General features: G+C 69.5%; 55 protein-coding genes (2 of these 55 cut by a window edge). 20 read left to right on the top strand and 35 right to left on the bottom strand.

Annotated features, from left to right (window positions below; all coding sequences use genetic code 11):
* On the bottom strand, positions 1–447 hold the 5' portion of the coding sequence (locus NRB56_RS23775; RefSeq protein WP_194290968.1) for a hypothetical protein. It extends 54 nt beyond the left edge of the window; 447 of the gene's 501 nt are visible here — the first part of the coding sequence; it begins with the start codon at positions 445–447; its stop codon lies beyond the left edge, outside the window.
* Between the two features lie 398 nt (positions 448–845).
* Between NRB56_RS23775 and NRB56_RS23770 the strand changes: the two genes are divergently transcribed.
* Together NRB56_RS23770 and NRB56_RS23765 are read left to right on the top strand one after the other, a co-directional pair.
* Complete coding sequence (locus NRB56_RS23770; protein ID WP_153345738.1) at positions 846–1,709, top strand: alpha/beta fold hydrolase; 864 nt, start codon at positions 846–848, stop codon at positions 1,707–1,709.
* Between the two features lie 22 nt (positions 1,710–1,731).
* Positions 1,732–3,084, top strand: a complete 1,353-nt coding sequence (locus NRB56_RS23765) for a cytochrome P450 (protein WP_153345736.1) — start codon at positions 1,732–1,734, stop codon at positions 3,082–3,084.
* Here NRB56_RS23765 and NRB56_RS23760 read toward each other — a convergent pair.
* The 3 genes from NRB56_RS23760 to NRB56_RS23750 form a co-directional block, all read right to left on the bottom strand.
* Entirely contained in the window at positions 3,056–4,222 is a 1,167-nt protein-coding gene (locus tag NRB56_RS23760) for a PucR family transcriptional regulator (protein WP_153345734.1), read from the bottom strand. The genes NRB56_RS23765 and NRB56_RS23760 overlap by 29 nt on opposite strands.
* Positions 4,223–4,335: 113 nt before the next feature.
* A complete protein-coding gene (locus NRB56_RS23755) occupies positions 4,336–4,812 on the bottom strand; it encodes an SRPBCC family protein (protein ID WP_194290956.1) in 477 nt (158 codons plus the stop codon).
* A 139-nt stretch (positions 4,813–4,951) separates the two neighbouring features.
* Positions 4,952–6,601, bottom strand: coding sequence for an acyl-CoA synthetase (locus NRB56_RS23750; RefSeq protein WP_153345730.1), 1,650 nt, complete (start codon positions 6,599–6,601; stop codon positions 4,952–4,954).
* Between the two features lie 200 nt (positions 6,602–6,801).
* On the opposite strand from NRB56_RS23750, the gene NRB56_RS23745 reads away from it, so the two are divergent.
* Positions 6,802–7,662 carry an oxygenase MpaB family protein gene (locus NRB56_RS23745; RefSeq protein WP_153345728.1) on the top strand — a complete coding sequence of 287 codons (861 nt, stop codon included), beginning with the start codon at positions 6,802–6,804 and terminating at the stop codon, positions 7,660–7,662.
* Positions 7,663–7,766: 104 nt separating this feature from the next.
* Positions 7,767–11,240, top strand: coding sequence for a tetratricopeptide repeat protein (locus NRB56_RS23740; protein ID WP_319943437.1), 3,474 nt, complete (start codon positions 7,767–7,769; stop codon positions 11,238–11,240).
* Between the two features lie 7 nt (positions 11,241–11,247).
* On the opposite strand, the gene NRB56_RS23735 is transcribed toward NRB56_RS23740, so the two are convergent.
* From NRB56_RS23735 to NRB56_RS23700, 8 genes are all read right to left on the bottom strand, one after another.
* Positions 11,248–12,690, bottom strand: a complete 1,443-nt coding sequence (locus NRB56_RS23735; RefSeq protein ID WP_153345726.1) for an ABC1 kinase family protein — start codon at positions 12,688–12,690, stop codon at positions 11,248–11,250.
* Between the two features lie 23 nt (positions 12,691–12,713).
* Entirely contained in the window at positions 12,714–13,220 is a 507-nt protein-coding gene (locus NRB56_RS23730) for an Imm42 family immunity protein (RefSeq protein ID WP_153345724.1), read from the bottom strand.
* Positions 13,221–13,756: 536 nt separating this feature from the next.
* Complete coding sequence (locus tag NRB56_RS23725; protein WP_153345722.1) at positions 13,757–14,113, bottom strand: hypothetical protein; 357 nt, start codon at positions 14,111–14,113, stop codon at positions 13,757–13,759.
* 139 nt (positions 14,114–14,252) lie between these two features.
* Positions 14,253–15,194, bottom strand: a complete 942-nt coding sequence (locus NRB56_RS23720) for an oxidoreductase (protein WP_153345720.1) — start codon at positions 15,192–15,194, stop codon at positions 14,253–14,255.
* Between the two features lie 155 nt (positions 15,195–15,349).
* Entirely contained in the window at positions 15,350–15,793 is a 444-nt protein-coding gene (locus NRB56_RS23715; protein ID WP_319943436.1) for a TIGR03618 family F420-dependent PPOX class oxidoreductase, read from the bottom strand.
* A gap of 40 nt (positions 15,794–15,833) precedes the next feature.
* Positions 15,834–16,538, bottom strand: coding sequence for a nitroreductase family protein (locus NRB56_RS23710; RefSeq protein WP_153346044.1), 705 nt, complete (start codon positions 16,536–16,538; stop codon positions 15,834–15,836).
* Positions 16,539–16,652: 114 nt separating this feature from the next.
* Entirely contained in the window at positions 16,653–17,810 is a 1,158-nt protein-coding gene (locus tag NRB56_RS23705) for a DUF5925 domain-containing protein (protein ID WP_153345718.1), read from the bottom strand.
* A gap of 51 nt (positions 17,811–17,861) precedes the next feature.
* A complete protein-coding gene (locus NRB56_RS23700) occupies positions 17,862–18,392 on the bottom strand; it encodes a TetR/AcrR family transcriptional regulator (protein WP_153345716.1) in 531 nt (176 codons plus the stop codon).
* An 81-nt stretch (positions 18,393–18,473) separates the two neighbouring features.
* Between NRB56_RS23700 and NRB56_RS23695 the strand changes: the two genes are divergently transcribed.
* A complete protein-coding gene (locus tag NRB56_RS23695; protein ID WP_153345714.1) occupies positions 18,474–19,511 on the top strand; it encodes an LLM class flavin-dependent oxidoreductase in 1,038 nt (345 codons plus the stop codon).
* Here the strand turns inward: NRB56_RS23695 and NRB56_RS23690 are convergent.
* Positions 19,458–20,237, bottom strand: coding sequence for a PP2C family protein-serine/threonine phosphatase (locus NRB56_RS23690; RefSeq protein ID WP_319943435.1), 780 nt, complete (start codon positions 20,235–20,237; stop codon positions 19,458–19,460). The genes NRB56_RS23695 and NRB56_RS23690 overlap by 54 nt on opposite strands.
* Positions 20,238–20,377: 140 nt before the next feature.
* Entirely contained in the window at positions 20,378–21,253 is an 876-nt protein-coding gene (locus tag NRB56_RS23685; RefSeq protein WP_153345712.1) for a fumarylacetoacetate hydrolase family protein, read from the bottom strand.
* Between the two features lie 87 nt (positions 21,254–21,340).
* Between NRB56_RS23685 and NRB56_RS23680 the strand changes: the two genes are divergently transcribed.
* Entirely contained in the window at positions 21,341–22,243 is a 903-nt protein-coding gene (locus NRB56_RS23680) for an alpha/beta hydrolase (RefSeq protein WP_153345710.1), read from the top strand.
* Positions 22,244–22,601: 358 nt separating this feature from the next.
* Here NRB56_RS23680 and NRB56_RS23675 read toward each other — a convergent pair whose 3' ends face one another.
* On the bottom strand, positions 22,602–23,276 hold the full coding sequence (locus tag NRB56_RS23675) for an endonuclease V (protein ID WP_153345708.1): 675 nt from the start codon (positions 23,274–23,276) through the stop codon (positions 22,602–22,604).
* A gap of 68 nt (positions 23,277–23,344) precedes the next feature.
* Between NRB56_RS23675 and ku the strand changes: the two genes are divergently transcribed.
* A complete protein-coding gene (gene ku, locus NRB56_RS23670) occupies positions 23,345–24,313 on the top strand; it encodes a non-homologous end joining protein Ku (protein WP_319943434.1) in 969 nt (322 codons plus the stop codon).
* Between the two features lie 29 nt (positions 24,314–24,342).
* On the opposite strand, the gene NRB56_RS23665 is transcribed toward ku, so the two are convergent.
* A complete protein-coding gene (locus NRB56_RS23665; protein WP_319943433.1) occupies positions 24,343–24,963 on the bottom strand; it encodes a hypothetical protein in 621 nt (206 codons plus the stop codon).
* Positions 24,964–25,180: 217 nt separating this feature from the next.
* On the opposite strand from NRB56_RS23665, the gene NRB56_RS39825 reads away from it, so the two are divergent.
* The 5 genes from NRB56_RS39825 (at position 25,181) to NRB56_RS23640 (ending at position 29,852) form a co-directional block, all read left to right on the top strand.
* Complete coding sequence (locus tag NRB56_RS39825) at positions 25,181–26,155, top strand: RDD family protein (RefSeq protein ID WP_153345704.1); 975 nt, start codon at positions 25,181–25,183, stop codon at positions 26,153–26,155.
* A 106-nt stretch (positions 26,156–26,261) separates the two neighbouring features.
* Positions 26,262–27,140, top strand: coding sequence for a MetQ/NlpA family ABC transporter substrate-binding protein (locus NRB56_RS23655; RefSeq protein ID WP_319943432.1), 879 nt, complete (start codon positions 26,262–26,264; stop codon positions 27,138–27,140).
* Positions 27,137–28,189 carry a methionine ABC transporter ATP-binding protein gene (locus NRB56_RS23650; protein WP_319943431.1) on the top strand — a complete coding sequence of 351 codons (1,053 nt, stop codon included), beginning with the start codon at positions 27,137–27,139 and terminating at the stop codon, positions 28,187–28,189. Before NRB56_RS23655 ends, NRB56_RS23650 begins: the two co-directional genes overlap by 4 nt.
* Before the next feature lie 11 nt (positions 28,190–28,200).
* The gene (locus NRB56_RS23645; RefSeq protein ID WP_319943466.1) at positions 28,201–28,863 is read left to right on the top strand and encodes a methionine ABC transporter permease; all 663 of its coding nucleotides are present in this window, start codon (positions 28,201–28,203) and stop codon (positions 28,861–28,863) included.
* 86 nt (positions 28,864–28,949) lie between these two features.
* On the top strand, positions 28,950–29,852 hold the full coding sequence (locus NRB56_RS23640; protein WP_153345703.1) for a CgeB family protein: 903 nt from the start codon (positions 28,950–28,952) through the stop codon (positions 29,850–29,852).
* A gap of 59 nt (positions 29,853–29,911) precedes the next feature.
* Here NRB56_RS23640 and NRB56_RS23635 read toward each other — a convergent pair whose 3' ends face one another.
* The 10 genes from NRB56_RS23635 to NRB56_RS23590 form a co-directional block, all read right to left on the bottom strand.
* On the bottom strand, positions 29,912–30,391 hold the full coding sequence (locus tag NRB56_RS23635; RefSeq protein ID WP_153345701.1) for a DUF2231 domain-containing protein: 480 nt from the start codon (positions 30,389–30,391) through the stop codon (positions 29,912–29,914).
* A gap of 91 nt (positions 30,392–30,482) precedes the next feature.
* Positions 30,483–31,145 (bottom strand): GAD-like domain-containing protein, encoded by a 663-nt coding sequence (locus NRB56_RS23630; RefSeq protein WP_153345699.1) that lies wholly within the window; start codon positions 31,143–31,145, stop codon positions 30,483–30,485.
* The gene (locus tag NRB56_RS23625; protein ID WP_153345697.1) at positions 31,130–32,026 is read right to left on the bottom strand and encodes a polymorphic toxin type 15 domain-containing protein; all 897 of its coding nucleotides are present in this window, start codon (positions 32,024–32,026) and stop codon (positions 31,130–31,132) included. Before NRB56_RS23625 ends, NRB56_RS23630 begins: the two co-directional genes overlap by 16 nt.
* A gap of 400 nt (positions 32,027–32,426) precedes the next feature.
* Entirely contained in the window at positions 32,427–32,831 is a 405-nt protein-coding gene (locus NRB56_RS23620) for a metal-sulfur cluster assembly factor (RefSeq protein ID WP_153345695.1), read from the bottom strand.
* Positions 32,828–33,307 (bottom strand): Fe-S cluster assembly sulfur transfer protein SufU, encoded by a 480-nt coding sequence (gene sufU, locus NRB56_RS23615; protein ID WP_153345693.1) that lies wholly within the window; start codon positions 33,305–33,307, stop codon positions 32,828–32,830. Before sufU ends, NRB56_RS23620 begins: the two co-directional genes overlap by 4 nt.
* Positions 33,308–33,309: 2 nt before the next feature.
* A complete protein-coding gene (locus NRB56_RS23610; RefSeq protein WP_153345691.1) occupies positions 33,310–34,572 on the bottom strand; it encodes a cysteine desulfurase in 1,263 nt (420 codons plus the stop codon).
* Position 34,573: 1 nt separating this feature from the next.
* Entirely contained in the window at positions 34,574–35,347 is a 774-nt protein-coding gene (gene sufC, locus NRB56_RS23605; RefSeq protein ID WP_153345690.1) for a Fe-S cluster assembly ATPase SufC, read from the bottom strand.
* Positions 35,348–35,378: 31 nt separating this feature from the next.
* Complete coding sequence (gene sufD / locus NRB56_RS23600) at positions 35,379–36,518, bottom strand: Fe-S cluster assembly protein SufD (RefSeq protein WP_153346022.1); 1,140 nt, start codon at positions 36,516–36,518, stop codon at positions 35,379–35,381.
* A gap of 83 nt (positions 36,519–36,601) precedes the next feature.
* Entirely contained in the window at positions 36,602–38,059 is a 1,458-nt protein-coding gene (gene sufB, locus NRB56_RS23595) for a Fe-S cluster assembly protein SufB (protein WP_153345688.1), read from the bottom strand.
* Complete coding sequence (locus tag NRB56_RS23590; protein ID WP_319943430.1) at positions 38,056–38,922, bottom strand: helix-turn-helix transcriptional regulator; 867 nt, start codon at positions 38,920–38,922, stop codon at positions 38,056–38,058. Before NRB56_RS23590 ends, sufB begins: the two co-directional genes overlap by 4 nt.
* Before the next feature lie 99 nt (positions 38,923–39,021).
* On the opposite strand from NRB56_RS23590, the gene mptB reads away from it, so the two are divergent.
* Genes mptB through NRB56_RS23575 form a run of 3 tightly spaced genes read left to right on the top strand, consistent with a single transcriptional unit; the run spans position 39,022 to position 42,421 of the window.
* Positions 39,022–40,707 carry a polyprenol phosphomannose-dependent alpha 1,6 mannosyltransferase MptB gene (gene mptB, locus NRB56_RS23585; RefSeq protein WP_319943429.1) on the top strand — a complete coding sequence of 562 codons (1,686 nt, stop codon included), beginning with the start codon at positions 39,022–39,024 and terminating at the stop codon, positions 40,705–40,707.
* The gene (locus tag NRB56_RS23580; protein WP_319943428.1) at positions 40,704–41,636 is read left to right on the top strand and encodes an ABC transporter ATP-binding protein; all 933 of its coding nucleotides are present in this window, start codon (positions 40,704–40,706) and stop codon (positions 41,634–41,636) included. Before mptB ends, NRB56_RS23580 begins: the two co-directional genes overlap by 4 nt.
* Entirely contained in the window at positions 41,633–42,421 is a 789-nt protein-coding gene (locus NRB56_RS23575) for an ABC transporter permease (RefSeq protein WP_153345686.1), read from the top strand. The genes NRB56_RS23580 and NRB56_RS23575 overlap by 4 nt, the downstream gene beginning before the upstream one ends.
* 7 nt (positions 42,422–42,428) lie before the next feature.
* Here the strand turns inward: NRB56_RS23575 and NRB56_RS23570 are convergent, their stop codons facing one another.
* On the bottom strand, positions 42,429–43,700 hold the full coding sequence (locus tag NRB56_RS23570) for an MFS transporter (RefSeq protein WP_153345684.1): 1,272 nt from the start codon (positions 43,698–43,700) through the stop codon (positions 42,429–42,431).
* 431 nt (positions 43,701–44,131) lie between these two features.
* Between NRB56_RS23570 and mug the strand changes: the two genes are divergently transcribed.
* Together mug and NRB56_RS23560 are read left to right on the top strand one after the other, a co-directional pair.
* Positions 44,132–44,689 carry a G/U mismatch-specific DNA glycosylase gene (gene mug, locus NRB56_RS23565; RefSeq protein WP_153345681.1) on the top strand — a complete coding sequence of 186 codons (558 nt, stop codon included), beginning with the start codon at positions 44,132–44,134 and terminating at the stop codon, positions 44,687–44,689.
* A gap of 328 nt (positions 44,690–45,017) precedes the next feature.
* Positions 45,018–45,992 (top strand): COX15/CtaA family protein, encoded by a 975-nt coding sequence (locus tag NRB56_RS23560; protein WP_319943427.1) that lies wholly within the window; start codon positions 45,018–45,020, stop codon positions 45,990–45,992.
* A 166-nt stretch (positions 45,993–46,158) separates the two neighbouring features.
* Here the strand turns inward: NRB56_RS23560 and NRB56_RS23555 are convergent, their stop codons facing one another.
* From NRB56_RS23555 to NRB56_RS23535, 5 genes are all read right to left on the bottom strand, one after another.
* Positions 46,159–48,561: a hypothetical protein gene (locus tag NRB56_RS23555; protein WP_153345679.1), complete on the bottom strand. Its 2,403-nt coding sequence runs from the start codon at positions 48,559–48,561 to the stop codon at positions 46,159–46,161.
* An 11-nt stretch (positions 48,562–48,572) separates the two neighbouring features.
* Positions 48,573–49,754: an alpha-xenorhabdolysin family binary toxin subunit A gene (locus tag NRB56_RS23550; protein WP_194290954.1), complete on the bottom strand. Its 1,182-nt coding sequence runs from the start codon at positions 49,752–49,754 to the stop codon at positions 48,573–48,575.
* Positions 49,755–50,140: 386 nt separating this feature from the next.
* The gene (locus tag NRB56_RS23545; protein WP_319943426.1) at positions 50,141–50,755 is read right to left on the bottom strand and encodes a biotin transporter BioY; all 615 of its coding nucleotides are present in this window, start codon (positions 50,753–50,755) and stop codon (positions 50,141–50,143) included.
* Positions 50,752–51,393 (bottom strand): energy-coupling factor transporter transmembrane component T family protein, encoded by a 642-nt coding sequence (locus tag NRB56_RS23540; protein WP_319943425.1) that lies wholly within the window; start codon positions 51,391–51,393, stop codon positions 50,752–50,754. Before NRB56_RS23540 ends, NRB56_RS23545 begins: the two co-directional genes overlap by 4 nt.
* Positions 51,390–52,064, bottom strand: coding sequence for an energy-coupling factor ABC transporter ATP-binding protein (locus NRB56_RS23535; protein WP_319943424.1), 675 nt, complete (start codon positions 52,062–52,064; stop codon positions 51,390–51,392). The genes NRB56_RS23540 and NRB56_RS23535 overlap by 4 nt, the downstream gene beginning before the upstream one ends.
* A gap of 236 nt (positions 52,065–52,300) precedes the next feature.
* On the opposite strand from NRB56_RS23535, the gene NRB56_RS23530 reads away from it, so the two are divergent.
* On the top strand, positions 52,301–52,516 hold the full coding sequence (locus NRB56_RS23530) for an FmdB family zinc ribbon protein (RefSeq protein WP_153345673.1): 216 nt from the start codon (positions 52,301–52,303) through the stop codon (positions 52,514–52,516).
* Positions 52,517–52,814: 298 nt separating this feature from the next.
* On the opposite strand, the gene NRB56_RS23525 is transcribed toward NRB56_RS23530, so the two are convergent.
* Positions 52,815–53,693 (bottom strand): class I SAM-dependent methyltransferase, encoded by an 879-nt coding sequence (locus NRB56_RS23525; protein WP_153345671.1) that lies wholly within the window; start codon positions 53,691–53,693, stop codon positions 52,815–52,817.
* Between the two features lie 38 nt (positions 53,694–53,731).
* A complete protein-coding gene (locus NRB56_RS23520) occupies positions 53,732–54,076 on the bottom strand; it encodes a hypothetical protein (protein WP_153345669.1) in 345 nt (114 codons plus the stop codon).
* 86 nt (positions 54,077–54,162) lie between these two features.
* On the opposite strand from NRB56_RS23520, the gene NRB56_RS23515 reads away from it, so the two are divergent.
* The gene (locus tag NRB56_RS23515) at positions 54,163–55,128 is read left to right on the top strand and encodes a quinone oxidoreductase family protein (protein WP_153345667.1); all 966 of its coding nucleotides are present in this window, start codon (positions 54,163–54,165) and stop codon (positions 55,126–55,128) included.
* Between the two features lie 5 nt (positions 55,129–55,133).
* Here NRB56_RS23515 and NRB56_RS23510 read toward each other — a convergent pair whose 3' ends face one another.
* Complete coding sequence (locus NRB56_RS23510) at positions 55,134–55,769, bottom strand: TetR/AcrR family transcriptional regulator (RefSeq protein WP_153345665.1); 636 nt, start codon at positions 55,767–55,769, stop codon at positions 55,134–55,136.
* An 85-nt stretch (positions 55,770–55,854) separates the two neighbouring features.
* Here NRB56_RS23510 and NRB56_RS23505 point away from each other — a divergent pair, with 85 nt between their 5' ends.
* Positions 55,855–56,497, top strand: the 5' end (the start) of a protein-coding gene (locus NRB56_RS23505; protein WP_153345663.1) for an FAD-dependent monooxygenase. Its footprint extends 830 nt past the window's final position; 643 of the gene's 1,473 nt are visible here — the first part of the coding sequence; the start codon lies at positions 55,855–55,857; its stop codon lies off the right edge, out of view.

Raw genomic sequence — 56,497 nt, 5'->3', positions numbered from 1 at the left:
GGTCTCCACCTCGGCGATCGGGCGCGCGGGATCCGCGATCGCGGCCATCGCGCGGGCCTTGAACGCGCGGGCCGCGCGGCTCGGGGCGTGCTGGGCGGCGGTGGTCCGGCTGCCCAGTTCGTCGGGCAGATCCTCACCCCAGAGGGTGACCTCGTGCCCGCCGCGGCCCAGGCAGCTCAGCGCCCAGTCGTGCACGCGCTCCTCGGTCGCGCACACGGTGGCCGACAGCGCGTAGGACTGCGGCACCACGCGGGCCCGGCGGATCGCCATCGCGTCGCGCAGGTCCACCACCCGGGCGCCGAGGATCCGCAGCGGACGCGGATCGCTGAGGTCGGGGGCGAGCACCGTCACGTCCCAGCCGGCCATCACCCGGTCGAACAGCCAGCCGCCGGCGACGTTCACCAGGTCGGCGGTGCTGTGGGTGACCACGGCCATGCGGTAGCGCAGGACGTGCCGGCGAGCGTGTTCGATCGAGCGGTCGAGCGGCAGTACCCCCGGCACACCCCAGCCGCTCGGGTCCGGTGACAGAACGGACATGGAACCCTCCATTCGCTCGGAAATCCGACGTTCGAGCGCGGCCACGGCACGCGCTGAGCCGAATATACGGTAAGGGCTTCCGATAATGGACGAATCGGTAGAAATCGCTGATGGAGAACCGATTTCGAACCTTCGGCGACGGCCGCCGGTCCGTGCCGCCGAACGCTCGCGGCAGTTCCCGTACCCCTTGCGGAAAAGCCTTACGATACGGTATTCGATATAGTGAGCGCCGTCACGATCCGAGACCCCGGCGGGGCCGGATCGGCGTCCGTCCCGGCGCCCACCGACAGCAGGAAGTGATACCAGCGATGCCCGTCATCGACGTCAACGGCGGCCAGGTCGTCTACGAAATCTTGGGCGACACAGGGCAATTGATCGTCCTGACGCCGGGCGGCCGGTTCGGCAAAGACTACCGCGGGGTGCGCCCGCTCGCCGAGCGACTCGTCGCGGGCGGTCATCGGGTCCTGCTCTGGGACCGGCCCAACTGCGGCGCCTCCGACGTCCAGTTCTTCGGGCCCAGCGAGTCCCATATGCGCGCGGACACGCTGCACGGCCTGCTGACCGCACTGGAGTCGGGCCCGGTCGTACTCGCCGGCGGTTCCGGCGGTGCCCGGGACTCGATGATCACCGCGATCCGGTACCCGGAACTGGTCACGAAGCTGGTGCTGTGGAACATCGTCGGCGGCATCCCGGGTCTGTTCACGCTCAGCTGGGTGTACATCATGCCGACCATTTCGGCGTTGCGCGCCAAGGGAATCGAGGGCCTGCTCACCGTGCCCGAGTGGAAGCAGCGCATCCAGGACAACCCGCGCAACCGGGAGCGGCTGCTGGCACTGGACGAGGCCGAGTTCACCCGGCTGACCCTGCGCTGGCTGCAGGCGTACGTACCCACCCCGGGCCAGACCATCGCCGGCCTGAACGACGACCTGCTCGCCGACATCCGGGTGCCGACCCGCATCATCCGCGGCGGCGGCAACGATCCCGATCATCCCCGGCGCACCTCGCTGGAGGTGAGCTGCCTGATCCCGGACGCGGAGGTCGTCGACCCGCCCTGGGCCGAGGACGCCTGGGAGCAGTCGATCAAGGCGCAGGGCCGCGGCGAGGACGTCGGCATCTTCGACACCTGGATCCTCGCCGCCCCGACCATCCTGGAATTCGTCGACCGAGCCTGATCCGCCCCCGAGAGGACCACGCATGACCATCGAGAACCTGCTGCCGGACGACGAGCGGCCCGGCTACCACTTCGACCGCCACACTCCCGAGTACCGGCACCGGTTCGAGGACATCACCCACGAGATGCACGACGGCTGCCCGGTCGCGTGGACCGAGACCTACGGCGGTCACTGGGTGGCCGCGGGCAACCGCGAGGTGTTCGAACTCGCCCGCTGCCCTTGGGTTTCCAACGATCGCGACGTCAAGGGCGAACGCCGCGGCTACCAGGGCATCACCATCCCGTCCGGCGAGGCCGCGATGCCGATCCGCAACGGCATCCTCGAGATGGACGGCGACGAGCACCGGATCTACCGTTCGGTCCTCAACCCCTACCTCTCCCCCGCCGCGGTGAATCGCTGGATTCCCTTCGTGGACGAGGTGATCCGCGCCTGCCTCGACGACCGGATCGAATCCGGCCGCATCGACTTCGTCGACGACCTCGCCAACATCGTGCCCGCGGTGCTCACCCTCGGCATGCTCGGAATCCCGTTGCACAAGTGGGCGATCTACAACGAACCGGCCCACGCCTCGGTCTACACCCCGCCGGATTCCCCCGACATGGAACGAGTCCTGCAACTGCACATGACGATGGGCATGGACCTCATCGCCAATCTCCAGGAGATCCGCGAGAATCCGCGGCCCGGTCTCATCGACGCGCTGGCCCGCATGCGGGTCGACGGCGAGCGGCCCGACGAGATGGACCTGCTCGGCCAGATGGGGCTGCTGATCGGCGGCGGCTTCGACACCACCACCGCGCTGACCGCGCACTCGCTGGAGTGGCTGTCGCAGCATCCCGAAGACCGCGAAATCCTCTCCCGCGAACGGGATCTGCTGCTCAACTCGGCCACCGAGGAATTCCTGCGCTACTTCACCCCGGCCCCCGGCGACGGCCGCACCATCTCCGAGGACTGCGAGCTGGCCGGGCAAAGGTTCCGGGAGGGCGAGCGGCTGTGGCTGTCGTGGGCGATGGCCAACCGCGACCCCCGGGTCTTCGAGGAACCCGACTCGGTGATCCTGGACCGGAAGGGCAACCGCCACTACAGTTTCGGGCTCGGCATCCACCGCTGCATCGGATCCAACGTGGCCCGCGCGGTGTTCAAGCGGATGCTCACCGCGGTACTCGACCGGATGCCCGACTACGTCTGCGATCCCGCCGGCACGGTGCACTACGACACGATCGGCGTCATCCAGGGCATGCGGAAGCTGCCGGCCACCTTCACCCCCGGCCCGCGGATCGGCGCGGGTCTCGACGAGACCCTGGACCGATTGCAGCGCATGGTCGACGAGCAGCGGCTCGCGGCGCCGATCACGGAGGGCCGGAACGGAACCGAGTGAGGTCGTCCGACCGGAACCGGTGCACGATCAGCGCCGACGCGAGCAGCCACAGCCCCGACACGTGGTTCGGGTCGACGCCGGTGATCGACAGGATGCGCTTGAGCCGGTAGTCGATGGTGTTCGGATGGATGTGCAGTTCCTCCGCGGCGCGGCGGCGGTTCAGGTTGTGACGGAGAAAGCCGGCCAGCGTCTCGAGCAGTTCGGGATGGGCGGTCAGCGGATCGATCAGCGCGACCAGGCGGTCGCGGGCGGGCCCCGGCCGGGTCAGCTGATATTCCATCGCGATGTCCTGGAGGCGGTACAGCCGGGGCGGAAGATCCAGGCGCAGCACGATATCCAGTAGTTCGTCGGCGCGGTCGGCCCCGGCGCCGACCTCCGCCACCGGCGCCTCGACGACGGTCGCGGTCAGCGCGGCGTCGGCGACCGTGGTCAGTTCGCCGATCAGGTCGTCGATTCCGGCCGCGTCGAACACGGTGGCGGGCAACAGGAGTGTGCCCCCGTCCGGACCGAGCAGCGAGAGCGGTTCCGCGTCACAGCGTTTCGCCAGGGCGCGATGCAGCAGCCGCAGCCGGGCGCGACCGGCCCGCCGGTCGTGCTGATGCGGAATGCCTACGGACAGTATGTGATACGCCGAGTCGAGGTGAATGCCGCGTTCGCGCGCGACCGCCGCCGGACGGGCCCCGTCGATGAGCGCGGCGGCGAGGAACCGGGCGTCGCGCTGACCGTCGGAATCGGGCAGGTCCGCGACGTACGCGGCCGACACCACCCGGGTGACCCGGCCGAGCAGGTCGAGGTCGGCGAGCGCGCGGCCGAGGGCGGGCGCCCCCGGCTGCGGCGGCAGTGCGGCACACAGCATTTCCGAGAAGACGTCGTGCACGGCGTGGTGCACCGCGTCGATCGGGACCCCGGCCCGCGCCCAGCGTTCCACGATGTCGCGCAGGCGGCCCATCAGCTGCTCGGTCGCGCGCTGCGAGGTGGCGGCGGCCAGATCGGAGCACAGTTGGGTCACCGAGGCCTGGAGCGCGACCGGCGAACGCGGGGTGCGGTGCCGGGCGGGCACCGGCGCGCCGGGATAGGGGCGGATCACCATGCCCTCCGATCGGAGCGTGGCGTGGATGGTGACCGTCGACTCGGACATCCGGTCTCCTCCCTCGGGCGGTGCTGCCGAATCGGGCACCCGCCCCACGCCGACGCTGGCATGTTAACTACGATTCCTTAAAATGTACCATGCTGTACTGGCTATTTGATGAGCTATGTTTGCCTTCGTTCCGATGACGGATCGGTCGCGGCCGGCACCGGTCCGACGAGCGCGGCGAGTCGATCGAGTGCTTCGCCGAGCTGCTCGCGCCCGTGCTGCTCCAGCGCCTTCGACACGTAGCCGGTGAGGAACGGCCCGCGGAAATCACCCCCGGCGGTGAGCTCCGTGCCACCGGCCACCGGGCGCAGCAGATAGGTGAATTCACAAGCGGTACTGGCTTTTCCGCGACCGGACAACACCATCAGATTCGGCTCCGCGGCGGCCGAGACGGTCCACCGCACCTCGCCGGTCACGCCGAGCAGCGTCACCGTGGACACCAGCGACGCGCCCGAGTACAGCCGCTCCGGCGGTTCACCGACGAAATCCCGATGGAAACCGGACCATCGGGCCCAGGTGGCCGGCCGCGCGATGGCGTCGAACAGACCCTCCACCGCCGCCGGCAGGTGTTTGGTGATGGCGATACTTCCCATGACGCTCTCCTCGTGGCGCACGGCGATCGCCCACCGGCGCCGCGATGCCCCGGAGCGGGGACGTGCCGCTCGCATTAAGTTAATGCTCATTCTAGCAGCGGCCGCCGCCTCGTCCGGCGGCGGCGCCACGCGGCCCGGCTCAGCCGACCTCGGCCTCGTACAGGTTGCGCCGCATCAGCTTCCCGGTCGCGTTGCGGGGTAGTTCGGTCAGGAAGATCACGTCGCGGGGCACCTTGTGCCGGGCCAGGTGGGCCTTGACGTAGTCGCGGACCTCCTGTTCCTCGAGGGTGATCCCCTCGGCGGGAACCACGAAGGCGCGCAACCGCTTACCGAAATCGCGGTCGTCGACGCCGATCACGGCCGCCTCCAGCACGTCCGGGCGTTCGACGAGCAGGTTCTCCACCTCGAGCGGGTAGACGTTCTCACCGCCGGAGACGATCATGTCGTCGTCCCGGCCGTCGATGAAAAGCCTTCCGTCGGAATCGAAGTGGCCGACATCACCGCTGCACAGCAGTCCGTCGACGATCTCCTTGTGGCCACCGTCGGTGTATCCGGCGAAGCTCAGGCCGCTGGAGACGAAGATGGTGCCGACCCGGTCCGGTTCGGTGATCCGGCGGCGCCGCTCGTCGTAGAGGGCCACCCGGCAGCCGACCGGCGGGCGGCCCACCGTCCCGGGCGCGGCGCGCAGATCCTCCGGGGTGGCCACGGCGGCGACGGCCACCTCCGTCGACGCGTAGAGGTTGTAGAGCACGTCACCGAACGCCTCCGCGGCGCGGCGGCCCAGATCCGGCGACAGCGACGACCCGGCCGCGAAGATCACCTCCAGCGACGACGTGTCGTATTCGGCCAGCACGTCGTCGCCGAGGTCGACGATGCGCTGCAGCATCGTCGGCACCAGCACGAGCGTCTTCGCGCGGTATCTCGCGATGTCGGCCAGCACCCGGCGGGCGTCGAAACGCCCCTGCTGGAAGACGATCGCGTTGCCCAGCGCCCAGCCCAGGCTGAACTGGGACAACCCGGTGCCGTGGAAGATCGGCGCCGCCATGATGACGGTGTCGGCCTCCGGGAACGGGATCCGGTCCAGGAACTGCGCGGACAGCAAAGGCGAAACCTTGTCCCGCGGAGCGCCTTTCGGCATGCCCGTGGTGCCGCTGGTGAGGATCACGACGCCGCCCGGCCGGTCCGGGGTGGGCAGCTCGCCCGCGGGATGCGCGGCGATCAGCTTGTCGACGGTCGGCACCGGCGCCGGATCGACCGAGGGATCCGGCACCCAGGTGAGCACGCGCGGCACCGAATCCGGCACCGCGGCCGCCGTCACCAGGAACTCCTCGTCCAGCAGCAGTGCGCCGACCTGTTCGCGCTCGGCCACCGCGGCGAGCTGCGGACCGGCGAATCCGGTGTTCATCAGCACCACCCGCGCGCCGAGTTTGCCGCCCGCCAGCAGGGTCAGCACCATGCCGCGATGGTCGCGGCACAGGGCGGCCACCACCGCGCCGGGCCCGATCCCGAGCGCGGTCAGACCGTGGGCCAGCGCGTTCGATTGCTCGTCGAGCTCGTCGAAGGTGAGCTCGCCGTGCGCGTCGACGATCGCGACCGATCCGCCGGCGCGGCGCCGGGCCTGCCGCAGCACGGTGACGAACGGGCCGTAGGCGGCCGCGTCGCGCATCGTGCGCACTATCTCCGCCGGGCGGCGCACCGGATCGATCATCCCGCGCCGGCGCAACACACCGGCCGCGGCCCACGAATCGGATACCGAGCGTGCGGCCTCCGACAGCTTCTTCCTCAACATGCACCCCTGGGTCCAACTCGACGGTGAGCGGACCGGCGCCGCCTCGCGCCGCCGGCCCATCACCCAGATCTCCGCAACATCCGAAGCCTATCCCACGACCAGAATTTCCGTTAACTTATCGGCGCATCCGGGGCATTGCGCCCCGGTCGCCGCTCTGAGAATATGAAACGTAAACCATCTCAACTAATCGCGGAGGAGACATGCCCGACCGCGCCCCCACCGCGCCCCGGCCCGGTACCACCGACGCCGCCACGGACCGCCGCCACCGCTACATGTCCGGCCCGGCCGCCCTGCTCGGCGGCCCCGCCAACGTGATCATGCAACTCGGACTCCCGCCCGTCGGCCGCGGCATCATCGAGAGCACCGTCACCAGCGGGCGGTTCGACCTGCATCCCCGCAAGCGGGGCAAGACGACGCTCACCTATCTCGCGGTCGCGCTGCTCGGCACCGACGAGGACCGCGACGCCTTCCGCGCCGCGGTCGACACCTCGCACCGCCACGTGCGCTCCACCGAGCGGAGTCCGGTCCGCTACAACGCCTTCGACCCGCGGCTGCAGCTGTGGGTCGCGGCCTGCCTCTACCGCGGCACCGCCGACTCCGTCGCCCTGCTGTTCGGCGGGATCGACGAGCACGACGCCGAGGAGATGTACGCCGACTGCGCCCGATTCGGGACCACGCTGCAGGTCCGCGCCGATATGTGGCCGGCCGACCGCGACGCGTTCCGGGAGTACTGGGACTCGATGCTCGCCGAGATCTCCTTCGACGACGAGGTGCGCCGCTACCTGCTCGATCAGGTCGTCGACCTCGGTCCCTACCACCCGATCCAGCGGGTGGCGTTCCGGCGGATCAACCGGTTCTTCACGACCGGCTATCTGCCGCAACAGTTCCGCGACGAACTCGGCCTGGACTGGGGGCCGCGGCGGCAGCGGGCGTTCGAGCTCGTCATGCGCTCGATCGGCCGTGCCACGGCGGTGCTGCCGACGAGCTGGCGCCTGTACCCGTTCGAGGGCTACCTGAACGATATGCGCGAGCGGCGTGCCCAGGGCAAGAACCTGGTCTGAACGCGGATGTACCGCGATGCGGCGGATTTGCGGGCCGAACGGCACACACCGGGAGGCCGGACCCGGCGTGGACGGCCGCGTCGTCCGGCTCTAACCTGGCAGCCGTGACAGGATCCGCCGACGGCAGCGCGGCCGGCAAGTTGAGCTCGGCCAGAACGCATTTCGCGGATTCTCTGACCGAGCTGTTCGCCGCCGCCGGAAATCCGACCCTGGATCAGGTCTTCCGGGCCACCCGCTCCCGCTTCCCGGCCGCCCGGCGGCTGCCGCCGGTCCAGCGGATCAGCGACTGGCGATCCGGGCGGGCGGTGCCCGCCCGGTTCGCCTCCTTCGAACCGGTCCTCGACACGCTCACCGCACTGGCCCGGCAGCACGGCACCGCCGCGGGCTCGCGGTTGGTGAATCGCATCGCGTGGCAACGGCTCTGGAACGAGGCCAACGCCGAGGCCCGCAGCGACCGCGCCCCGGAACAGCCGCTGCGCGCGTCACCGCTGCCGCTGCCGCGACCGGCCGTCACCGACACCCTCCCGCGCGATATCGACACCCTGATCGGGCGCGAGCCCGAACTCCAGCGCATCCTCGACCTCGCGGCCACCGGCCCGGCGGTGTCGATCTACACCATCGACGGGATGCCCGGCGTCGGCAAGACCGCGCTGGCCACCCGGGCCGCGCACCGGCTGGCCGAGCGCTATCCGGACGGCCGCTTCTTCGTCAACCTGCACGCGCACACCTCCGGGCACAGCGCGGCCACTCCGACCGAGGTGCTGGCCGGACTGCTCACCGATCTCGGCGTGGATCCGCGCAATGTGCCCGACACCCTGGAGAGCCGCCGCAACATGTGGCGAAATCAGGTGGCGGGCAAGCGAATTCTGCTCGTCCTCGACGACGCCCGGGACCACGATCAGGTGGAGCCGCTGCTGCCCAACGGGCCCGGCTGCCTGACGCTGATCACCAGCCGGCGGCGGCTGGTCGCGCTCGACGGCTCGCTGCCGCTGGCGCTGGACACCCTGGACCCGGAGAAGGCCGCCGAACTGTTCGCCACGCTGGCGCGCCGGCCCGCCTCCGACGGCGACGGCGCCGCGATGGCCGACATCGCGCGGCTGTGCGGTTACCTCCCGCTGGCGATCGTGCTGCTCGCCGGGCGGCTGGCCCACCACACGGCCTGGACCATTCCCGAGGCCGCCGCCGATTTCGCCGCCGCGCAGGACCGGCTGTCCGAACTCGAGGCCGGGGAGCGCGCGGTCCGGGCGGCGTTCACGATGTCCTACCGCGACCTGCCGCCGCACCGGCAGCGGCTGTTCCGGCTGCTGAGCGCGCACCCCGGCCCCGATATCGACAGTTACGCGGCCGCGGTGCTGGCCGGCAGCACCGAGACCGAGGCGCGCCGCGAACTGGAGGTGCTGTTCACCGACCATCTGATCGAGGAACCCGCCCGCGGCCGCTACCGGATGCACGATCTGCTGCGCGAATACGCGCGGGCGCTACCCGGAGGCGACGACGACGAGCACCGCGCCGCCGTCGACCGGCTGCTGGACCACTATCAGCGCACCGGCGAACGGGCCAACTGGTTCCTGGTCGGCGGGCCACGGCCACAGCCGGGCACCGGCGAGCCGGAATCCGACGCGGCCCCACGGTTCACCACCGCGGCGGCGGCGCTGACCTGGATGCGGGCCGAGCGCGGCAATCTGCTGTCCTGCCTGGAATACGGTGCGGCGCACCATCAACCGGCCCGGGTGATCGGATTGACCAGCGCGCTGGCCGGATTGCTGCGCCTGGACGGCCCCTGGCCGCTGGCCATCCGGCTGCACCGCCGGGCGGCCACCCACGCCGAACACAGCGACGATCGGGTCGGCCAGGCCGCCGCGCTGCTGGACCTCGGCACCGTCCGCTACGCCACCGGCGACTACCCGGGCACCGAGAGCCTGGCCCGGCAGGCGCTGGCGGTGTACCGCGGGCTCGGCGAGCGGGCCGGCGAGGCGCGCTGCCTGAGCATCCTCGGCCGATTGGGTTACGCCACCGGCGATTACCCCGGCACCGCGGATCTGATGCGCCGGGCGCTGGCCATCTATCAGGAGGTCGGCGACGGGCTCGGCGAGGCGTACGCGCTCATCGGGCTGGGCGTGGTGCGCTACGCCACCGGCGACTATCCGGGCACCGTCAGCCTGGTCGAGCAGGCGCTCGGGGTGTTCCAGGAGATCGACGACCGCTCGGGCGAGGCGTACGCGCTCAACGAGCTCGGCGTCGTGCACTACGCCACCGGCGATTACGCGGGCGCCGTCACGGCACTCGAACAGGCCCGGGCACTCTCGCGGGAGATCGACGACCGGTTCGGCATCGCCTACGCCCTCAACGATCTGGTCGCGGTGCGCTTCGCGATGGGCGACTATCCCGGCGCCGCGGAACTGACGACGGTAGCGCTGCGCAACTACCGGGAGGTCGGCGACCGCTGGGGCGAGGCGTACGCGCTGAGCAATCTGGGCCGGGTCAGCTACGCCACCGGCGACTGCTCCGACGCCTCGGTCCAGATGGGCCGGGCGCTGGCCATGTTCGAGGACATCGGCGACCGGGTCGGGCAGGCCTACGTGCTCAGCGACCTCGGGTTGGTCCGCTACTCCACCGGCGACTACTCCGGCGCGGTCGACCGGATGGAACAGGCGCTGGCGATCTTCCTGGACATCGGTGACCGGGTGGGCCAGGCGTACACGCTGATCGAACTGGGTCTGCTGGCGTACGCCGACGGCGGATATCCACGCGCCGACGAGCGAATGCAGCAGGCGCTCACCATCTTCCGCGAGATCGGCGACCGGGTCGGGCAGGCCTACGCCCTCAGCGGCCTCGGCCGCCTGAGCTACGTCACCGACGACGTCCCCGGCGGCATCGATCGGCTGCAGCAGGCGCTGGGCATCTTCCGCGAGATCGGCGACCGGGTCGGGCAGGCCTACGCGCTGAGCAGCCTCGGCCGGTTGCGGTATGCCAGCGGTGATCTCGCGGGCACCGATACCCTCGTGCACCAGGCGAAGTCGATCTTCGAGGAGATCGGCGACCGGTTCGGCCACGCGTTCAGCCTCGCGGGGCTGACCCTGTTGCACGGCGCCGCAGACGATTTCGTCGCCGCGACGGGATACGCGCAGCAGGCCCTGGCGATCTTCCGCGAGATCGGCGACCGGGTCAGTCAGGGCTACACCTTCATCGGGCTCGGGCTGCTGCGCTATCAGGCCGGCGACTACGCGGGCGCGGCCGAACTGGTGCAACAGGCGCCGATGATCTTCCGGGAGATCGGCGACCGGCTCGGCGAGGCGTACGCCTTCATGGGGCTCGGGCTCGTGCGCTACAAGGTCGGCGACTACTCCGGCGGCACGGACCTGGTGCAGCAGGCGCTGGCGATCTTCCGCGACGTCGGCGAACGTCCCGGGCAGACCGAGATGCTGGACCGGATCAGCAATCTGTGGGACGAGTACAGCCCGCCGCAGAATCCGGTCGCCTCCTACATCGATACGGTGCGCCTGGTCCGCGAGATCCAGATCCGGTGGAAGCGGCGCCGGGTGTGGCGGGACCTGCCAGTGCCCGTCACACCCCGGTGACCGCCGGTCACGCCCCGCCGGCCGCCGCACCCTCGCGGTCCCGTCGCCAGATCCGGTGCTGCTCACCGAGTTCGGTGACCGGCTCGTCGTCGTACAGCCACTCCCGCGCGATCCGATGCCAGTTCGCGGTGGCCCGCAACTGGCCGAGGGTGCCGAAGGTCATGAAATCGGCTCGGCGGGAGAACAGATGCTCCGGCGGCAGATTCTGCCGCCGCATGCCGGCGAACTCCGCCAGCCGCGGATCGATCGCCATCAGGAACGCGCCGGAGGCCAGATCCGGGGTGATCGGCAGCGGTTCGTCGACCAGGCACCATTCCGAGGCCGCGAGCACGTACTCGTAGCACTCCTGCGCGGTCACCCCGGCGGCGTCGTCGATGACGCCCCGGTCGACCATGAGCCGGTACAGGTCGTCGTGCCGGTCCTCGGCCGCCGCGCGCAGACAGGCCACCTCGAAGGCCATGTGCCCCTTGTCCATTCGCTTGTACAGGCCGAAGTCGAGGAAAGCCAGCCGGCCGTCCGGGCGCAGCACCAGATTGCCCGGATGCGGGTCGCCGCAGAACTCGCCGAGCTCGTACAGCGAGCCGATGTAGAAGCGGTAGACGATCTCGCCGAGGCGGTCGCGCTCGGCGTCCGGCAGCGCCCGCACGGTCTCGAACGGCATCCCATCGCAGAACTCGGTGACCAGCACGTGGGCGCTGCCGAGTTCCGGGAACGCGCGTGGCACCGAGATGAACGGATGACCGGTGAACAGGTCCGCCACCTGCCGCTGGGTCCGGGCCTCGGTGGTGTAGTCCAGTTCGTTCAGCACGGTCGAGCGGAACTCGTCCAGCACCGCGACGGTGAAGCCGGGCAGGAATTGCGCGATCAGGAAGCGCAGCATGCCGATGTTGCGCAGATCCGCGCGGACGGCCGCGTCGATGCCCGGATACTGCACCTTCACCGCGACGTCGGTCCCGTCGTGCAGCCGGGCCCGGTAGACCTGCCCGATCGAGGCCGCGGCGACCGGTTCCGGATCGAACTCCGCGAACAGCTTCTCCAGCGGTGCGCCGCGTTCCTCCTCGACGACCCGGCGCATCGTCGCGAAGTCGACCGCCGGCGCCCCGTCGCGCAGCACCGCCAACCGGGTCTGGAACGATTCGCGCTGGTCCGGCGGCACCAGGTCCAGATCCAGCATGGACAGGAACTGGCCGAGCTTCATGGCCAGGCCCTTCATATCGCCGAGCACCACGACCAGCTGTTCGGCCATCTTCACGGTCGACTCGTCGGCCAGCCGCTCGCGCGCCGCCGCCGAGCGGCCGATCATCGACAGCCGGGTGCGCCGCTTGCGCACGGCCTGCGCCGCCACCACAGCACCCAGCCGTGAGCCCCGGACCAGCCGGGACGTGGCGACCGGCTTCGCGGCCGACGCCGCGGCGCCCTCGGCTTCCGCGGGGACTTCGAGCCGGTCCATATCGCACCTCCGCGCCGAACCTATCACTGCCCGCCGAAGGGCAAGCCGTCGAGGAACATTCGCAGCACCGCGTCGAACTCGCCTCGGCGCAGGGCACATTCGCGCACCTCCGGATGCCCGATCCGGCACCAGATCAGCCGGGCGGCGGTCTCGTCCTCGACGACGAAAACGTCCCAGGGATCGAAGGATTCGGTGCGCGGCCCGACGAACAACGGCCAGTAGAGCCGGCCGTCGGCATCGATCTGTTCCTCGGTGCGCTCGTTGTCGGTGAACAGGGCGTCGGTGACGATCCGCACCACGTCGGCGGCGGGCACGGCCATCAGGTCGGGATGGCGGCGGCGGCCGGCGCGCGCCGCGATCCGATCGGTCGCGACGGCGGCTGCCACGATCGAGATCGCCGGATCGTAGCGGCCCACCGGATCGCCCCCGCACCACCACCGGAGGTGGCCGGGCAGCCGATCCGGTCGCTCCGGGTCGACCGCATCCAGCTCGTATTCGATTCCGAACCGGCTCCGGTCCCCGACCAGCATTCCGTCTTCCTCCCTGGCAGCTGTACCGGCTCACCGTAGGAGACCGGGCCGGCCGGCCCGGACCGGCCGCGCGGCGGATCCGCACGTCGGACCCTTTCCGGTCCGGAAAATCGGGGTCCGCTCCGGAACGGGCATGTTTCGCCCGCCGATCGGGCCGGTCCGGCGGGTCCGGGATCCGGTCCGGCCGCCGATGTCCGGGATGTTCCGGTCCGGATCACCGGATCGATGCCGTGACCAGTGTCTTTCCTGTGAACAACGGATCGTGGCTGTCGCCGCGACCGGATCGCCGCCTACGGTCGAGACGTCGATGGGCACCACGGAGGGGAGTCATCGACAGCGGCTCGGTGGCGATCGGAGGGGACGCCATCGAGAGGGTCCCGCCCCGGCGTTCCGGGGCGGGACCTTTCGCTTTCACCGGCCCCGAACACGGAGAAGCCGTGCCCAGGCCCGTCGGCCTGAGCACGGCTGTCCCCGGAATCCGGTCCCGCCGGGATCAGGGAGGAGGAGGCGGGCAGCCCGGACATCCGGGTCCGGGATTACGGCGGGGGCATCGCCGGGGCCCGGAGCGGGTGGGGTGGTGGTGGTACGAAGCCGGGAGGTGGCGGGCCCTCGTGCCAGCCACGGTTCTCCGGCGGGCCGTCGCGCCACCACGGATCGTCCGGCGGGCCCTCACCCCAGCCGGGATCGTCCGGGCCGTCCCGCCACCGGTCGGCATCCGGTGGCGGCGGACCGTCGAACCGGTCGTCGCCGGGGGGCGGAGGGAACCAGGGCGGGCCCGGCGGCGGCGGGGGCTGCGCACCGGCGGCGGGGAGCACGGACAGGGCGGGGGCCAGCGCGAGCAGGGCTGCCACCGCGAACACCGTCCGGCGGATACGACGGTCCAGCGTCTTCACGGTCCTCCTCTCGGGGGCCGTTCCGAGTACGGCCGCCCCATCGATCATGTGACCGGAGGGGCCCCGCTGTCGCTGAAAGTTAGCCAACTGAGACGAGCGACCGCCGTGTCGCGGTTGCGACCGGCGACCGCTCGATATCTCAGGCCGGGAACGCGTATTCGACGCCGCTGAGCCGGGTGCAGATCTCCCACAGCCGCGCGCCGGTGGCCGGATCCGACGCCACCGGGCCCGGATCGCGGGCGGCCGGATAGCCGCGCATGTTCCGGAGGCGGTCCGGACAGAAGAACTCGCCGCCGCGGACCTCGGGATCCACGGCCGCCCGCAGTGTGTTCAGCGCGCCCCGCTCGGCGGATATGGCCAGCGGTGCGGTGAAGCGGCGCATCGTCTTCGAGCCCATGAAGCCGACGAAGCCGCCGGTGTTGACGCCGAAGTCGGTGTTCGCGCCGCCGGGATGTGCCGCGGTCACAAGGGTTTTGGCGTCCGCGGCGGTCAACCGGCGCTGAAGTTCCAGAGCGAACACCAGATTGGCCAGCTTGGATTGCGCGTACGCCTTCCAGCGCCCGTAACCGCGCCGGGCGTAGTCCAGATCGTCGAGATCCAGTTCGTCCATGCCCGAGACGTTGCTGCTGACCATGACGATTCGGCCGGCCGGTGCGGCCAGCACCCGGTCCAGCAGCAGTCCGGTGAACGCGAACGGCCCCAGCTGATTGGTGGCGAACGTGCGATCGACGCCCTCGACGAGCGACAGTTCACCGAACGCGGCCCCGGCGTTGTTGATCAGGAGGTCGATCCGGGCCAGCCGCTCCCGCAGTTCCTCCGCCGCGGCGCGGATCGAGCCGGCGTCGGCCAGATCCAGCCGGACCGAACTCAATTCGGCGTCCGGCGCGGTGAGCCGGATCGCCTCGGCCGCCGCGGTGGCCCGCTCCGGATTCCGGCAGGCCAGCACCACGTGCGCGCCGCGCTCCGCGAGCATCCGCGCGGTCTCGAATCCGAGCCCGGAATTGGCGCCCGTCACCACCACCGATCGGCCGCGCTGATCCGGTATCTCGGCTGCAGTCCATCTCGCCCTGGACCCGACCATGTCACTCCCTCCGAAAATCATGCCGCCCAAGTATTTCCAGTGACCTGAGACACTGCAAGTAGTCGAGCGGAATCCGCCGGGGCGGGCGGCTTCGCCGCCTGTTCCGATCGGATACGGTTCCGGTCCGAGGGTGCGCCGCCGGGCCTGCGCCGCGCTCAGCCGTTGCTGTACACGCGCTCAGGAGTGACGAGCAGCACAGTGCGACGCTCCGCGAGCATCACCCGGTCGTACTCGTCCCAATCGTCGTGCGTGCCACCGGCGGCGGTGAACACCTCGCGCAGCAACAACCGCAGCCCCTCCGCGTCGACGCCGGGCGCCGGATCGTCCGGACCGGCGATCCAGACCGGGCCCTCGACCGTCGCCCACTGCCAACCGGCGTGGGCGACGATCGTCGCACGCGGCCGGGCACGCAGATTCGCCAGTTTGCGGCTGGTTCCGAACACCACCAGCCCGACGACGTCCGCGCCGGTACCGGGATGCCGCAGCACACCGACATTGACCAGCGTCGACTGAATCGTGTTGTCGGCGCGCAGGGTCGAGACCACACAGAGGCCGTTGCTCCGGTCGGCCAGCCGGGCGAAATCCGCGAGATCGGTCACAGCCGGAGTCTACGTGCCGGCAACCCCGGCGGACGGAGCCCTACAGGTCGGTCCCGCCGTCCTCGGTGGCCGCCGAGTCGAGCAGCGGGCCCGCCGGTTCGTCCCAGCGGTCGAGGAAGACGGACTCCGCCAGCGGGCGGCGGCGGACCGGGCCGAAGCCGCCGCGTGGCCAGCCGACCACGACGTGCCCGGCGACGATCCAGTTGTCCGGCACCCCGACGGCGGTGCGCAGCAATGCCTCGCCCCCGTAGGAGGCCCAGCTGGTCAGGCAGGCGCCCAGCCCGCAGGCCCGCGCGGCCAGCAGGAAGTTCTGCACGGCCGGGAAGATCGAGCCGCCGAGCAACAGCTCCGACGCCGTGCTGAACCGTTCCTGGGTGAACAGCACCGAGGTGAATTCGCCTGCCCGGTCGTGCAATTCGTAGACCGCGCGATCGTTGCGGGCCCGGCGGCCGGGGTCGGCCGGATCCGGCCGGGTCATCCCGTAGACCGGCTCGATGATCTGCAATGCCTCGGCCGCGGCGCGCGCGACGACGGCCCGCAGCTCCGGCGAGCGCAGCACCACGAACCGCCGGGCCTGGGCGTTGGCCCCGGACGGCGCCCACGTGGCCGCCCGCAGGCAGCGGGTCAGGGTGGCGTCGTCGACCGGCTCGTCGGTGAAGCGGCGGATCGAGCGGGCGGTGGACATCACCTCCCAGACGTCCGCCGCGGAATCTCCGGGCACGTCGTGCGTGCCGGTCGTGCGCATGCTGATCGCGGTCGCCGAGCCGCGTTCGTCCGAAACCGTCACCGGTGTTCACCTTCCCGTCCCGCAACCCGCACGCCGACATTACCTCGTGCGTGCGGGCGCGGGCACCGGGCGCTACAGGTATCCGCCGACCACCGGGGCCGGCGGCAGCGCCTGGATGCGGGCGTGGTCGTCCCGGGCCTCGATGAGCTCCGCGAGCGTCATGCCGTCCGGCCCGACGGCGGGCCGCGGCCGATCGCCGAGTTCCCGGTCCAGCCAGGCCACCGCCTCCGGGTGCGAGAGCCGGCCCACCTCGAGCTGCGCGAGGCAGCGGCCGGGGCGGATCACCGCGGGGTGCAGCCGGGACAGGTTCTCGTTGGTGGTGATCGCCACCAGTACGTCGCGGCCCTGGCCCAGCATGCCGTCGGTGAGGTTCAGCAGCCGCGACAGGCCCTGGCCGGTGGACTCCTTCGCCGAGCCGCGGATCAGCTCGTCGCAGTCCTCCAGGACCAGCAGCCGCCAGCGCCGCTTCTCCTCGTCGTAGGTGTCGACGCCGATGGCGACCTCCATGAGGTAACCGGTGTCGGCGAACAGCGCCTCGGGATCGAGCACGCAGTCGACCTGGCACCAGTCCGACCACTCCCGGGCCAGGGCGCGCAGGGCGGAGGTCTTGCCGGTGCCCGGCGGGCCGTGCAGCAGGAGCAGCCGCGCGCTGACGTCGCCGGGCCGCAGCGACATCAGCTGACGCATGGCCGCGGCCACGCCGGTGGCGTAGTTGCCCGCGATCTCGGCCCAGCCCGCGGCGGTGATGGTGCGCTCCCGCCGGTTCGGGCCGCGCGACCCGGCGTGCCAGAAGCCCATGGACACCTGACTGTCGTCGACTTCCGGTGCGGCCGTGGCATTCTCGGAGCACGCGGCGATCACCTCACGCGCCAGCTCCTCGCTGACGGCACAGACGTGCAGCATCGCGTCGCCACCGGACCGGCGCAGGCTGCGCAGCGTCCAGCCGTCGCCGCTGGCCAGCAGGGTGCGGGTGCCGCCGTCCTCGCTGGTGCGCAGCACGCGCGCGCCCTCGGGGCACAGCGGCGCGTCCGGTTTGACGTGCGAGAGGTCGGCGGAGCGGGCGTGCGGCTGCTCGCCGCTGAGGTACGGCGCGAGGCCGAGCGCGTCGATGACGTCGCGCGGCGAGTCGCTGTCGTCGACGTGCATCACCCACGACAGCGGCCCGGCCGACGCCGCCGCGGGCTCGTCGCGCCCGACCAGCCGGAGACGGTCCTGGGGATTCGTGGTCATCCTTCGATGATCGACGCGAGATCGGCTCGGGTCCAGTGATTTTCGGCCGGATCAGCTCCGGTCCGGCCCGAGCAGCCGGGCGGTCAGGGCGAGCACGCCCGCGCGGTGGCGGGGGCCGGAGATCGCCGCGGTGATCTCCGGGCGCAGGCACGCGAACACGGCCAGGGCCAGGAATTCCGCGTCGGCCTCCGGTGCCGCCTCGGCGATCAGCTCGGCGAGCAGCGCCTGCCACGGACCCCAGGTGCGGGCGTGGCAGCCCTCGGGCAGGGCGCGCAGCAGCGGCTGCAACCCGGAGCAGAGGTCGAAGACGGCGGCGACGTAGGCGACGATCCGGTCACCCGCCGGGACGGCGGTATCGGCGGCGATGTCGCGGGCCCGGTCCCAGGCGCGGCAGGTCCGGTCGTCGAACACCGCCCGGATGAGGCCCTCGCGGTCGGTGAACCGGCGGAACAGGGTGCCCTTGCCGACGGCGGCGGCCGCGGCGATCTCGTCCATCGAGACGTCGACCCGCTGTTCCTCGCAGATCAGGCGACCGGCCACCGCGAGGATCGCGGTGCGGTTGCGTTCGGCGTCGGCACGCATCGGGCCCTCCGGTCGACACAAGCGGACTGACAGTCCGTATCATAGCGGGTGCACGTCTCTCCTGCCGGAAGGCCGTTCCGTATGCCCATCGCCCTGTCCATCCTCGATCTCGCGTCGATCGCGCCCGGGGAGACCGCGCGCGACAGCTTCGACAACAGCGTCGCGATCGCCCGCGCCGCCGAGCGCGGCGGTTATCGCCGCGTCTGGTACGCCGAGCACCACAACATGAACACCATCGCCTCCAGCGCGACCAGCGTGCTGATCGGTTACGTGGCGGCCAACACCGACACGATCCGGCTCGGCGCGGGCGGCATCATGCTGCCGAACCATTCGCCGCTGGTGATCGCCGAACAGTTCGGCACGCTGGAGACGCTGTTCCCCGGCCGGATCGACCTCGGACTCGGCCGGGCCCCCGGAAGCGACCAGAAGACCATGCTCGCGCTGCGCCGCGACCACGCGTCGGCGGACTCGTTCCCCCGCGACGTGCTGGAATTGCAGGGCTATCTGACCGGACGGTCCCGGATACCGGGTGTGCGCGCGGTACCGCAGGCGCCGGAGGCGGTGCCGCTGTACATCCTCGGCTCATCGCTGTTCGGCGCGCAGCTCGCCGCCCAGCTGGGCCTGCCGTACGCCTTCGCCTCGCACTTCGCGCCGGACGCGCTGCACCAGGCGGTGGAGATCTACCGCGAGCGGTTCCAGCCGTCGGATCAGCTGGCCGAGCCGTACGTGATGGCCGCGGCGAACGTGTTCGCCGCGGCCGACGCCGAGGACGCGCGGCAGCAGCGGGCCGTCGCCTATCGGGCGCGGGCCCGGAGCATGATCTCCCGCGGCGCTGCCGACGTGCGGTTCACCGACGACGAGATCGACGCGTTCCTGGCGTCGCCGAACGGCAGCCAGCTCGCCGCGATGATGAAGTACACCGCCGCCGGCACCCCCGGCGAGGTCCGCGACTTCCTCACGAAGTTCGCGGCCGGCATCGGCGCCGACGAGCTCATTCTCGCCCACCACGCCTCGGCTCTCGCGGACCGGGTGCGGTCGGTCGAACTCGTCGGCGCGGCCTTCGAGCTAACCGCGGTCGACCACGAGCGCGGTGGTGTTGTCGGTTCCGCCGGCGCGTAACGCGCTGTCCACCAACGCTTCCGCCGCGGCCGCCGGGCCGGTCGAGTCGCTCAGGACGGATTTCACCGTCGCCATGTCGATCGGCTTGTGCACGCCGTCGGTACACAGCAGCAGCCGGCCGGTGCTCGAGCCGGTGGCCGCGTGGCCGACGGCGCCGGGCCGGACGGTCCGGGCCGAGGTGGTCACCAGGTGGTCCATCCGGGCCGCGGGATGGTGTCCGTAGGTGCGCAGATATTCGCCGACGGTGTGGTCGGTGGTGATCTGGTGCAGCACCCGCCCGTTCCAGCGGTAGGCGCGGCAGTCGCCCACCCACGCGATATCGATGCGGCCGTCGGCCCGGCCGGCCGCCGGCAGGACCGCCACGACCAGCACCGCGTCGGCCTCGTCCTGCGGATACTGGCGGCGCAGTTCCTGTTGCGCGGCCAGGATGCCGGCCCGCGCGCCGCGCCGCGCCCCGGTCTGCGCCGCGACCGCGGCCACGGTCCGGGCCGCCCGCACGGCCAGCAGATGATTGCCCACCCCGTCGGCGACCACGAACGCGCTGCGGCCCATCGCGGCGTCCGTGTACGCCGCCACCGCGTCCGCGTTCAGTGACCGCCCGCCGCGGCGGCTCACCGACTCACCGGTGATCCCCACCATCCGCAACAGCTCGCGGCGGGTGATGGCGACCGTCATGTCGTCGAGTTCCGGTTCGTCCCCCGGCTCCTGCCCCACGCTGTTCAGCACGCCCTCCAGTTCACCTCAGCACCGGCGCATTTCGAGTCGGAGCCAGCCGTGCAGTTGCTGTGAATACTGACACGGAAACGTCACGGTCCGCCCGGAAACGGGCCGTGCGCGCGGGGACCGGAACGCCGTGGGGGCGGTGGCTATCGTCCGGCGACGAAGGTTTGGCGAAGGGTGCCGACGCCCTCGATCCAGCTGTCGAGGGTCTCGCCGGGCTGCAGGAAACGCTGCGGCTCACGGCTCATGCCGACGCCGGCCGGGGTGCCGGTGAAGATCACGTCGCCGGGCAGCAGAACCACGGTGTGCGACAACCGCGAGAGCAGTTCCGGCACCGGGAACAGCAGATCACCGGTGCGGGCCTTCTGCACCTCCTGGCCGTCGATCGCGCAGCCGAGCTCGAGATCGTCGCGGTCGGCCAGTTCGTCCGGGGTGACCAGCCACGGCCCCTGCGGGGCGAAGCCGGGGAAGGACTTGCCCAGGCCGAATTGCGCTGCGGGACCACGGAACTGCGAGATCCGCTCGGAGAGGTCCTGGCCCGCGGTGACGCCCGCGAGGGCCGGCCAGACCTGCTCGGGATCGGCCCGGTGCAGCTCACGACCGACGATGACGACGAGCTCGACCTCCCAGTCCACATGACCGCCCACGGGCAGGACGACGGTGCTGTCGGGTCCGCTGAAGGCGGACACGTACTTGGTGAACACCGGCGGCAACTGCTCGGGCACGGCGAAACCGGTCTCCGCCACATGGTCCCGATAGTTCAGCCCGACCGCGAACACCTGACGTGGCGCCGGTGAGGGAGCGCCCAGGAGCGCCCGGTTCAGCGGAAAGGCATGCGTGTGCAGCGCATCCGGGGCCAACGTCGCCGCCCATTCCCGGAACCGGCCCCAGTTCTGGTAGATCTGGCCGAGGTCCGGGCCGAAACGGCCGCCGGACACCGCCGCGATCTCCGCGGCCTGGTGATCGCCGTCCTCCCCACCGAGCACGAACACACCCCGGCCGGCCAGATTCGCAATACGCATGAAATCGGTTCTCCTCGGACTGGACAAGATCCTCCATCGTACAGGCGAATATGGGACAATCCACCCGCTGTCCAGCGAAGGAAGTTCATGGTGCAAGGCGACGCATTCCATCCCGACCTGCGCGGAGCCGCGCGCTGGCTGCCGCGCAGCCCGGTGAACAAGCGCTCACTTCCTGTGGTGCGGGCGCTCAGCGGACTGGCGTCGCGCCGCGTCCCGCGCGATGTGCGGGTGGAACCGGCGGGCGACATCACCGTGCGGGTGTACCGGCCGCCCACCGCGCCGGCCCGCTCCCCCGGCCTGCTGTGGATCCACGGCGGTGGGTACGTGATCGGTAGTGCGGCACAGGACGATTGGTTGTGCCGGCACTTCGCCCGCGAACTCGGCATCGTGGTGGTTTCCGCCGACTATCGGCTGGCGCCCGAACATCCGTTCCCGGTCCCGTTGCACGACTGCCACGACGCGCTGGCTTGGATGGCCCGGCAGCCCGATATCGATGCCGAGCGGATCGCGATCGGCGGGGCCAGCGCCGGTGGTGGACTGGCCGCCGCGCTGGCGCTGCTCGCGCACGAGCGCGGCGAGGTGCGACCGGTGTTCCAGCTGCTGGCCTACCCGATGATCGACGATCGCACCGTGCTGCGCACCGATCTCGACGAATCGCACTTCCGGCTGTGGAACAACAAGGCCAACGCCTTCGGCTGGCAGTCCTATACCGGGTTGGCGCCGGGCTCACCGTCGATCAGCGGCCTCGCCGCGCCGGCGCGGTATGAGGACCTGTCGGGGCTGCCGCCGGCTTGGATCGGCGTGGGTAGCCTGGATTTGTTTCATGATGAGGATCTTGCCTACGCTAAGCGGCTGGCGGACAGCGGGATCGCGTGTGAGACCCTCGTTGTTGACGGGGCCTTTCATGGTTTCGATGAGGTATTTGCGAAAACCGGTGTGGCGAAGGGCTTCCGGACCGCCCAGGTTGCCGCCCTCGCCGCTGCGCTGTGATCTTGGCTTCCGCTTCGCTGCGGCGGGGTTGCGGGGCCCTCGTCTCGGTTGTTCCTTCCTCGGTCGGTAGCCGTGCTTTCTCGCTCAGTTCAGGATCGGGGCGGGGCGCGAACTTGCTTGTCGGGCCTGCTTGTCGGTGACAGGCTGTGTTTTTGGCCTCCGCTTCGCTCCGGCGGGTTCGCGGCCCCCCTAGTCTCGATCCTTCCCTCCTCCGGTCAGTCGCTGCGCTCCCTCCCTCCGTCAGTCCAGGATCGAGACGGGCCGCGAACAGGCGTGTTGGGCCTGCGAATTGGTGACCGGCGCATTTTCGGTCTTCGCTTCGCTTCGGCGGGTTCGCCAGCGGGTGCTGGGCGGAAGTTCAGCCGCGCAACAACATTCGGCAGAGGTGGTCTGCTCGGCGGGTGGTTTCGGGTTGGCGATAATGGGGGGTGAGGTTCAGGGTTGCGGCGCAGGCTGTTTCGAGGGAGATTCGGTGGCCTGCGGAGACGTAGACCGGTTTGACGGCGGTGCGGGTGCGGAGGGCTCGGCCTACGAGTTCGCCGTCGATCGTGATGTCGGCGGTCGCGCCGCGTTCGGGGGCGGGGTCGGCGCCGTCGCCCCAGCGGGTTTTCGCGACGCCGGCGGTCGGCACGCCGGTCAGCAGGCCGAGGTGGCAGGCCAGGCCGAAGCGGCGCGGGTGGGCGAGGCCTTGGCCGTCGCAGATCAGCAGGTCGGGGGTGGTGGTCAGTTGGCGTAGGGCGGCGATTGTGGTGGGGAGTTCGCGGAAGGCCAGTAGGCCCGGTACGTACGGGAAGGTGGTGTGGCCCCGGGCGGTCGCCGTGTCGACCTGATCCAGGGTCGTGGCGTTCAGGACCACCACGGCGGCTACGACGTTGCCCGCGTCGTCGTAGGCGGAGTCGAGGCCGGCGATCGTGCCGAAGTGTGGCGGGGCGGGGTCGTGCGGCTCTACCAGCGCGCGCAGGCGTTGTTGCAGCGCTACGGCGGCGGCCGGATCGGCGGGTAGTTCTGCGGCGAGTTGTTCGTCGATCACCATCGTCGGTAAGGTTACAATCGGGTCGACGTGCCCTACGGGAGCAGGCGGTCGAAAGTACGATCGAGCGTGTGAGATCCATCTGGAAGGGCTCCATCGCATTCGGGCTGGTGAACGTCCCGGTGAAGGTGTACACCGCCACCGAGGATCACGACATCCGGTTCCATCAGGTGCACGCCAAGGACGGCGGGCGGATCAAATACGACCGGGTGTGCACCGTCTGCGGCCAATCCGTGCAGTACGCCGACATCGACAAGGCGTACGAGTCGCCCGAGGGCGACAAGGTGGTGCTCACCGACGAGGATTTCGCGAAGCTGCCGGTCGCCGAGAAGCACGAGATTCCGGTGTTGCAGTTCGTGCCCTCCGATCAGATCGATCCGATCCTGTTCGACAAGAGTTATTACCTGGAGCCGGATTCCACCATGCCGAAGGCGTATGTGCTGCTCGCGACGACGCTCGATCAGGTGGATCGGGTCGCACTGGTCAATTTCACGCTGCGGCAGAAGACCCGGCTCGCCGCGCTGCGGGTGCGCGACGGCGTCCTGGTGCTCCAGACGCTGCTGTGGCCGGACGAGGTGCGCGCGGCCGATTTCGAATCGCTCGACGGGGTGGCCGCGCCGCGGTCGCAGGAGATCGCGATGGCCGAGACACTGGTCGACAGCATGTCCGACGACTTCGATCCGAGCCTGTACAAGGACGAATACCAGATCGAGTTGAAGAAGATGCTCGATGAGGCAATCGAATCCGGTTCCGGCACGGTGACCCGGTACGAGGAGGCGCCGGCTCCGGAGATGGACGCCGAGGTCGTCGATCTGGTCGCCGCGTTGCAGCGCAGCCTGGAGGCCACCGGCCGCCGCGGCGAGACCGCGCCCGCCGCCGAGCAGCCGAAGAAAAAAGCCACCAAATCTGCGGCGGCGGCGAAATCCACGTCGGGTAAATCCACCGCCGCGAAATCCACCGCCAAGAAGACCGCCGCCAAGAAAACGACCGCGAAGGCCCCGGCCAAATCCACCGGGCGGCAGACTCGCAAGGGCGCGTGAGGTTTTCGCGCCCTCCGGCATCGGCGCGGTTATCCCGCGGCGGCGCGGTCCCGGCCCTCACGGAAGAATTCGAGCAGGCTCTCGACCGTCGGGACCGCCGAGCGCGGCCGTATCGCGCCGAACGAGGCATTCCAGAACTCGCCCGCGCGCGGGGTCCACGGGCCGACGTAGGCGTACGGGCCCGGATTGCTCCAATCACCCGGCGACACACCGTAATTCACCTGTTCCACCGCCACGGACAGGTCGAAGTGCTCCGGCCACAGGGTGGGTGGCTGTTCGGCGAAGCGGCGCAGCGCGGTGTCGCCGACGGCGAACCAGTCGTGGATCGACGCCAGCGCGTCGGCGTCCAGGGCGAACGCCTCCGCCGGGTCGAGACCGGTGCCGTCTGTGTAGAGCCCCGGCGGCGGGGCCACCGCATCGAAACCGGCCTGCCGGGCGACCTCGGCGAAACTGCCGGTCAGCGGCACTCGGCCCTCCGCCCAGACCAGCTCCGAACCGAGCACGGAGACCGGCCATTTCGTGCCGGCGAAGCCGCCGAGCACGATCCGCATCCGGATGGTGCCGAACCGGCGGTACTGCGGCCCGGCGACGAGCAACTCCGATACCGCGTGCAGCCCGAACCGGGTGTCCTCGTAGGTGATGTCGTCCACCGGACCATCATCGCGGCTCGATCGAATACCCGGAAATCGAATACCCATCGCGCGCCGATTCACGGCAATGCGGCAATCCGTGAGCTTCGACCGCCCCTGCGGCGGCGAGTCGGTGATACTTGGCAGCGAGTTCACATCTGCCGCACAGTTGCGTCACACGTCGGACTCCGGCGGCACGGTCGCCGCCGGTGTCCCACGAACTTCGGAGGAAATACAGATGAGCAACCCATCCGAGCCGAGCGATCCGAACGCAGCGCCGCAGCAGGGTCAGCAGCCCACCCCGGGATACGGGCATCCGCAGCCCGGTTACGGCGATTCCGGTGGCTGGAGCCAGCCCGGATCTCCGAGCGGGCAACCGTACGGCCAGGACAGCGGGTCGCAGCCGCTGCAGCCGCCGTACAGCGGCCAGCCGTACACCGGGCAACAGCCGTACGGCCAGCCGTCCTACCCGGGGCAGCAACCGTACGGGCAGCCGCCGTACACCGGTCAGCAACCCTACGGCGGTCAGCCCGGGTACGGCGCCCAACCGGGTTACAGCGGCCAGCCGGGCTACGGCGGCCAGCCGGGTTACGGGGAGCAGCCGGGCTACGGGAGCCAGCCCGGTTACGGGGCCGCTTCGCAGCCGGGCTATGGGGCCGCTTCGCAGCCGGGTTACCCGCCGCCCGCGCCCGCCTACGGCTATCCGCCGAGCGGCGGCTACACACCGTACGGGGCGCCCGCGCTGCCGTATGCCAGCTGGTTCCTGCGCGTGGGCGGCCGGCTGATCGACGGCCTCGCGGCCTTCGTCCCCGCAGCCGTCCTCTACGCGATCGCCTTCGCCATCGGCAGCAGTTCGATGAGCTGCAGCACCGACGAGGACGGGGTGTATCAGTGCAGCGGTGGCGGCCTGTCCGTGATCGGCATCATCTTCGCGCTGCTGGGCTGGCTGACGGCGTTCGGCGTCACCCTGTACCTGATCTACCTGGAGGGCAAGACGGGACAGACCTGGGGTAAGCGGGTCGTCGGCATCAGCCTCGTGCGCGAGGCCGACGGTCGGTACCTCGGCTTCGGTATGTCCCTCGTCCGCCAGCTCGCGCACTTCGTCGACGGAATCGCTTGCTACATCGGCTATCTGTGGCCATTGTGGGACGAGAAGCGGCAGACCTTCGCCGACAAGATCTGCAGCACCGTGGTGATCAAGACCAACTCGTAGGCCGCGCGGCCAGGGTTTCGTTCAGCGCAATCGCAAGCCTTGCCGGGGCCCGTGCGCTCCCGTGTGATGGTCGAGTTCACGTTTCGACGATCACGCGGGAGCACGAGTGAAATTTCGACGGGTACCGGCGATTTCGGTCCTCGCCCTGGCCGCCGTCCTCGGCCTCACGGCATGCGGCGGCAGTGGCGGCTCGTCGTCCTCGGACACCGTGATCCGGATCGGGACCACCGACCGGAACTCGGCCTGGGACACGTTCGAACAGGTCGCGAAGCGCAACGGAATCACGTTGCGGACCACCAACTTCACCGACTACAAGACGCCGAATCTCGCGCTGGCGCAGAAACAGATCGACATCAACCTGTTCCAGCATCTTCAGTTCCTGGGCCAGTACGACGTGTCGAACAACGACACCATCACCCCGATCGGGTCCACGTACATCGTTCCGCTGGCGCTGTATTCGAAGAAGCACAAGGCCCTCGCCGAGATCCCCGCCGGCGGCGAGATCGCGGTCCCGAACGACCCGACCAATCTGGCCCGCGGGCTGAACGTGCTGGCCGCGGCGGGACTGGTGAAGTTCACCGGGACACCCTCCCAGCCGACCGCCGCCGACGTCGACAAGGCCGCCAGCAAGGTGCGGGTGACCACGGTCGACGCCACCCAGACGGCGCTGTCGCTGAACTCGGTCGACGGCTCGATCATCAACAACACCTTCCTCGAACGGGCCGGCATCGACCCGCATTCGGCGCTGTACGCGGACGATCCGAACAATCCGGCCGCCGAGCCGTACATCAACGTGCTCGCGGTCCGCGCGGCGGACAAGGCCGATCCGACACTGCTGAAGCTGGTGGACGTCTTCCACGACCCGGAGGTGCAGAAGGCGTGGGCCGAGGCCACCAAGGGCAGTGGTATCGAGGTCAAGCGCCCGCAGGCCGACCTGGAGCAGATCCTGGCCCGGGTCGAGCAGGGCCTCCGAGATCACAAGTGAGCGCGGCCGACGACGCCGCCGACCGCCGCTCCGCCGCGCCCGCTGTCGAATTCCGTTCCGTCGGTAAGACCTTCACGGTGGGACGGACCACCACGACGGCGCTGGCCGATATCGATCTGCGCATCGAGCGCGGTGAGATCTTCGGCATCATCGGCTACTCCGGGGCGGGCAAGAGCACGCTGGTGCGGCTGATCAACGGACTGGAGAAGCCGACCACCGGCGAGGTGCTCGTCGGCGGGCAGCCGATCACCGGGATCCCGGAGGCGCGGGTGCGACGGCTGCGGCTGGACATCGGCATGGTGTTCCAGCAGTTCAACCTGTTCCGTTCCCGCACCGCCGCCGGCAACGTCGAGTATCCGCTGCGGGTGGCGGGCTGGCCGCGGGCGAAACGCAAAGCGCGCGTGGCGGAGTTGCTGGAGTTCGTCGGCCTGTCCGACAAGGCGCGCAGCTATCCGGATCAGTTGTCCGGCGGGCAGAAGCAACGGGTCGGCATCGCCCGCGCGCTGGCCACCTCGCCGGCGTTGCTGCTCGCCGACGAGGCCACCTCCGCCCTCGATCCGGAGACCACCGGTGAGGTACTCCGGTTGCTGCGCAAGGTCAACGCCGAACTCGGGGTCACCATCGTGGTGATTACCCACGAGATGGACGTGATCCGCGCGGTCGCCGACCGGGTCGCGGTGCTCGCCGAGGGACGCGTCGTCGAATTGGCCGGCACCTTCGACGTTTTCGCGCATCCGCAGGCCGCGCCGACGAAGTCGTTCGTGGCCTCCGTGCTGCGCAACCGCCCCTCCGAGGCGGAACTGCGGCGGCTGCGCACGACCCACCCGGGCCGGCTGGTGACCGTCGACATCGCCGACGGGCGCGGTGTCGGCGCCGCGCTCGCGGCCGCCGCCGTCGCGGGGGTGCGGTTCGAGGTGGTGTACGGCGGGGTGAGCGCGTTGCAGGACCGCACCTTCGGCAGCATCACCTTCGCCCTGGACGGGCCGCAGGCCGCGGTGGACCGGGCGGTCGCCGAGCTGACCGCGGCCACCGTCACGATCGAGGCGTGAGAGAGGCTGCCGTGCAGACGAATTGGGACCAACTCCGGCCGGTTCTGTGGGAGGCCGTCGGTACCAGCATCTATCTCGTCCTGCTCACCTTCGTGGTGGGCGGGGTGCTCGGGCTGGCCCTGGGCACCGCGCTCTACAGCACCCGCCGGGGCGGCCTGCTGGCGAACGCGCCGATCCACCTGCTGCTCAACGTGATCGTGAACGTGGTGCGGCCGATCCCGTTCATCATCCTGCTGGCCGCACTGGGCCCGGTGACGCTGAAGGTGGTCGGCACCACCATCGGCACCGACGCGGCCGCCTTCGTGATGATCGTGGCGGCCTCGTTCGGCATCGCGCGGATCGTCGAGCAGAACCTGGTGACGGTGGACCCGGGCGTGATCGAGGCGGCCCGGTCGATGGGGGCCGGGCCGCTTCGCATCATCGCCACGCTGCTGATCCCGGAGGCGTTGGGCCCCTTGGTACTCGGCTACACCTTCGTGATCATCGCGATCGTCGACATGTCGGCGATGGCGGGCACCGTGGGTGGTGGCGGTCTCGGCGATTTCGCGCTCGTGTACGGATACCAGCGGTTCGACTGGCAGGTCACCCTGGTCGCCACGCTGATCATCGTCGCCGGGGTGCAGGGCGTGCAGTTCGCGGGGAACTACCTGGCGCGGAAGGTATTGCGCCGCTGAGGTTCCGGCACCGATACGATAGGGTCGAAGGCGCATCACCCCCCGAGGGGCGCACCGCCCCGGTAGCAGCGGAAGTTCGCCCGAGTATGCCAGTCGCCCCGCCGGCGAAGTTCGCCGTCACCATCGCGCCACCGCTGGAATACCAGCACCGCGAGGCGTTCCGGGAGGTCGCCGAGAGCATCCATTTCGCGCTGCTGCGACTGGGTTTCGACAGCGTGCTGTCCGACGATCCGGCGCTGCCGGGGCGGCGGCACATCGTCTTCGGCAGTAATACGTTCTCGTGGTGGAACATTCGGATACCCGACGACGCCATCCTGGTCAATCTGGAGCAGATCTACCCGGGGTCGCGATGGGTCACCGAGGAACTGCTCGCGACGTTCCGCCGACATGTGGTGTGGGACTACAGCCTCCGCAACATCGCGACACTGCGCGCGCTCGGGGTGCCGGACGTCCGCCATGTCCCGATCGGCCATGTCCCGGAGCTGGAACGGATTCCGGCCGTTGCCGAACCGGATATCGACGTCCTCGTCGTCGGCTCGCTCAACCGGCATCGGCTCGATCCGGTGGACGAACTACGCCGGCTCGGCGTGAACGCGCAGGCGCGTTTCGGGGTGTACGGCGCCGCGCGCGACGCCCTGTACGCACGCGCGAAAATCGTACTGAACACACACTTCTACGACACCAAGATCTTCGAGGCCGTCCGGGTGTCGTATCTGCTGATCAATGGGGTATTCGTCGTCTCCGAGACGTGCGTCGACACCGAGGAGGCGGAGCTGTTCGCGTCGGCGGTGGCCTTCACCGGCTATCGGAGTGTGGTCTCGACCTGTCTGCACTACCTCGGCAATCCCGCCGAGCGGGCCGCGCGGATCGAGACGGGCCGCACGCTCATGCGCGCACGGCCGGCTACCCGATTCGTCGCGGCCGCGCTCGCGGAACTCGGCGCGAGCGCGCCGCCGGACCGGCGCGCCGCTCTCGATTCCCGGTTGTGAGCAACCACTCGGACCGAATTCTGCTTCCGCACAACCAATCTCCGGCGTAGAGCCGGGAGTCAGTGTCCGGAGGGGGGCGCCACGGCCGCGACCCCGCCCCACACCGCCCGCGCTCCCGAGTCGCCCACCCGGTACACCTGCACCACCGCCGCCGCGCTCGCGACGAGGGTCAGCACGATGACGGCACCGGCCAGGAGCCGGCCCACCGGCCGCCGCCCTTCGCGCACGTGCAGCAGGACCAGCAGCAGGGCGGCGATTGCCAGCGCCGCTGTGAAATAGATCATGGTGTCACCGAGATCGGCATGCGTGCGCACCTCCGGCGACGGACCGACCCGCTGCTCCAGCCACTCCCCCGCCTGGGTGGTGATCGGGGTCAGCACCAGCGTCACCACGGCCAGCACCCCCACCAGCCATACCAGTCGCCGCCGCGCCGCCGGCCATACCGCGCACAGGCCGGCAAGCACGGCCGTCAGCGGTACCAGCACGACGATCACATGCACCAGCAGCGCATGGACCGGTAATCCGTCGATCGTGGACATCGGCTCTCTCCTCGCCCGCGGCGCCGAACTTCGGCACTCACTGTGTCACACACGGTTTCGGAAGCGCCACGGTTCGATGCCGGTGAGCCGGCTACTGCGTCGCCCGCTCCATGAGCTGCCGCGGCGTCAGGTCGCTGAGCAACCGCATGTGCACTTCGGCGTCGAAGACCTCGACGTGGTCGGCGGCGAGCGACCCGCCGAGGGCCGGGGCGGGGACGAAACCGTAGAGGGTATCGGCCGCGACCGGGCCCAGCCGGGGCAGCACCTGATCGAAGATCCCGGCGCCGTCCTCGTCCGGAACATCCATGTTCTCGCGGTTCTGTGCCAGGAAACCGGCGTACATCGCCATCTCCGTGGTGGATTCGTCCCGCACCTGGCGGGGGCTGGGCTTGTACATCAGCCAGCCGAGATAGGGCAGCACGGTGAGGCTGAATCCGGTGCTGTTGCTCCACAGCTTCATTCGCCCGAAGGCCGAGCGGGTCACCGCGATCCACGAATCGGGGCCGGTGGGCAGTTCGAGGCCGGCCGTCCACACGTCGACCGCCGGCTGCCAGGCCACCGGGTCGCAGATCCACCACCGGCCGTTGTCGAACCCGGAGAAGCCGAATTCGAACCAGATGTCGAGCAGGGCGGGCGGTGCGATACCCCGGAACTGTTCGAAACGCTCCGTCGGCGTTTCGGCCCGGAAAGTCGGCTGCCCCCAGTTCCGGACGATGGCCTCGGTGATGCGCGACATGGTCAGCCGACTCTCCATCTCACGTTCATTAGTTTGTTGCCCTCACCGGATCTGCTCAACAGCTCGGCATAGCTACGGAGATCGGCCCGGACCTGCTTCCACTGACTTCCCAGCGACGAGTTTACATACTTGTCGCCCATGCTCCAGCTGCCGTCGGGGAGGACGCCGATCCGGTCCGCGCCACCGCCGGCCAGATCCTGTTCGTGCAGTGCGCGCATCTTGGCCATCTCGGCAGCGACCTGCTGCTGAGCGTACTCCTCCGGGGACCCGTCCAACTCGCCCCGGCCGTCCTTCTCCAACGCCTCGTAGAGTTTCCGCTCGTACAACTCCTCCGCGTACTCTTCGCGGGCTACCCGCTGCGCGGTACCGACCCGCTGAACGTTCTGCCAGTTGTCCAGAACCTCCTGGGACGACAGCCGATTCACGCCGTCCAGCTGACGGTCGACCTGCCAGCGATAGTCGCCCAGCTTGTTCACGGTGCCCGGCGTGGTCCCTTCCTTGAAATTCAGGGTGACCATCCGCTCGGCCCGCTCCGTCAATTCGCCGGAATTGTTCACGCCCACTGCCACATTCTCGGGATCAGCAGCCCACCGCGATCCGGAGTTTCCCGCCCCTATCGCTTCCCATTTGCTTCCGTCGGCGGTGTTGACAGGATGCAGTTGACCGCCTTTGACGATGAATGTCTGCTCCGGATACGCCTTCTCGGGGGCGATGCTCGTGATCCGGGCCATGGCCGCGCCGCGTTCCTCGGCGGCCACAGTTTCGCGGAGACCATGCGCGAGTGGCGCGGAGCTTTCCTCGATGGCCTCCGACGCGACCCGGCCGACGCGCTCGATGACCGCGGCCACCCGAGTGCGCGTCAGTTCCCACGCGGCGCCCAGCGCGCCCCCCTCGCTCATTCGAGCGAACGGTGCTCCGGCGCACCAACCCCCAAGACGCACAAGGCGATTCGGACCGTCCCCACCGACTTCCCCTCGTCGCTGTCAGTCGGCTCAGAATACCGTCGCACAACCGATCACGAGGAGCCCCGAATTCCCACGGCCGACAGGTCAAGCGGGACGGTGAACCAAAACCCAACCCCCCCGTTCGCGGCCCGTCTCGGTCCTGGACTGACGGAGGGAGGGAGGGAGCGCAGCGACTGACCGGAGGAGGGAAGGACCGAGACCAGGGGGGCCGCGAACCCGCCGGAGCGAAGCGGAGGCCAAAAATACAGCCTGTCACCGACAAGCAGGCCCAACACCGTTATTCCCGCACCACCGCCGCCCCGAACCAACGAAGCCGGGGACGAGGCGAACAGTCCTACACAGTGAACCCCAAAGCCCGCAACTGTTCCCGCCCGTCCTCGGTGATCTTGTCCGGCCCCCAAGGCGGCATCCAGACCCAATTGATCTTCAAATCCTCGACCAGCCCGCTGCGAACCAGAGCATTACGGGACTGATCCTCGATCACATCCGTCAACGGGCAAGCCGCGGACGTGAGCGTCATGTCCAGCATCGCGGTATTGCCCTCGACGCGCAGATCGTAGACCAGCCCGAGATCGACCACGTTGATACCCAGTTCGGGGTCGACGACGTCCCGCATCGCCTCCTCGAGATCCTCCAGCTGCTTCAACTCCTCCGCCGAGAGCTGCACCGGCGCGGCGGGCACGCCGGCCTCCTCGGCAGTCTCCGCCATATCCGTCTCGGGAGTGTTCGTCTCGCTCATGCCTGCGTCTCCCCGCTGCTCATCGGAGCCTTCGTTTCCTGGTCGGTTACCCGGATCACGGCGTCCTTGAACGCCATCCACCCCAGCAGGGCGCACTTCACCCGCGCCGGGTACTTCGCGACGCCGGCGAACGCGATGCCGTCGCCGAGCAGCTCCTCGTCACCCTCGCTCGCACCGCGACTCGTGATCATCTCGTTGAACGCGTCGACCGACTTCAGCGCCTGCTGCACCGGCAACCCCACCACCTGGTCGGTGAGGACCGAAGTCGCGGCCTGACTGATCGAGCACCCCTGCCCGTCGTAGGAGACGTCGGCGACATCGCCGTTGCCGTCGATGTGCACCCGCAGGGTCACCTCGTCACCGCAGGTCGGGTTGACGTGATGCACCTCGGCCTCGTACGGCTCCCGCAGGCCGCGGCCGTGCGGGTGCTTGTAGTGATCGAGGATCACTTCCTGATACATCTGCTCCAAGCGCATATCTATGCAACCCCGAAGAACTCTCGGGTCTTCCGCACCGCGGCGACCAGCTGATCCACTTCCCCCAGCGTGTTGTACACGGCGAAGGAGGCGCGGGCGGTCGCGGCGATACCGAAGTATCGGTGCAGCGGCCAGGCGCAGTGGTGGCCGACCCGGATCGCGACGCCCTGATCGTCGAGCACCTGCCCCACGTCGTGCGCGTGCACACCGTCGACCACGAACGACACCGCGCCGCCCCGGTCCACGTTCTCGGTCGGGCCGATGATCCGCACGCCGTCGATCGCGCCCAGCCCCTCGAGCGCGGCGCCGACCAGCGAATGTTCGTGCGCGGCAACGTTGTCCATACCGAGATCGGTGAGATACCGCACCGCGGCGGCCAATCCGACCACCTGCGAGATCATCTGCGACCCGGCCTCGAACCGCTGCGGCGGTGGGGCGTAGGTGCTGTGATCCATGTAGACAGTCTCGATCATGGAGCCGCCGGTGATGAACGGAGGAGTGTCCTCCAGCAGCTCACGACGGCCGTACAGGATGCCGACGCCGGACGGCCCGAGCATCTTGTGCCCGGAGAACGCGGCGAAATCGACACCCAGCGCGCGCAGATCCACCGGCTGGTGCGGCACCGACTGACAGGCGTCCAGCACCACGAGCGCGCCGACTTCCTTTGCCCGCCGGACCAATTCGGCCACGTCGGCGACCGCGCCGGTCACGTTGGACTGATGGCTGAACGCGACCACCTTCGTGCGCGGCGACAGATCCAGTGAATCCAGGTCGATGCGGCCGTCGTCGGTGACCTTGTACCACTTCAGGGTGGCGCCGGTGCGGCGCGCGGTCTCCTGCCAGGGCACCAGGTTCGCGTGATGCTCCAGTTCGGTGATCACGATCTCGTCGCCGGGGCCGACCCGGTGCGGGAAGCGGTCGTCGGAGAAGGCGTACGCCACCAGGTTCAGCGATTCGGTCGCGTTCTTGGTGTAGACGATCTCGTCGGCGCCGACGCCGACGAAGCCCGCGATGGTCGCGCGCGCCGCCTCGTACGCCTCGTTGGCCTCCTCGGCCAGCTGATGCGCGCTGCGGTGCACGGCCGCGTTGTGCTCCAGCAGGAACGACCGCTCGGCGTCGAGCACCTGGAGCGGACGCTGCGCGGTGGCGCCGGAATCCAGGTACGCCAACGGTTTTCCGTCACGCACCGTCCGGCCCAGGATCGGGAAGTCGGCCCGGATCCGGGCCACGTCGAGCACGTGCCGAGATTCCGACACTGCGGTCATGTCAGGCTCCTACCACGGAGGAGGTGAAGCGCACGTAGCCGTTGGCGTCGAGTTCCTCGGCCAGCTCGGCGCCGCCCTCGGCGACGATGCGGCCGCCGACGAACACGTGCACGAACTCCGGCTGGATGTAGCGCAGGATGCGGGTGTAGTGCGTGATGAGCAGGATGCCGCCGTTCTCCCGCTCCTTGTAGCGGTTGACGCCCTCGGAGACGATGCGCAGCGCGTCGACGTCCAGGCCGGAGTCGGTCTCGTCGAGGATGGCGATCTTCGGCTTCAGCAGGCCGAGCTGCAGCACCTCGTGCCGCTTCTTCTCGCCGCCGGAGAAACCCTCGTTGACGCTGCGCTCGGCGAAGGCCGGATCGATCTCCAGTTCGGACATCGACTCCTTCACCTCCTTGACCCAGTGCCGCAGCTTGGGGGCCTCGCCGCGCACGGCGGTGACGGCGGTGCGCAGGAAGTTCGACGTGGAGACGCCGGGCACCTCGACCGGGTACTGCATGGCGAGGAACAGCCCGGCGCGGGCCCGCTCGTCCACCGACATCGCCAGCACGTCCTCGCCGTCCAGGGTGATCGAGCCCTGGGTGACGATGTACTTCGGGTGGCCCGCGATCGCGTAGGACAGCGTCGACTTGCCGGAACCGTTGGGGCCCATGATGGCGTGCGTCTCACCGGATTTCACGGTGAGGTTCACACCGTTGAGGATCCGGATCGGCTCGGCGGTCGGGTCCGGGTTGGCGACCTCGGCGTGCAGGTCCTTGATTTCGAGGGTTGTCATGAAAGTCCTTCTGAGGGCTGTGGTTTCGGGATCAGGCGCCGACCGCGGCGAGCTCGGCCTCGACGGCCGCCTCCAGCCGCTCCCGGACCTCGGGTACCGCGATCTTCTGGATGATCTCGTGGAAGAAGCCGCGCACCACCAGACGTCGCGCGACATCCTCCGGAATGCCGCGGGCGCGCAGGTAGAACAGCTGCTCGTCGTCGAAACGGCCGGTGGCCGAGGCGTGCCCGGCGCCGACGATCTCGCCGGTCTCGATCTCCAGGTTCGGCACCGAATCGGCGCGCGCGCCGTCGGTCAGCACCAGGTTGCGGTTGGCCTCGTAGGTGTCGGTGCCCTCGGCGGCCGCGCGGATGAGGACGTCGCCCACCCATACGGTGTGCGCGTCCGCCCGGTCGGAATGCGGATCTCCTTGCAGCGCACCCTTATACAGCACGTTCGACTTGCAGTGCGGGACCGCGTGGTCGATCAGCAGCCGCTGCTCGAAATGCTGGCCGTCGTCGGCGAAGTAGAGCCCCAGCAGTTCGGCGTCGCCCCCGGGACCGGCGTAGCGCACGGTCGCGGTGAGACGCACCAGGTCGCCGCCGAGGGTGACGTCGGTGTGCCGCAGCACGGCGTCGCGGCCCAGCACGGCGTGGTGCGCGGTGACGTGCACGGCGTCGTCGGCCCAGTCCTGGATCGCCACCGCGGTCAGCTTCGCGCTGTCGCCGAGCACGAATTCCACGTTCTCCGCGTAGGTTCCGCTGCCGCGCTGATCGATCACCACGGTGGCGACGGCGAAGTTGGCGAGCCGGATCTGCAGGTGGCCGTAGGCGACCCGGTCCGCGCCGGGGCCGGTGACGGTGATCGCGACCGGCTCGGCGACCTCGGTCTCCGTGCCGACGGAGACGATCGTCGCCCGTTCGAAGCTCGAATAGGCCTGGGCGGCAACGCGATCGGTCGGGGCACCGGCCGCGCCGAGGCGTCCGTCGGCGCGCTCGACCGTCTCGACGGTCACACCGTCGGTGGCCGTGACCTCGACGGTCGCGGCGCCGTCCGCGGCTGCGCTGCCGTCGTGCAGGCCGCGCAGCCGGCGCAGCGGGGTGAACCGCCACGACTCGTCGTGCGAGACGGGCACCTCGAAGGCGGTCACGTCGAACGAGGCGAACAGCTCACCCTTGTTGATCGCCGGCATCCGGGCCTCCCCGGCCGCCGCGATCCGGTCGGCCACGGCCGCGATCTCGTCGGCTCCCGCCGATACGCTCGCAAGCTTGCTCACTAGCCGACCGCTCCTTCCATCTGCAGCTCGATCAGGCGGTTCAGCTCGAGCGCGTACTCCATGGGCAGTTCCTTGGCGATGGGCTCGACGAAGCCGCGCACCACCATCGCCATCGCCTCGTCCTCGGTGAGGCCGCGGCTCATCAGATAGAACAGCTGATCGTCGGAGATCTTCGAGACCGTGGCCTCGTGACCCATCGTGACGTCGTCCTCGCGGATGTCGACGTACGGGTAGGTGTCCGAGCGGCTGATCGTATCCACCAACAGCGCATCGCATTTCACGGTCGACCGGGAGCCGTGGGCGCCCTTGTTGACCTGGACCAGGCCACGATAGGAGGCCCGGCCGCCGCCGCGCGCCACCGACTTCGACACGATGGTCGAGGAGGTGTTCGGCGCCAGGTGCAGCATCTTCGCACCGGTGTCCTGGTGCTGGCCCTCACCGGCGAACGCCACCGAGAGCACCTCGCCCTTGGCGTGCTCGCCGGTCATCCAGACCGCGGGGTACTTCATGGTGACCTTGGATCCGATGTTGCCGTCGATCCACTCCATGGTCGCGCCCGCGCTCGCCTTGGCCCGCTTGGTGACCAGGTTGTACACGTTGTTCGACCAGTTCTGGATGGTCGTGTAGCGGCAGCGGCCGCCGTCCTTGACGATGATCTCGACCACCGCGGAGTGCAGCGAATCCGACTTGTAGACCGGCGCGGTGCAACCCTCGACGTAGTGCACGTAGGCGCCCTCGTCGACGATGATCAGGGTCCGCTCGAACTGGCCCATGTTCTCGGTGTTGATCCGGAAGTAGGCCTGCAGCGGGATGTCGACCTGCACACCCGGCGGCACGTAGATGAACGAGCCGCCCGACCACACCGCGGTGTTCAGCGCGGAGAACTTGTTGTCGCCGGCGGGGATCACCGAGCCGAAGTACTGCTGGAAGATCTCCGGATGCTCCTTGAGACCGGTGTCGGTGTCGAGGAAGATCACGCCCTGCTTCTCCAGATCCTCGCGGATCTGGTGGTACACGACCTCCGACTCGTACTGCGCCGCGACACCGGCGATCAGCCGCTGCTTCTCCGCCTCCGGGATGCCCAGCCGGTCGTAGGTGTTCTTGATGTCCTCGGGGAGGTCTTCCCAGCTCTCGGCCTGCTTCTCGGTGGAGCGCACGAAGTACTTGATGTTGTCGAAGTCGATGCCCTCGAGGTTGGAACCCCAGGACGGCATCGGCTTGCGACCGAAGATGCGCAGTGCCTTCAGACGGATGTCCAGCATCCAGGACGGCTCGTTCTTCTTGGCCGAGATGTCGCGGACGACGTCCTCGGACAGGCCGCGCTTGGCCGCGGCGCCGGCGGCATCGGAGTCCGCCCAGCCGTAGCCGTAGGTGCCCAGGGACGCGAGGGTCTCTTCCTGGGTGAGGGGCGCGACGGGTGCGCCCGGATCCTGGCCTGCCGTGGTCGTGGTCGTCATTCGGCACTCCTTCCGGAGTCGAGTGGAGATGCCACCGCGGGCTGAGCGGTGGCTTTCTTGCTCCTGCTGTGCTTATCGGGCATGAGCGGGGGGTCTGCGTGGTGATGCTTCGCTGCCGCCTCCGACCCCTGACCGCTCATGCCGGGAGGCGGCAGGAGCAGGGGGACGTGCGTGGTGCAGGCGCAGTCGCCGTTGGCGATGGTCGCCAGGCGCTGCACGTGGGTGCCGAGCAGTTCGCGGAACGCCTCCAGCTCGGCGGTGCACAACTCCGGGAATTCCTCGGCGACGTGCGAGACCGGGCAGTGGTGCTGGCAGATCTGCACACCCGCGCCGACGGTCCGGGTGGAGGCGGCGAAACCGGCGTCGCTGAACGCGCCGGCGATCTCCTCCGCCTTGTCCCGGGTGGCCTCGGGGGTGTGCCGGGCCAGCTTGTCGATCCCGGCGACGATGGTGCCGACCCGTTTGCGGGCGAATTCCATGATCGCCGAATCGCCGCCGACCTCGCGAAGCTGCCGCATGGCCGCGCCCGCCAGATCGTCGTAGGCGTGGCCCAGCCGGCCGCGGCCCGCGGCGGTGAGCTGGTACTGCTTGGCGGGACGGCCGCGGCCCTTCTGCTGCCAGGCCGCGGATCGGGCGGCCCGAGCCTCCCCGGACTCGATGAGCGCGTCCAGATGACGCCGCACACCGGCCGGCGCCAGGCCGAGCTGCTCGCCGATCGCCGTCGCCGTGATGGGGCCCTGTTCCAGCAGCACCCGGATGATCGCCGCCCGGGTGTGCCCCTCGTTCGCGGGCACGGCAGCGGACCGGGCGCCCTCCGGGCGCCCGGAATCTACCTGCTCATTCGGCAAACCCACGGTTTTCACAACACCAGTGTGGCGGAATTCCTTCCCGCAATCCAGTAAGGGTGACCTGACCCGCTCCCGATGCGCGGAACCGGCACCGGCGGCCATTAGTCTGCTGTCGTGGCATTCGAGGGCGCGCGGCGCAGACTCATCGATGGCGGGCGCCGGGCTCTCGGGCTCGACGTCGCGACCACCGACCACATCACCCTCGCCTCCTTACACCACGTCGAGGCCGACGTACCCGAGCTCGACCCGCGCGAACTCGCCCAATTCCGGCGGATCCGGCTGCTCGGCGCCACCGGCACGGTACTCATCGCGATCAGCGCGCTGGGGGTGGCCGCGCAGCCGGTGTTGCAGAATCCGGTGTCCGGGGTGCGGGTGATCGGGGTGTTCGCGCGCTGGCAGACCTCCTCACTGGCGCTGTCGATGATCGGCACCGTCCTGGTGGTGATGGCGTGGCTGCTGCTCGGCCGGTTCGCGGTCGGCGGGTTCGGCGCGGCGCCGCTGCACCGGCTGACCCGCTCGCAGCTGGACCGCACGCTGCTGCTGTGGATCCTGCCGCTGTCGGTCGCGCCGCCGCTGTACTCCACCGACGTCTACTCGTACCTCGCGCAGAGCGAGATCGCCCGGCGCGGCATGGACCCGTACGTCGTGGGCCCGGCCAGCGGGCTGGGTGTCGGCAACATCCTGACCATGAACGTGCCGAACATCTGGCGCGAGACACCCGCGCCCTACGGGCCGCTGATCCTCTGGATCGGCCGCGGCATCGCCCAGATCACCGGCGACAACATCATTTTCGGGGTGTGGGCGCATCGGCTGCTGGCCCTCGGCGGGGTCGCGCTGATCGTGTGGGCGCTGCCGCGGCTGTCGCGGCGCTGCGGGGTGGCGCCGGTGAGCGCGCTGTGGCTCGGCGCGGCCAATCCGCTGGTGCTGTTCCACCTGGTCGCGGGCGTGCACAACGACGCGCTGATGCTCGGGCTGATGCTCGCGGGCATCGAGTTCTGCCTGCGCGGCATCCGGGACCGGCCCGGACCCTTCGACCGGCGGGCCTGGGGGTTGCTGATCTTCGGGGTGGTGGTCATCACCCTGTCGTCGACGGTGAAGTTCACCGGGATCATCGCGCTGGGCTTCGTCGGCATGGCCCTGGCCCGGCGCTGGGGACCGGGGCTGCGGCCGATCCTGGCCTCGGCGGCGACCCTCGGCGGGCTCGCGGTCGCCACCACGCTGTTCGTCAGTCTCGCCAGTGGCCTCGGCTTCGGCTGGATCTACACGCTGAACACCGCCGGCGCGGTGCGCAGCTGGATGTCGCTGCCGACCGCGATCGGGATCATCACCGGATTCGGCGGGGTGCTGCTGGGTCTCGGCGACCACACCACCGCGCTGCTGTTCATCACCCGGCCGATCGCGGGCGCGGTCGCGGCCTTCGTGACGCTGCGGATGCTCATCGCCACCTGGACCGGGCGGCTGCCCGCGGTGGGGGCGCTCGGCGTCTCGCTCGCGGCGATCGTGCTGCTGTTCCCGGTGGTGCAGCCCTGGTATCTGCTGTGGGCGATCGTGCCGCTGGCCGCGTGGGCCACCACCAAGGCGTTCCGGGTCCCGGCGGTCGCCTTCTCGGCGGTGGTGAGCGTGATGCTGATGCCGCGCGGCGCCGACTACGGCGTCTTCCAGATCATCGAGGCGGCGGTCGCCGTGGTGATCGTGTCGCTGGCGTTCATCGTGTGGACGCGCAACCGGTTGCCGTGGCGCGCGACGCCGGGGGTGTCTGCTCCGTCACAGCAGCCCGCGACATACGGTGTGGGCTCGTGAGTGTTGCTTCGCACCCGGCCGTGCGCATCGACGCGGTCGTGAAACGCTTCGGCGACACCACCGCGGTCGACGGCATCAGCTTCGAGGTGCAGCGGGCCGAGGTGCTCGCGCTGCTGGGCCCCAACGGTGCGGGCAAGACCACCACCGTCGAGATGTGCGAGGGCTTCCTCTCCCCCGACGCGGGCAGCGTCCGGGTGCTCGGACTGGATCCGATCTCCGACTCCGACCGGCTGCGGCCGCGCATCGGCGTGATGCTGCAGGGCGGCGGCGCGTATCCCGGCTCCCGGGCCGGGGAGATGCTCGACCTGGTCGCCGCGTACGCCGCCGATCCGCTGGATCCGGACTGGCTGCTGGCCACCCTGGGCCTGCGGGACGCCCGCCGCACCCCGTACCGCCGGTTGTCCGGCGGGCAGCAGCAGCGGCTGGCGCTGGCCTGTGCGCTGGTCGGGCGGCCGGAACTGGTGTTCCTCGACGAGCCGACCGCCGGGATGGACGCGCAGGCGCGGCACCTGGTGTGGGAGCTGATCGACGCGCTGCGCAGCGACGGGGTGAGCGTGCTGCTCACCACCCACCTGATGGACGAGGCCGAGCAGCTGGCCGACCGGCTGGTCATCATCGACCACGGCCGGGTGGTGGCCGCCGGCACTCCCGCCGAGGTGACCTCCACCGGCGCCGAGGGCCAGCTGCGCTTCACCGCGCCACCGAAACTCACCCTCGACCTGCTGGAAGCCGCACTGCCCGAAGGGTTCTCGCCGCGCGAGACCTCGCCGGGCGCCTACCTGCTGGAGGGTGACATCACCCCGCAGGTGCTTGCGACCGTGACCGCCTGGTGCGCGCGAATCGACGTGCTGCCCAGCGATATCCGCATCGACCAGCGCCGCCTCGAGGACGTCTTCCTCGAACTGACCGGACGGGAGTTGCGGAGTTGACCGACGCGGCAGCACGTTTCGCACCCGGCACCTTCCGCCCGGACCCGCGTCCGGCGACGCGGACGGCGATGCTGGCCGCGCAGACGCGGATGGAGCTGATCCTGTTGCTGCGCAACGGGGAACAGCTGCTGCTCACCATGTTCATCCCGATCACGCTGCTGATCGGGCTCACCCTGCTGCCGTTGAGCGGCAGTCTCGGCTCCCATCATCGGGTGGACCGGATCGTGCCGGCGATGATGATGCTGGCGATCATGTCGACCGGATTCACCGGGCAGGCCATCGCGGTCGGTTTCGACCGCCGTTACGGCGCGCTGAAACGCTTGGGCGCCACGGCATTACCGCGCTGGGGCATCGTCGGCGGCAAATGCGCGGCGGTGCTGATCGTGGTGGTGCTGCAATCGGTGGTGCTGGGACTGATCGGGGTCGCGCTGGGCTGGCGGCCGTCGATCACCGGACTGCTGTTCGGGGCGGTCGTGATCGCGCTGGGCACGGCCACGTTCACGGCACTGGGCCTGCTGCTCGGCGGCACGCTGAAGGCCGAGATCGTGCTGGCGCTGGCCAACATTCTGTGGTTCGTGCTGCTCGGGGTCGGCAGCCTGGTGGTGACCGCGGACAACATGCCGACCGCGGTCACCGTGATCGCGCGGCTGATCCCCTCCGGCGCGCTGGCCCAGGCGCTCGACCAGGCGCTGCACACGTCGGTCGACTGGTACGGACTGGTGGTGCTGCTGGTGTGGGGCGCGGGGGCCGGATACCTCGCCACCCGCTGGTTCCGCTTCGACTGACCCGCTGTCAGCCCTGCTGCGGGACCGTTCGCGGCGGTACCAGCACCGGACGGGCGTCGGCGGGCTCGCGGCGGTCGGCCCAGCGGGTCGTGGCCACCGTGATCGACAGCAGCAGCATCACATACGCGGTGAGCAGGACCGGATGGTCCGCGGTCAGCTGCTTCAGCATCGGCATCGTGCCACCGAACAGGGTGACGACGGCCGTGTAGGGCAGCGCCTCGGCCGTCACCCGGTAGCGAGCGGGTACCAGTCCGGCCAGCACCGCGGGCATGGTCGCGACCATCCCGGCCATGATCAGATGACTCGCCAGGACCACGATCCAGTAGCCCGGCACGCCGCCGTGATCCAGGCAGTACAGCAACGGCCCGATCGCGACCGTCATCACTGTCGCCGCGGACGACAGCAGCCGTGCGCAGCCGACCCGATCGCCGAGCCGGCCGAACAGCGGCAGCGCGACCACGTTCACCAGCGACGCCGTACTGGTCGCGAGCAGTACCTGGGTGTCGTCCAGATGCAGGAGGGTGATCGCGTACGCCGTCGGCACCGCCGACCAGAGGTAGAAGGACGCGGCCGCGCCGATGGTCACGCCGGCGACGGACAGCATCGGCACGGCCAGCGACCGCCGGGCGGACCACCACGAATAGGCTTGGTGCCGCCGCAGTTCGAACTCCCCCGACTCGGCCAGCCCGCCCCGCAACGCCGCGAACAGCATCGACGCGAGCGCCCCCACCAGGAACGGGATCCGCCAGCCGCCGGCCGCCATACCGTCCGGGCCCAGCGCCAGCACCAGCCCGAGCACCAGCAGGTTCGCGACGATTCCGCCGATGCAGGCGGCGGTCGCCAGCAGGGCCGCGCCGGCGCCGCGACGCTGCTGCGGGGTCATCTCGTACATGTAGCTGTGGCCGAGCGGCGTCTCCCCGCCGAACGAGAATCCCAGCAGCGTCCGCCAGAGCAACACCAGGATCGGGGCCGCCACCCCGACCGTCGTGCCCGACGGGGTCAGCGCCATCCCGAGCGCCGCGATCCCGGCGCCGGCCAGGCACAACCGCATCGCCGGTCGCCGGCCGCGGGTGTCGGCGTAGCGGCCCAGCACCAGGCCACCGAGCGGGCGGGTGAGGAATCCGGCCGCGAACACCGCGAAGCCGGAGAACAACGCGTGCTGTGGGTCACCGCCGAAGAACGACGGTCCGAAATAGCAGAGCAACAGCGGATACAACCCCCAGTCGTACGCCTCCAGGCCGAAACCGGCGCATACGGCGAGCAGTCGAATCCGAGACATCGGGCCACCCTTCTACGAGGGACGCCACCTCCCGCACGCGGCGCCGGACGAGGAAACGAGGTCGGGCGGCTGCGCAGACGGACGCGCAGCGTGGACGTCGGAAGCGGTGGAACGCCCGGCCCCCGGGCTCCGGGCACGGGATCGTGAGCGAGGACTCGGTCACCGATGTCGCCACGCTAGCGAACGACTCGTCAGCTATCGATCAGCTATTCTCCGATGTTCACCGAACCGTGATCGCCCGGACGGCGCACGATCCGGCGGTCCGGCCGAAATCGAGCCAGCACCACCATTTTCTGCGATCCGGTAGACCGCGCGTACGAGATCCGCGACACGATCGCGGCAGGACAGATGTCGAGGCACAGCAACCTTCAGTCATCGGACCGGCACCACCCGGACCCGGATCGGTCGGCGGGACTCGGCAGACTGTTCGGATGCCTTCCGCTCGACCCACCGCGGACCAGCTCGCCGCGGCGACCTCGGCGACGCTCATCGATGTGATCGCTCCGGATCTGCGTGTGCTGTTCTGCGGGATCAATCCCGGCTTGTGGTCGGGCGCCACCGGCCATCACTTCGCCCGGCCCGGCAATCGGTTCTGGCCCGCGCTGCACCGATCCGGATTCACGCCCAGGCAGTTGCGTCCCGACGAGCAGGAGGAGTTGCTCGAGTTCGGGCTCGGCATCACCAACGTCGTGCCGCGCACCACCGCCCGCGCCGACGAACTCACCGCCGAGGAGTTCCGCGCGGGCGGCCGAGCCCTGATCGAACGCGTCACGCGATATCGCCCGCGCGTCCTCGCGGTGCTCGGGCTCGGCGCCTATCGGACCGCGTTCGGGCGCCCACGGACGACCGTCGGCCGCCAATCGGAATCCATCGGCGACACCGAGGTCTGGGTACTCCCCAACCCGAGCGGCCTCAACGCGCACTACACCCCCGCCGCGCTCGCCGACAAGTTCCGCATCCTGCGCGAGGCGGTCGATCACCCGGCCTGATCGCGCCGGACCCTCACCGGTTTTGCACTCACTGCACATTCGCACCGCCTGCCGCCGATGCGCCTTTCGGCAAGGCGCAGGCGCAGTGGCATCCGACCGTGGCGGCAAGACCGAGGTGCTCGTGGGCCGGCGCGATCCCGCGCGGGCATTGCGAGGCCGCTCGCGCACAGCCCGCCGCCATCGGATCCTGCTTCCGGTCCGCCGCGAATCGACTCCGGCGTCGGTGGCCGGATGTGGCACGTTCGGCGAAATGGCACGCAGTGCAACTAACGACGGCGTGTAGTAGGCCGCGCGCGGCCGGGACGATGTACCGGACTACCATCGTCACGTGCTGTCACGCGCCCTCTTGCGAATCGTCGACCTGCTGCCGCTGCCGTCGCTGCGGGTGCAGCGGATCCTCGCCGCGTTCGCCGTGCTGACCCAGGCCGGGATCTCGGTGACCGGGGCGATCGTGCGGGTCACATCGTCCGGGCTGGGGTGCCCTACCTGGCCGCAGTGCTTCCCAGGCAGTTTCACCCCGGTACCGCACGCCGAGGTGCCCTTCTGGCATCAGACCGTCGAATTCTCCAACCGGCTGCTCACCTTCGCGGTGACGTTGTCCGCGGCGCTGGTGGTGCTCGCGGTGATCCGCGCGCGGCGGCGGCGCGAGGTGGTCGGATACGCGTGGCTGATGCCGGGCGGCACTGTGCTGCAGGCCGTCATCGGTGGCATCACCGTCCGCACCGGCCTGCTGTGGTGGACCGTCTCGATCCACCTGCTCGTCTCGATGCTGATGGTGTGGCTGGCCACGCTGCTGTACGCGAAGGTCGGCGAGCCCGACGACGGCGTCGACGTGCCGCAGGTCCCGAGCCCGCTGCGGTGGCTCACGGCACTCAGCGCCGTCCTGCTGGCCGGGGTGCTGGTGGCCGGAACCCTGGTGACCGGCGCCGGTCCGCACGCCGGGGACAAGAGCGCCGACAAGCCGGTCGCCCGCCTCCAGGTGGAGATCGTGACGCTGGTCCACGCGCACGCCGAACTGCTGGTCGCCTACCTGTGCCTGCTGATCGGCCTCGGCTTCGGCCTGGCCGCCGTCGGCACCACCCGCGCGATCCGCACCCGGCTCACGGTGCTGGTGATCCTGGTCTGCGCCCAGGGCCTCATCGGCCTCGTCCAGTACTTCACCCACGTCCCTGCGGCCCTGGTCGCCTGCCACGTCGGCGGCGCCGCGGCCTGCACCGCCGCCACCGCCGCGGTCTGGTCGGCCATGCGCACCCGCGAACGCGTCACCGCGCCGACCCGGACCCCGGTCGCCCGCCCGGCCTGATCCGCGCCTCCGGCCGACACCCCTCGCCCTGACTACCCCGGGCGGCAGGCCGATTCGCTGGGCTCGGGTGATTCTCGATGCCGAACGTGCCGGGCGGCGCCGCGCAACCGGCAAGGCCGGCGTATTCGAATCCCGTGAATACCCACGAGTCGGCCCGATGGTTTCCTCACGCGTCGTGGATTATCGAGCCGGAGAACTGCATGGTGATCGCGGTGGCATTGGACAGGTCGACTCTCGACGGGTTGATCGTGACGTTCCATGCGGCGAACGGGGTCGGTTCGAAGTAGCCGTAGCTCACTTCGCGGTCGACTGCGCCATCGACCGCCACGTAGCCGTAGGTGCTGTTGTCGAAGGTCCAGTCGGGGGAGCCGATTTTCTTGGGGGACACCCGGTACTCGAAGATGCGATTCAGCGGCTTGCTGGTGAATTGGTAGGTCTTTTCCCGGTCGCGGTCGAGGTAGCCGCCCTGCGTTCCGATCTGCACTCTGACCGATGTGCCGTGGCGCAGTGCGGCGTTCTCTATCCATACCCTCACCCGTGTGAGGCGGACTCGCCCGAAGTCGGCGAACTCGTCGGTCTCCAGGGGGATTGTGAAGCAGGCGGTACCGGTTTTCTTGAATTCGGCGAATATCTCGGGCGCGGTTCTGTCGTCGATGATGAATCTCTTGTCGGAGAGAATCTGTGGCGGTCGGAAGAAGCGCTCGAGGGCCGTGGCGGAGTCCATGGTGATGTTGGTCAGGTCGGTCAGTCCGGCCGCGAGTTGCCCGACGTCGTCGAGAATGCGCGGGCGAACGACCGAGGGCGCGAGAGCCCAGTAGAAGTACGAGGCCCGGTAACCCTGCAACGCGGTGAACAGTGAGCTTTTCATGTCGAGGTAGCGCCGGTACAAGCGCTGCATCAACGCAGGCATCGGCGCTTGACCCTCGACCAGGGAACGCACGTACTTCTCCAGCTGCTGTTGCTCCTGCTCGGCCAACTTTTTCTGCAGGCTGACCGAGGCGTATTGCTGACCTGCCGCGACCGCCGCCACCTGGGCGGTGGCCAATCCCTGGCCGTAGATGGCGACAGCGTCGACAGCGAGTGCGAGGTTTTTGGCGTACCCGATGCCCTCCTGGATCGGGCCGGCGAGCATGGCTTCGGTGTTCTGCCGGTAGATCTGCCATTGGTAGATCGCGGTGAGGTCCGCCCCGTCGGTGTCGAGGTTCGTCTTTCTGAGCTTGTCCGCGCGGTTCTCCGCGTCGTGGAAGCTCTCGACCGCGGCGACGATCTCCATGGACAGGACGTAGACCTTCTGCAGCACCTCCGCGATCTTCTCGAGTTGGTCCATGCAGTCCGCGAGGCTCTTGGCCAGGTCCGCGAGCTCACTCCCGGCCCTGGCGGCGGCTTCGACCGCTTGCACTCCCTTGATCGCGGAGCCCGCGGCGGCGGCGCCTGCGGCGGGGTCACCGACGAGCATTCCGGCGATCCCGACACCGAAGGTGATGATCGCGGTGCCGAGCGTGATGGTCGTCTCGAGGATCTTTTTCTGTTTCCACTCGGGTACCCCGACCTGCTCGAAGTCGATCTGCAGGTCACCGGCGACGCGCTGGGCCTTCTCCAGCTGGTGCTGCGCGGCGGTGACTGCGGCAGTCGCGTTCTCGAAGTTGGTTTTCGCCTGAGCGAGCAGCCGGGTGGTGAAGCGGGTCTCGTGGATTTTGTTCGCCAGCAAGGTCTCGGCGAGCTGAACGAAGTTGTCGGTGACGACCTTCTGGGTACCGAGGGCCTGGTAGTCGGCCTCGTATTGCTCGGCCTGGGCGACGAATGCCTTCGCCAGTTCGGTGTAGACCTGCCGGCTCAGGTACGGGACGAAGATCGCGCCGTCGGACTCCGCGTGCATCTGCGCGGTGAGCAGGGTCAGCAGCGAGGAACTGCGCAGGAACACATCCAGCAGGTCGGGGTGGTGCCCCGACCAGTTCTTCAGCCACGTCAGCTGGCGCAGTGCCAGCTGCGGGTGGGTGTCGTAGATCAGGGCGGCCACGAGGAATTCGGTGCGCAACGCCTGGTGCAGATAGTCCACGGACTGTGGTGCGACACCCATGGATCGGTCCAGAGAGCTCTGGACCGGGTTGCCGCCGCCACATTTGATCCATACGCCACCCGCCGGTGGCGCAGCTTCGATGACGGGCAGGGCGATGTCGCCGGAGGCGGTCACCGCCTCGCCCTGCACGCTGCCGGCCAACTCGTCGCAGAAAAGCACGAATCGGGCACCATGGTTGTCGCGAAAGTCCAGCGTGACCTTCAGTCGCTCGTCGCTCTGCACCCGCCGCGCCTGAATCCACAACACCATGTCGCGAAGGCGCCATGAGGTCCCGGCGGGGACATTCACGACGTCGGCGATCAGCATCACCAGCGGAGGGTCGAAACCCGAACTCCGCAACGCGGTTCGAACCTCGCTCAGATCGAGGTACATCGCGCGGAACACGGCGTGGTTGGCGTCGATCTCCGTGGCCGACGCGCAGGGCACGCGGCCTTCGCGTTCGAGTTCCTCGTAGAGCCTGCGCCATTCGTAGGACTGCGTCGAGCCGTACACGGCGGACCCCTCTATACGCCTACGAGGATTTCGTTCGGTGTGATGAGGGTCGCCAGCCTCCACGCCTCCAAGGTCAACTGGTCCACAGCGGTGGGCGGCTGCTCGGTGACGAAAGCGTTCACCCGGAACTTGTCGGCCTCGTCCGCTACCGCGGCCCAGTCGCGGATGGCCGCGTCGACGCCGCAGTCCATGATGATCGGCGAAACCTTCTCGATGTTGGTGTCGATCAGTGTGCGGACAGCCGCGAGGTCATTCGAGATGGCCCCCCACACACCCTCGATCTTCTGGATCACCGGCATGGCGCTTGCCAGGTCCTTACCGATCACCGTGGAACTGTTGTGAGCGGACCAGACCGCGTGCATCAGGATCACATTGGCAGCCGCATCCGCCTCCAACGATTTGATCTTCTCCTTGAGGGCGTCTATCTCGCGCAGGGCCGCGGTGGCATCCGAGCCGTATATGCCGGCCACCACTGCCGCGGCGACCAACCCGGCCGGTCCGAGCCACGCGTACGTCGGCGTGGTCGCGGCCACCACGACATCATGGTTATATCTTTCGTTCGCCGCCTTCAGGGCGTCCCTGTTCTTTTTGAGCTTATTCGCGATATCGACTGCCGCCTTGCTGGTTGCGCCGTACTTCTCATCGTAGTAGGCGACCAGGCCGGATTTGCCGTCTACGCCCAGCATCGTCGTCTTGTCGGACTCGATATTCTTCGCGAATTCAGTGATTTGCCTGCCGACGTCGGACGCTTTCTGCACCCGCGAGTCGGCCTCTCGCTTCAACTGGTCGAGAATCGCTGCCAGTTTGGCTTTTGCATGCTGGTCGTTCGGCTTGCTCACCAGCGAGTCCGCCAAATCTTTGATGGCCGGATAATAGACGGGCGGCATGGTCGAACCGTACTCGTGGATATCGCTGGCCAGGCTGATCGCGGCAGGGTATATCGCGTCTTGCCAACGCGTGGCGTTACCGTGGATCGCACGGTAGGCGTTGATCAACTTGGTGAAGTCCGACAGGTCGGTGGGTGCACCTGTGCCCAGGGAGTTCCGGAACTCGGTCTGTGTCGTCGGGAGGACGGAAGCTTCTTTGGCGTATGTCTGGATACTGATCCACTCGGCCCGGCTCAGCACGAAGCTTGCCCTACCCTGCTCGCTCGCTCCGGCCAATCCACGGGGCCCGATATCGAAGTTGGTCATCGAATGTCCTTTCGGTCGATGTGACACACGAATGAGGACTTCCCGGAGAGCTCGATGGATTACGCGATGGCCGCACCGAAAGCAAAAGGACAGCAGCGATTCAGATCGGTGCAGCATTACTCGATCGCGGGCACGGGCGTTGCGGGGGACCTTTGCGCGTGCGCGGTGCTCACCGCCACGGCCGCAGATGTACAGGCATCCCACAAAGTATGAGCGATCCGCCCACGGTCCCGGTCTCGAACGCACATCGGTGCGGCAGCGATCAAGAGCCGCCGAGATGACAGCCGCAGCGGGACTCGTCGTGTCGCTCAGGCCGGAGCCGACCACACCCGGCTCGACGGGGACCCGGGTCGGCGGAGTTCGGCGGCACGCTCACCGGTGCGGATTCAGCGCGCCGAGGGCTCGGGACGCACAGCTTTTCTCCGGGCGGGCAGGACGCTGTACGAACGCAGGACGCCGTCGGCGACCAGGGCGACGATGCCGGCCTTGATCAGGTCGCCGGGGACGAACACCATGCCGGACGAGAACGCCTTGTGCAGGGAGATGCCGGTGTTGGCTGACAGCCACGGGATGCCGACGGCGTACACCACGGCGATGCCGCCGACGACCGCCGCGACGAACAACACCACGACGCGCAGCCAGCGGGTGGTCAGCCGCCAGGCCCACAGCTGGGCGATGGCGCCGGTCACGAGCGCGCCGGGCAGCCAGCCGACCAGGTAGCCAGCCGTGGGCCCGGCGAAGACGCCGAGTCCGCCGCGGCCGCCGGACAACACCGGCAGGCCCGCCGCGGTGAGCAGCGCGACCAGGGCGCAGGCCAGCATGCCGCGCACCGAGCCCAGGATCGCGCCGGCCAGCATGACGCCGAGCGTCTGCATCGTGATCGGTACGGCGATGAAGCCGACGCTGATCGGCGGGATCAGGCCCAGCGCGACGATGATCGCCGCGAACAGCGCGACGAGGACGACATCGCGGGTGGCGACGCGATCGGCCGGTCGGTTCACGAATATTTCTCCTCGGTACGGTCCGCTGCGGCGGGCTCGGGCGGATAACAGCGCGCGTCGACGGCCGCGGCCACGTCGTCGGCGGATTTCAGGGTGCGGACGAGCAGCGGCACCAGCAGGGCGACCGGGTTGGCGTGCAGGCCACGGGCCCGCTGCGCCTCGCGGATGTCGAGGAAGTGCCGGTGCACCTCCGGCACGAAACGCAGTACCAGGGCGATGCTCAGGCCGATCCGCTCGGTATTGCGCACCCCGACGTACCGGAGCAGACCCGCGAGGCGCTCGAACAGGTCCAGCACCTGGATCGGCGGGGTGGTCAGGGTGACCGCCAGGGCGAGCAGCAGGACGGCGAGCAGCCGCGACAACGTCAGCAGCGCGGTGTGCAGATCCTGCAACACGGCAGTGAGTGCGAAGAAGCAGCCCAGCATCCACACCAGCGGGGTGAGCCGGGCGCGCAACGTCCGCCACGGCATCCGGCACGACAGCAGGATCAGCGCCGCGACCACGGCCGCCGCGGCCGCCACCGGCAGGGAATCGACCAGGAACAATCCGATGCCCGCGACGAACAGCGCCGCGAACTTCGGCCCGGCCGGCAGTCGATGCGGGATCGTCGTCCCGGATACGTACAGGCCGTCGTTCACGAACAGTGCTCCCGATACCAGCGGATCGCGTCGGCCGGCGAGCTGTCGCACGCGATCGTGCCCTCGTGCACGACCAGCACCCGGTCGTAGCCGCCCAGTAGATCGAGGTCGTGGGTGACGACGATCGCGGCCTGCGGCATGGTGTCGATGACCGTGCGCAGGCGGTTGCGGTTGCGCAGGTCCAGCATGGTGGTGGGTTCGTCGAACACGACCAGTTCCGGCCGCATCACCAGCACCGACGCCAGCGCGACCAATTGTTTCTCGCCACCGCTGAGCGAATGGCTCTGCCGCTCGGCCAGGCCGGCGATGCCGTATTCGTCCAGCGCGGCGCGTACCCGTGCCGGGATTTCCTTCCGGGGCAGCCCGAGATTCTTCAGGCCGAACGCCATGTCCTCGGCGACGATCGGGAAGACGATCTGATTGTCCGGATTCTGGAAGACGAAGCCGACCTTGGCCCGCACCCGGCGACCGGCGGTCCGGGTGTCCAGTCCGTCCACGCGGACCCTGCCGGTATCGGGCAGCACCAGTCCGTTCAGCAGCCGGGCCAGGGTGCTCTTCCCCGAGCCGTTCTGTCCGATGACGCCGATGCGCCGCTCCGTCAGCCGCAGGTCGACGCGACTCAGCACGCTGTGGCCGTCGTAGTCGACGGCCACGTCCTCCAGCTCGATCACCGGAACAGACCGCCGGGCGGGAGGACGGACAGGGACATACGAGCGCATTTCCTTCATCGGGACCGGCCGCGCGCTACCGCCGGGCGGATTGCGATGCGGCACAGCGTGATTCACTGGACAACCAGTTGATCATACCTGCCGGTCCGTCGGCGCCGGCGGCCGGGGCGCCGAATCGGCGCAGCGTACGGCCCGATCCACGGTTTCGCGACAGGACGGATTCCGGCGATAATCCTGTCATGCCGACCTATGCGTACCGCTGCCGCGAGTGCACCGACACCTTCGAACTGCGGCGGCCGATGAGCGAGGCCGGCGCGCCGGCATCCTGCCCGGACGGGCACACCGACACGGTGAAACTGCTGACCACCTTCGCCCTGACCGGGTCCGGCGCTCCCTCCCCCGCACCGGCCCCCACCGGCGGTGGCGGGTGTTGCGGTGGAGGCTGCTGCGCGTAATCGGGTCGGAGCCGTACCCGGGCCGGCCATACGGACAGTTGCGGCCCCAGCTACTCCGCCCGACCACCCGCGTGATCAGTCCGGCGTACCCACGTGCAGCGGTTGCCACGACAGACCGAACCGTTCACCGTCGGGATGATGCGGGCCGAGGACTGCACGGCCCGCTCGGCCGGTCGTGGTCGTCGCGGCCGGAGCGACCATTTCGGCACCGCACCCGTGGGCAAGGCCGTGGTGAGGTCGCCGCGCCGACCGTCCCGGCACCGTGGGTGCGGCCGATGGCGTGCCGGGATCGCTGGGTTCAGGCCCGGCGCTCGGCGATCACCGCGCGGCTGTCGCCGACGAACCTGGTTCGCGGCGCGGCGATGCCGAGGCTCTGCGAGGTCTCGTACAGGGCGTGATCGGCGGTGACGGTCCAGCCGTGCCCGGCGAGGATCGCGGCCATCTCGCGGGTGGTCCAGGTCGAGATGTGCGGTTCGTTCGCCAGGGGATCGCGGTCGCCGGACATCACACTGTAGAAGCGCATACCGAGCCGGCCGATCGCGGCCAGACGCGAGGGCAGCGGGTAGGTCGCGATCAGCCGACTGCCCGGCGCGGAGCACGCACCCACCGCTGCCAGGGTCGAATCCACTTGTGCCGCAGTGAGATACGGCAGCACTCCCTCCCAGATCCAGGTGCTGGGCAGTGCGGCGTCGTAGCCGGCGGCCACGAGCGCCGGGCCGAGTTCGTCGCGGCCGAATTCGACCGGCACCCAGCGCAATTCCTTCGCGACGGGGGTGAGATCGCCGGCCCGCTCGCGCTTGTCCTGTTGCGAGGCGGGCTGATCCACCTCGTAGACGACGACATCGCCCAGGCCGGGTAGCCGCCAGGCTCGTCCGTCGAGGCCCGCGCCGAGGATCACCAGTTGTGTGGTGGGCCGGTCCGCGACGGCCTCGTCGATCAGCACCGTGCGGGTGGCCAGGACCGCCGCGGTGGCGTTGAGCATCTCGTATTCCATGCGGGGACGCATGCCCTGCGGGACCGTGCCGGCCCGCGCCCGCTCGACCGCCGCCCGCTCGTCGTCGTGCAGGAATCGTTGCGCCACCGGATCACTGAACCGGCCCGTCGCCAATCGGCCGTCGGCCACCGCACGCCCCTGGCACACCAGTATCGCGGTGCGGCTCGCTTGCTTGTCCGCCATGACGGCCCATTATGGTCGGCCGGCGGGCCGCGGGCAGATCAACGCTCGTTGCGCGCCTTGGGGAATCGGCTCTGCCGGGCGACCCAGCCGGCCATCCGGGCCCAGTGCCCGCGGCCCGGGGTGGCCTTCGCGCTCAGCTCGCGGCCCCACTCCTCGGTCTCCGTGACATCCGGCACCGCCGCCACGATCGCCTTCGCCTCGGCGAGATCGGCGGCGAACTGGTCTCCGAGGATGCCGTCCGCGCCGACCAGGGTGATCCGGACGCCGATCCGCCCGGTCGGCTGCAGGACGGCCGTGGCCGAACCGCCGTGCTCGGCAACGAACTTGCGCACCGCGGCGACGGTGGCGGACGACGGCTTCGCGGGAGCCTCGGTAGCAGTCATGGGCCGAAGTTTACCAACGGGTAATCGGCGGCCCCACCGCGCGGGCGCCGCGGCGGCCGGAGTGCGCCGGTGTAGAAATAGGACCCATGCGCGCCATCCAGGTATCCGAGCAGGGCGGTCCCGAGGTTCTCGACTATGTCGAGTTGCCCGATCCGCGGCCCGGCCCGGGGCAGTTGCTGGTCGACCTCGAGGCGGCGGGTGTCAACTTCATCGACACCTATATCCGCGCCGGGATCTATCCGCAGGAGGTGCCCTACGTTCCCGGCGCCGAGGGCACCGGCGTGGTGGCCGAGGTCGGGTCCGGCGTGAGCGGTTTCGCGGTCGGCGACCGGGTGGCGTGGGCGTCGGCGCCCGGGAGTTACGCGGAACGGGTCGTGGTGGCCGCCGAGGTGGCGATCCCGGTTCCCGCCGGCGTCGAGGCGCCGGTCGCGGCCTCCGCGCTGCTGCAGGGGATGACGGCGCATTATCTGTGCGAGACGATCTACCGGCCGCAGCCGGGCGAGACCGTGCTGGTGCACGCGGGGGCCGGCGGCGTCGGGCTGATCCTCACCCAGTTGCTCGCCACCCGCGGGATCCGGGTGATCACCACCGTCTCCACCGACGAGAAGGAGACGCTGTCGCGGCACGCGGGGGCGGCCGAGGTGCTGCGGTACGGCGACGATCTGGCCGCGCGGGTCCGTGCGCTGACCGGGGGCGAGGGTGTGGCCGCCGTCTACGACGGCGTGGGCGCGTCCACCTTCGACGCCAGTCTCGATTCGCTGCGCGTCCGCGGGATGCTCGCGCTGTTCGGCGCGGCCAGCGGTCCGGTGCCGCCGGTCGATCCGCAGCGGCTAAATCGCGGCGGCTCGCTGTTCCTGACCCGCCCGACGCTGGTCCACTACACCCGCACCCGCGACGAATTGCTTTGGCGCGCAGGCGATATCTTCGACGCGCTGGCGACGGGCGGGCTGCGGATCCGGGTCGGCGCCGAATATCCGCTGGCGGAAGCCGCACAGGCGCACCGCGATCTGGAGGCCCGCAAGACCACGGGCTCGATCGTGTTGCTGCCCTGAGTGTTTCAGTAATCGCGACCGGTGAGGCCGCGGTAGATGAACCGGGTCAGATCCTCGACCGCCTGTTCGTCGGTGATCTCCAGCACGCCCTCACGCATCGACTGGAGCAGGCCGTCGACCGCGGCGAACATCATGGTCAGCCCGGCCTCGGGGGAGCCCGGCAGCCGTAGTCCCGCCGCGGGTATGTAGGCCATGTGGCCGATGATCTCGTCGCGCTGCTCGACGGCGAACGCCCGCATGATCGCCGCGAACTCGTCGTTGACCAGCGCGGCCTGACTCATCGCGCGCAGTACCGCCCAGTTGCGGCGGGCGAACCGCCAGTACCCCTCGACGTGGAAACGGATCGCCTCGGGATCGGTGAAATCCTCCCGGTGTTCCGGCCGTGCGGCGTTCTCGTCTCCCTCGGCGGCGAGGTCCTGCAGCAGCGCGCGCAGGAGATCCTCCTTGCTCGCGAAGTGGTTGTAGAACGACCCGGCGGCCCGGCCCGCGGCGGCGGTGATGTCGGTGATCTTGGTGTTCAGGTAGCCGCGTTCGGCGAACACCTCCCGCGCCGCGTCCTTCAGCGCCTGCTCGGTCTCGGCCGACCGCTCCTTGCGGCGCCCGCGCCGGTCACCACCCGCTCCCGCATCCGCGTCGGTCATCACCACCTCCTTGACAGCGCAGAGTAGCAATCCACATACTGAATCAATATTCACTGAATATTGATTCATAGTTGGAGGCACGACCATGTCACTCCCGGTCCTCATCGCCGGCGGCGGTCCCACCGGTGTCGCGCTCGCCATCGACCTGGCCCGCCGCGGCGTCGCGGTCCGCATCGTGGAGCGCGACGACACGCACTTCCAGGGCTCCCGCGGTGACGGGATCCAGCCCCGCACGCTCGAGGTGTTCGACGATCTGGGGGTACTCGACGCGGTGCTCGCCGCCGGTTCGAACCAGCCGCTGATGCGGGCCTATCTGGGCGGGCAGTTCGCCGGAGAGCGGCGGATGAGCGATCTGCGCGAGCCCACTCCCGCTGTGCCGTACCCGAATCCGTGGGTGCTCGGCCAGTCCGAGACCGAGCGGATCCTGCGCGACCGGCTCGGCGAATTCGGCGTCGTGGTCGAATTGTCCACCGCCGTCACCGATTTCACCCAGGACGCGGACGGGGTGACGGTCACCCTGCGCGGCCCCGACGGGCCGGCCACGGTACGCGCCGACTATCTCGTCGGCGCCGACGGCGGCGGCAGCACCGTCCGCAAGACGCTCGGGGTCCCGTTCGAGGGCGAGACCGACGAATCACTGCGCATCCTGCTCGGCGATGTCACCGCCGACGGGCTGGATCACGACTACGGCTACTGGTTCGCCGAGCCGGACGCGATGATGGCGGGCA

The organism is Nocardia aurantia (genome assembly GCF_009604425.1).
In the GTDB taxonomy this organism is placed as follows: Bacteria; Actinomycetota; Actinomycetes; order Mycobacteriales; family Mycobacteriaceae; genus Nocardia; species Nocardia aurantia.
Note: the sequence above shows the minus strand (reverse complement) of the source record. Positions and strands in the feature narration are given on the sequence as shown.

Bases quoted from the DNA above. Each gene is read 5' to 3' on its own strand.
- NRB56_RS23770 (WP_153345738.1), top strand. From the start codon at position 846: ATGCCCGTCATCGACGTCAACGGCGGCCAGGTCGTCTACGAAATCTTG.
- NRB56_RS23765 (WP_153345736.1), top strand. From the start codon at position 1,732: ATGACCATCGAGAACCTGCTGCCGGACGACGAGCGGCCCGGCTACCAC.
- NRB56_RS23760 (WP_153345734.1), bottom strand. From the start codon at position 4,222: ATGTCCGAGTCGACGGTCACCATCCACGCCACGCTCCGATCGGAGGGC.
- NRB56_RS23755 (WP_194290956.1), bottom strand. From the start codon at position 4,812: ATGGGAAGTATCGCCATCACCAAACACCTGCCGGCGGCGGTGGAGGGT.
- NRB56_RS23750 (WP_153345730.1), bottom strand. From the start codon at position 6,601: ATGTTGAGGAAGAAGCTGTCGGAGGCCGCACGCTCGGTATCCGATTCG.
- NRB56_RS23745 (WP_153345728.1), top strand. From the start codon at position 6,802: ATGCCCGACCGCGCCCCCACCGCGCCCCGGCCCGGTACCACCGACGCC.
- NRB56_RS23735 (WP_153345726.1), bottom strand. From the start codon at position 12,690: ATGGACCGGCTCGAAGTCCCCGCGGAAGCCGAGGGCGCCGCGGCGTCG.
- NRB56_RS23730 (WP_153345724.1), bottom strand. From the start codon at position 13,220: ATGCTGGTCGGGGACCGGAGCCGGTTCGGAATCGAATACGAGCTGGAT.
- NRB56_RS23720 (WP_153345720.1), bottom strand. From the start codon at position 15,194: ATGGTCGGGTCCAGGGCGAGATGGACTGCAGCCGAGATACCGGATCAG.
- NRB56_RS23710 (WP_153346044.1), bottom strand. From the start codon at position 16,538: ATGCGCACGACCGGCACGCACGACGTGCCCGGAGATTCCGCGGCGGAC.
- NRB56_RS23705 (WP_153345718.1), bottom strand. From the start codon at position 17,810: ATGACCACGAATCCCCAGGACCGTCTCCGGCTGGTCGGGCGCGACGAG.
- NRB56_RS23700 (WP_153345716.1), bottom strand. From the start codon at position 18,392: ATGCGTGCCGACGCCGAACGCAACCGCACCGCGATCCTCGCGGTGGCC.
- NRB56_RS23695 (WP_153345714.1), top strand. From the start codon at position 18,474: ATGCCCATCGCCCTGTCCATCCTCGATCTCGCGTCGATCGCGCCCGGG.
- NRB56_RS23685 (WP_153345712.1), bottom strand. From the start codon at position 21,253: ATGCGTATTGCGAATCTGGCCGGCCGGGGTGTGTTCGTGCTCGGTGGG.
- NRB56_RS23680 (WP_153345710.1), top strand. From the start codon at position 21,341: ATGGTGCAAGGCGACGCATTCCATCCCGACCTGCGCGGAGCCGCGCGC.
- NRB56_RS23675 (WP_153345708.1), bottom strand. From the start codon at position 23,276: ATGGTGATCGACGAACAACTCGCCGCAGAACTACCCGCCGATCCGGCC.
- NRB56_RS39825 (WP_153345704.1), top strand. From the start codon at position 25,181: ATGAGCAACCCATCCGAGCCGAGCGATCCGAACGCAGCGCCGCAGCAG.
- NRB56_RS23640 (WP_153345703.1), top strand. From the start codon at position 28,950: ATGCCAGTCGCCCCGCCGGCGAAGTTCGCCGTCACCATCGCGCCACCG.
- NRB56_RS23635 (WP_153345701.1), bottom strand. From the start codon at position 30,391: ATGTCCACGATCGACGGATTACCGGTCCATGCGCTGCTGGTGCATGTG.
- NRB56_RS23630 (WP_153345699.1), bottom strand. From the start codon at position 31,145: ATGGAGAGTCGGCTGACCATGTCGCGCATCACCGAGGCCATCGTCCGG.
- NRB56_RS23625 (WP_153345697.1), bottom strand. From the start codon at position 32,026: ATGAGCGAGGGGGGCGCGCTGGGCGCCGCGTGGGAACTGACGCGCACT.
- NRB56_RS23620 (WP_153345695.1), bottom strand. From the start codon at position 32,831: ATGAGCGAGACGAACACTCCCGAGACGGATATGGCGGAGACTGCCGAG.
- sufU (WP_153345693.1), bottom strand. From the start codon at position 33,307: ATGCGCTTGGAGCAGATGTATCAGGAAGTGATCCTCGATCACTACAAG.
- NRB56_RS23610 (WP_153345691.1), bottom strand. From the start codon at position 34,572: ATGACCGCAGTGTCGGAATCTCGGCACGTGCTCGACGTGGCCCGGATC.
- sufC (WP_153345690.1), bottom strand. From the start codon at position 35,347: ATGACAACCCTCGAAATCAAGGACCTGCACGCCGAGGTCGCCAACCCG.
- sufD (WP_153346022.1), bottom strand. From the start codon at position 36,518: ATGCCGGCGATCAACAAGGGTGAGCTGTTCGCCTCGTTCGACGTGACC.
- sufB (WP_153345688.1), bottom strand. From the start codon at position 38,059: ATGACGACCACGACCACGGCAGGCCAGGATCCGGGCGCACCCGTCGCG.
- NRB56_RS23570 (WP_153345684.1), bottom strand. From the start codon at position 43,700: ATGTCTCGGATTCGACTGCTCGCCGTATGCGCCGGTTTCGGCCTGGAG.
- mug (WP_153345681.1), top strand. From the start codon at position 44,132: ATGCCTTCCGCTCGACCCACCGCGGACCAGCTCGCCGCGGCGACCTCG.
- NRB56_RS23550 (WP_194290954.1), bottom strand. From the start codon at position 49,754: ATGACCAACTTCGATATCGGGCCCCGTGGATTGGCCGGAGCGAGCGAG.
- NRB56_RS23530 (WP_153345673.1), top strand. From the start codon at position 52,301: ATGCCGACCTATGCGTACCGCTGCCGCGAGTGCACCGACACCTTCGAA.
- NRB56_RS23525 (WP_153345671.1), bottom strand. From the start codon at position 53,693: ATGGCGGACAAGCAAGCGAGCCGCACCGCGATACTGGTGTGCCAGGGG.
- NRB56_RS23520 (WP_153345669.1), bottom strand. From the start codon at position 54,076: ATGACTGCTACCGAGGCTCCCGCGAAGCCGTCGTCCGCCACCGTCGCC.
- NRB56_RS23515 (WP_153345667.1), top strand. From the start codon at position 54,163: ATGCGCGCCATCCAGGTATCCGAGCAGGGCGGTCCCGAGGTTCTCGAC.
- NRB56_RS23510 (WP_153345665.1), bottom strand. From the start codon at position 55,769: ATGACCGACGCGGATGCGGGAGCGGGTGGTGACCGGCGCGGGCGCCGC.